General features: G+C 57.7%; 47 protein-coding genes, 2 tRNA genes and 1 other RNA gene (2 of these 50 only partly in view). 30 read left to right on the top strand and 20 right to left on the bottom strand.

The window, feature by feature from the left end; genetic code table 11:
- The 4 genes from JOD69_RS02885 to JOD69_RS02870 all read left to right on the top strand — a co-directional run.
- Nucleotides 1-993 carry the 3' portion of a phosphatidylinositol-specific phospholipase C gene (locus JOD69_RS02885; protein WP_077728952.1) on the top strand. Its footprint begins 102 nt before the window's first position, so only the last 993 of its 1,095 coding nucleotides appear in the window; the start codon falls outside the window, past its left edge; the stop codon is at nucleotides 991-993.
- Nucleotides 994-1,362: 369 nt separating this feature from the next.
- A complete protein-coding gene (locus JOD69_RS02880) occupies nucleotides 1,363-3,438 on the top strand; it encodes a glucoamylase family protein (RefSeq protein ID WP_139841151.1) in 2,076 nt (691 codons plus the stop codon).
- An 88-nt stretch (nucleotides 3,439-3,526) separates the two neighbouring features.
- Nucleotides 3,527-4,618, top strand: coding sequence for an ABC transporter ATP-binding protein (locus JOD69_RS02875; RefSeq protein ID WP_086135323.1), 1,092 nt, complete (start codon nucleotides 3,527-3,529; stop codon nucleotides 4,616-4,618).
- Nucleotides 4,619-4,706: 88 nt separating this feature from the next.
- Nucleotides 4,707-6,434 (top strand): cation:proton antiporter, encoded by a 1,728-nt coding sequence (locus JOD69_RS02870; protein ID WP_086135324.1) that lies wholly within the window; start codon nucleotides 4,707-4,709, stop codon nucleotides 6,432-6,434.
- A gap of 165 nt (nucleotides 6,435-6,599) precedes the next feature.
- Here the strand turns inward: JOD69_RS02870 and JOD69_RS02865 are convergent, their stop codons facing one another.
- Complete coding sequence (locus tag JOD69_RS02865) at nucleotides 6,600-7,523, bottom strand: 5'-nucleotidase (RefSeq protein WP_240502422.1); 924 nt, start codon at nucleotides 7,521-7,523, stop codon at nucleotides 6,600-6,602.
- Nucleotides 7,524-7,770: 247 nt separating this feature from the next.
- Here JOD69_RS02865 and JOD69_RS02860 point away from each other — a divergent pair, with 247 nt between their 5' ends.
- Complete coding sequence (locus JOD69_RS02860) at nucleotides 7,771-8,220, top strand: hypothetical protein (protein ID WP_240502423.1); 450 nt, start codon at nucleotides 7,771-7,773, stop codon at nucleotides 8,218-8,220.
- Between the two features lie 104 nt (nucleotides 8,221-8,324).
- Here JOD69_RS02860 and JOD69_RS02855 read toward each other — a convergent pair whose 3' ends face one another.
- The 7 genes from JOD69_RS02855 to mfd form a co-directional block, all read right to left on the bottom strand.
- Nucleotides 8,325-8,669, bottom strand: coding sequence for a histidine triad nucleotide-binding protein (locus tag JOD69_RS02855; RefSeq protein WP_086135325.1), 345 nt, complete (start codon nucleotides 8,667-8,669; stop codon nucleotides 8,325-8,327).
- A gap of 107 nt (nucleotides 8,670-8,776) precedes the next feature.
- On the bottom strand, nucleotides 8,777-9,373 hold the full coding sequence (recR, locus tag JOD69_RS02850; protein WP_077728958.1) for a recombination mediator RecR: 597 nt from the start codon (nucleotides 9,371-9,373) through the stop codon (nucleotides 8,777-8,779).
- A 37-nt stretch (nucleotides 9,374-9,410) separates the two neighbouring features.
- Entirely contained in the window at nucleotides 9,411-9,734 is a 324-nt protein-coding gene (locus JOD69_RS02845; protein WP_077728959.1) for a YbaB/EbfC family nucleoid-associated protein, read from the bottom strand.
- An 11-nt stretch (nucleotides 9,735-9,745) separates the two neighbouring features.
- Nucleotides 9,746-11,395 (bottom strand): DNA polymerase III subunit gamma/tau, encoded by a 1,650-nt coding sequence (gene dnaX, locus JOD69_RS02840; RefSeq protein WP_077728960.1) that lies wholly within the window; start codon nucleotides 11,393-11,395, stop codon nucleotides 9,746-9,748.
- A gap of 50 nt (nucleotides 11,396-11,445) precedes the next feature.
- An RNA gene (gene ffs / locus JOD69_RS02835) (signal recognition particle sRNA small type) lies at nucleotides 11,446-11,542 on the bottom strand.
- A 106-nt stretch (nucleotides 11,543-11,648) separates the two neighbouring features.
- Nucleotides 11,649-12,659: a DUF475 domain-containing protein gene (locus JOD69_RS02830; protein WP_077729113.1), complete on the bottom strand. Its 1,011-nt coding sequence runs from the start codon at nucleotides 12,657-12,659 to the stop codon at nucleotides 11,649-11,651.
- A gap of 94 nt (nucleotides 12,660-12,753) precedes the next feature.
- On the bottom strand, nucleotides 12,754-16,161 hold the full coding sequence (gene mfd / locus JOD69_RS02825; RefSeq protein WP_245245455.1) for a transcription-repair coupling factor: 3,408 nt from the start codon (nucleotides 16,159-16,161) through the stop codon (nucleotides 12,754-12,756).
- A 426-nt stretch (nucleotides 16,162-16,587) separates the two neighbouring features.
- Between mfd and JOD69_RS02820 the strand changes: the two genes are divergently transcribed.
- Nucleotides 16,588-16,911, top strand: coding sequence for an H-NS histone family protein (locus JOD69_RS02820; RefSeq protein ID WP_077728962.1), 324 nt, complete (start codon nucleotides 16,588-16,590; stop codon nucleotides 16,909-16,911).
- A 139-nt stretch (nucleotides 16,912-17,050) separates the two neighbouring features.
- Here JOD69_RS02820 and JOD69_RS02815 read toward each other — a convergent pair whose 3' ends face one another.
- A complete protein-coding gene (locus JOD69_RS02815) occupies nucleotides 17,051-17,941 on the bottom strand; it encodes a carbon-nitrogen hydrolase (protein WP_086135327.1) in 891 nt (296 codons plus the stop codon).
- Between the two features lies 1 nt (nucleotide 17,942).
- Entirely contained in the window at nucleotides 17,943-18,992 is a 1,050-nt protein-coding gene (locus JOD69_RS02810) for an agmatine deiminase family protein (protein ID WP_240507113.1), read from the bottom strand.
- 206 nt (nucleotides 18,993-19,198) lie between these two features.
- Here JOD69_RS02810 and JOD69_RS02805 point away from each other — a divergent pair, with 206 nt between their 5' ends.
- From JOD69_RS02805 to queC, 15 genes are all read left to right on the top strand, one after another.
- Nucleotides 19,199-21,430: a heavy metal translocating P-type ATPase gene (locus JOD69_RS02805; RefSeq protein ID WP_240502425.1), complete on the top strand. Its 2,232-nt coding sequence runs from the start codon at nucleotides 19,199-19,201 to the stop codon at nucleotides 21,428-21,430.
- Between the two features lie 90 nt (nucleotides 21,431-21,520).
- On the top strand, nucleotides 21,521-22,267 hold the full coding sequence (locus JOD69_RS02800) for a YebC/PmpR family DNA-binding transcriptional regulator (RefSeq protein WP_086135329.1): 747 nt from the start codon (nucleotides 21,521-21,523) through the stop codon (nucleotides 22,265-22,267).
- Nucleotides 22,268-22,276: 9 nt separating this feature from the next.
- The gene (gene ruvC, locus JOD69_RS02795) at nucleotides 22,277-22,783 is read left to right on the top strand and encodes a crossover junction endodeoxyribonuclease RuvC (protein ID WP_077728967.1); all 507 of its coding nucleotides are present in this window, start codon (nucleotides 22,277-22,279) and stop codon (nucleotides 22,781-22,783) included.
- Nucleotides 22,780-23,376 (top strand): Holliday junction branch migration protein RuvA, encoded by a 597-nt coding sequence (gene ruvA / locus JOD69_RS02790; protein ID WP_086135330.1) that lies wholly within the window; start codon nucleotides 22,780-22,782, stop codon nucleotides 23,374-23,376. The genes ruvC and ruvA overlap by 4 nt, the downstream gene beginning before the upstream one ends.
- A gap of 39 nt (nucleotides 23,377-23,415) precedes the next feature.
- The gene (locus JOD69_RS02785) at nucleotides 23,416-23,976 is read left to right on the top strand and encodes a Uma2 family endonuclease (protein ID WP_077728969.1); all 561 of its coding nucleotides are present in this window, start codon (nucleotides 23,416-23,418) and stop codon (nucleotides 23,974-23,976) included.
- Between the two features lie 31 nt (nucleotides 23,977-24,007).
- Entirely contained in the window at nucleotides 24,008-25,036 is a 1,029-nt protein-coding gene (gene ruvB / locus JOD69_RS02780; RefSeq protein WP_077728970.1) for a Holliday junction branch migration DNA helicase RuvB, read from the top strand.
- Nucleotides 25,037-25,462: a tol-pal system-associated acyl-CoA thioesterase gene (ybgC, locus tag JOD69_RS02775; protein WP_077728971.1), complete on the top strand. Its 426-nt coding sequence runs from the start codon at nucleotides 25,037-25,039 to the stop codon at nucleotides 25,460-25,462. It abuts the gene before it with no gap.
- On the top strand, nucleotides 25,452-26,129 hold the full coding sequence (gene tolQ / locus JOD69_RS02770) for a protein TolQ (protein WP_077728972.1): 678 nt from the start codon (nucleotides 25,452-25,454) through the stop codon (nucleotides 26,127-26,129). Before ybgC ends, tolQ begins: the two co-directional genes overlap by 11 nt.
- The gene (gene tolR / locus JOD69_RS02765; protein ID WP_077728973.1) at nucleotides 26,126-26,572 is read left to right on the top strand and encodes a protein TolR; all 447 of its coding nucleotides are present in this window, start codon (nucleotides 26,126-26,128) and stop codon (nucleotides 26,570-26,572) included. The genes tolQ and tolR overlap by 4 nt, the downstream gene beginning before the upstream one ends.
- Nucleotides 26,569-27,996, top strand: a complete 1,428-nt coding sequence (gene tolA / locus JOD69_RS02760; protein ID WP_210023786.1) for a cell envelope integrity protein TolA — start codon at nucleotides 26,569-26,571, stop codon at nucleotides 27,994-27,996. Before tolR ends, tolA begins: the two co-directional genes overlap by 4 nt.
- An 18-nt stretch (nucleotides 27,997-28,014) precedes the next feature.
- Nucleotides 28,015-29,304, top strand: coding sequence for a Tol-Pal system beta propeller repeat protein TolB (tolB, locus tag JOD69_RS02755; RefSeq protein ID WP_077728975.1), 1,290 nt, complete (start codon nucleotides 28,015-28,017; stop codon nucleotides 29,302-29,304).
- Nucleotides 29,305-29,388: 84 nt separating this feature from the next.
- Nucleotides 29,389-29,970 (top strand): peptidoglycan-associated lipoprotein Pal, encoded by a 582-nt coding sequence (gene pal, locus JOD69_RS02750; protein WP_077728976.1) that lies wholly within the window; start codon nucleotides 29,389-29,391, stop codon nucleotides 29,968-29,970.
- Between the two features lie 4 nt (nucleotides 29,971-29,974).
- A complete protein-coding gene (ybgF, locus tag JOD69_RS02745) occupies nucleotides 29,975-30,826 on the top strand; it encodes a tol-pal system protein YbgF (RefSeq protein ID WP_168183894.1) in 852 nt (283 codons plus the stop codon).
- A gap of 20 nt (nucleotides 30,827-30,846) precedes the next feature.
- Nucleotides 30,847-31,488: a 7-carboxy-7-deazaguanine synthase QueE gene (gene queE, locus JOD69_RS02740; RefSeq protein WP_086135332.1), complete on the top strand. Its 642-nt coding sequence runs from the start codon at nucleotides 30,847-30,849 to the stop codon at nucleotides 31,486-31,488.
- Between the two features lie 8 nt (nucleotides 31,489-31,496).
- On the top strand, nucleotides 31,497-32,168 hold the full coding sequence (queC, locus tag JOD69_RS02735) for a 7-cyano-7-deazaguanine synthase QueC (protein ID WP_086135497.1): 672 nt from the start codon (nucleotides 31,497-31,499) through the stop codon (nucleotides 32,166-32,168).
- Between the two features lie 22 nt (nucleotides 32,169-32,190).
- Here the strand turns inward: queC and JOD69_RS02730 are convergent, their stop codons facing one another.
- The 3 genes from JOD69_RS02730 to JOD69_RS02720 are packed head-to-tail and all read right to left on the bottom strand — an operon-like array spanning nucleotide 32,191 to nucleotide 34,723.
- Entirely contained in the window at nucleotides 32,191-32,466 is a 276-nt protein-coding gene (locus tag JOD69_RS02730; protein ID WP_077728979.1) for an EscU/YscU/HrcU family type III secretion system export apparatus switch protein, read from the bottom strand.
- On the bottom strand, nucleotides 32,463-33,851 hold the full coding sequence (locus JOD69_RS02725; RefSeq protein WP_139841152.1) for a flagellar hook-length control protein FliK: 1,389 nt from the start codon (nucleotides 33,849-33,851) through the stop codon (nucleotides 32,463-32,465). Before JOD69_RS02725 ends, JOD69_RS02730 begins: the two co-directional genes overlap by 4 nt.
- Before the next feature lie 5 nt (nucleotides 33,852-33,856).
- Nucleotides 33,857-34,723 (bottom strand): HDOD domain-containing protein, encoded by an 867-nt coding sequence (locus JOD69_RS02720; protein ID WP_077728981.1) that lies wholly within the window; start codon nucleotides 34,721-34,723, stop codon nucleotides 33,857-33,859.
- A gap of 212 nt (nucleotides 34,724-34,935) precedes the next feature.
- Here JOD69_RS02720 and gltX point away from each other — a divergent pair, with 212 nt between their 5' ends.
- The 8 genes from gltX to JOD69_RS02680 all read left to right on the top strand — a co-directional run bounded on the left by gltX (nucleotide 34,936) and on the right by JOD69_RS02680 (nucleotide 49,270).
- A complete protein-coding gene (gltX, locus tag JOD69_RS02715) occupies nucleotides 34,936-36,339 on the top strand; it encodes a glutamate--tRNA ligase (RefSeq protein ID WP_086135334.1) in 1,404 nt (467 codons plus the stop codon).
- A 44-nt stretch (nucleotides 36,340-36,383) separates the two neighbouring features.
- A tRNA-Ala gene (locus JOD69_RS02710) sits at nucleotides 36,384-36,459 on the top strand.
- A gap of 27 nt (nucleotides 36,460-36,486) precedes the next feature.
- Nucleotides 36,487-36,562 (top strand) — tRNA-Glu (locus JOD69_RS02705).
- A 182-nt stretch (nucleotides 36,563-36,744) separates the two neighbouring features.
- Entirely contained in the window at nucleotides 36,745-37,056 is a 312-nt protein-coding gene (locus JOD69_RS02700; RefSeq protein WP_139841153.1) for a hypothetical protein, read from the top strand.
- Nucleotides 37,057-37,696: 640 nt separating this feature from the next.
- Entirely contained in the window at nucleotides 37,697-39,064 is a 1,368-nt protein-coding gene (locus tag JOD69_RS02695) for a nucleotide pyrophosphatase/phosphodiesterase family protein (RefSeq protein WP_077728984.1), read from the top strand.
- 720 nt (nucleotides 39,065-39,784) lie between these two features.
- Nucleotides 39,785-40,354: a PEP-CTERM sorting domain-containing protein gene (locus tag JOD69_RS02690; protein ID WP_077728985.1), complete on the top strand. Its 570-nt coding sequence runs from the start codon at nucleotides 39,785-39,787 to the stop codon at nucleotides 40,352-40,354.
- A 93-nt stretch (nucleotides 40,355-40,447) separates the two neighbouring features.
- Nucleotides 40,448-47,734 carry a PASTA domain-containing protein gene (locus JOD69_RS02685; protein WP_168183895.1) on the top strand — a complete coding sequence of 2,429 codons (7,287 nt, stop codon included), beginning with the start codon at nucleotides 40,448-40,450 and terminating at the stop codon, nucleotides 47,732-47,734.
- A 36-nt stretch (nucleotides 47,735-47,770) separates the two neighbouring features.
- Nucleotides 47,771-49,270 (top strand): HEAT repeat domain-containing protein, encoded by a 1,500-nt coding sequence (locus JOD69_RS02680; protein ID WP_086135337.1) that lies wholly within the window; start codon nucleotides 47,771-47,773, stop codon nucleotides 49,268-49,270.
- 663 nt (nucleotides 49,271-49,933) lie between these two features.
- Here the strand turns inward: JOD69_RS02680 and JOD69_RS02675 are convergent.
- The 4 genes from JOD69_RS02675 to JOD69_RS02660 all read right to left on the bottom strand — a co-directional run bounded on the left by JOD69_RS02675 (nucleotide 49,934) and on the right by JOD69_RS02660 (nucleotide 53,924).
- Nucleotides 49,934-50,221 carry a hypothetical protein gene (locus tag JOD69_RS02675; RefSeq protein WP_210023785.1) on the bottom strand — a complete coding sequence of 96 codons (288 nt, stop codon included), beginning with the start codon at nucleotides 50,219-50,221 and terminating at the stop codon, nucleotides 49,934-49,936.
- 736 nt (nucleotides 50,222-50,957) lie between these two features.
- Nucleotides 50,958-51,656 (bottom strand): YdjY domain-containing protein, encoded by a 699-nt coding sequence (locus tag JOD69_RS02670; protein ID WP_086135339.1) that lies wholly within the window; start codon nucleotides 51,654-51,656, stop codon nucleotides 50,958-50,960.
- An 11-nt stretch (nucleotides 51,657-51,667) separates the two neighbouring features.
- A complete protein-coding gene (locus tag JOD69_RS02665) occupies nucleotides 51,668-52,660 on the bottom strand; it encodes a methyltransferase (RefSeq protein ID WP_168183896.1) in 993 nt (330 codons plus the stop codon).
- A gap of 22 nt (nucleotides 52,661-52,682) precedes the next feature.
- Nucleotides 52,683-53,924: a radical SAM protein gene (locus tag JOD69_RS02660; RefSeq protein ID WP_077728992.1), complete on the bottom strand. Its 1,242-nt coding sequence runs from the start codon at nucleotides 53,922-53,924 to the stop codon at nucleotides 52,683-52,685.
- Nucleotides 53,925-54,069: 145 nt separating this feature from the next.
- Between JOD69_RS02660 and JOD69_RS02655 the strand changes: the two genes are divergently transcribed.
- Nucleotides 54,070-54,687, top strand: a complete 618-nt coding sequence (locus JOD69_RS02655; protein ID WP_086135341.1) for a VTT domain-containing protein — start codon at nucleotides 54,070-54,072, stop codon at nucleotides 54,685-54,687.
- Nucleotides 54,688-54,719: 32 nt separating this feature from the next.
- Here the strand turns inward: JOD69_RS02655 and JOD69_RS02650 are convergent, their stop codons facing one another.
- From JOD69_RS02650 to JOD69_RS02640, 3 genes are all read right to left on the bottom strand, one after another.
- Nucleotides 54,720-55,394 carry a hypothetical protein gene (locus JOD69_RS02650; protein WP_086135342.1) on the bottom strand — a complete coding sequence of 225 codons (675 nt, stop codon included), beginning with the start codon at nucleotides 55,392-55,394 and terminating at the stop codon, nucleotides 54,720-54,722.
- A gap of 92 nt (nucleotides 55,395-55,486) precedes the next feature.
- Nucleotides 55,487-56,116 (bottom strand): cohesin domain-containing protein, encoded by a 630-nt coding sequence (locus JOD69_RS02645; protein ID WP_086135343.1) that lies wholly within the window; start codon nucleotides 56,114-56,116, stop codon nucleotides 55,487-55,489.
- An 80-nt stretch (nucleotides 56,117-56,196) separates the two neighbouring features.
- A protein-coding gene (locus JOD69_RS02640) for a thrombospondin type 3 repeat-containing protein (protein ID WP_240507115.1) crosses the window boundary here: on the bottom strand, nucleotides 56,197-57,671 show its 3' portion. It continues 241 nt past the right edge of the window; only the last 1,475 of its 1,716 coding nucleotides appear in the window; its start codon lies off the right edge, out of view; its stop codon occupies nucleotides 56,197-56,199.

Below are 57,671 nucleotides of genomic sequence, written 5' to 3'. Positions count from 1 at the left end.
GCCGACAACGGCGCCCGCAATCCGCAGTGGATGAGTTCGCTGCCCGATAGCCGCAAGTTCAGCGAACTATCCGTGCCGGGAACCCACGACACCATGGCGTTGTACGGCGGCGACTATGCTCAGGCGCAATCCATGTCGCTCGCGAAACAACTCGATGCGGGCATCCGGGCACTGGATATCCGCTGCCGCCATTACGAAAACACTTTCCAGATCTATCACGGCTTCGTGTACCAGTTTGCGAGCTTCGAGACCGTGCTGGACGCCGTGCAGCAGTTCCTGAATCAAAACCCCCGGGAAACCGTTTACATGTATATCCAGTCGGAAACCACAGACATCACGCCGGCCAAGGGAAACACCCGGTCCTTCGCCGAAACCTTCGACGACTACAAGTCCCGGTATCCCGGTCTGTTCTGGGAGTATACCGGCGAGAATCCGACCCTGGGCGAAACCCGAGGCAAGGTCGTCGTCATTCAGAATTTCTATCACTCGCCCGCAGTGGGTCTCGATTACGACCGCTTCGTCAAGCGGGATAACGATTGGAAAGTCAGCACCAACTGGAAACTCTACGACAAATGGACCTCGGTCAAATCCCAGCTCCAACTGGCCGCGACGGCGTCGACCGATACGGTTTTTTCCATCGGCTTGAACGGCGCCGAAATCGCTTTTCCCTACTTCGTCGCCAGCGGCCATAGCTCGCCGGGCACCAACGCGCCCCAACTGATGACCGGCCTGACCACGCCGGGCTGGAAGGACTGGTATCCGGATTTTCCGCGGGTCAACTGCGTGTTGGGCATCTGCTCCATCGCCTTTCTGGGCACCAACCAGTTGACCAACCTTTGGCTTCTGACGCAGCGGATGACGGTGGACCTGCTCAACATGGACCCGAGAAACAAAGACCGGGAGCGCATCCCCTATCCCCGCGTCGGCCTCATCTGGGCCGATTTTCCCGGTAGAAGCTTGATCGAGAACATCATCGCGCTGAATCGCAGGTAGTCTCGAGCGGTGGAGCACATGAAGGGGTGGCAAGATGAGGAGGCATTGCCACCCCTCTTATTATCTTGGCACACCGTGAAAAGCATCGCTCATGCTGAAACTGGAAATAAAATGGGGTACATCGTTCCGCTTGGAATCCATTCCATTGCGCAATGCTGTCTGAGGCGGTTCGAAAAAGCATGACCGTTTCACGCGGAGACTTTTTTCAGACCTGGAAATAAGCCGAGCTGCACGAGAACTACGCATACTCGGCATCGCACGAGCCCGCCGTCCGCGAATTGAGATGCCTGCCGGCATCCTCTATTCTTAGCGACTTTAATGAAATTAGCCGATTCGTGCTCAATAAGACGATAACCGGCGGGCGGAGATGTGAACCTAATCCAGCAATTGTTATTGACGGTCGGCCTGGGTTTGATGGCTGTTTCGGTTAAGGGAAGCGATCTGGGCCTGAGCGACGAACCTTTATTAAAAGAATTTCATTTGGCGGATTTCGACGGTAAGGCGGACGAAGCCGCCTTATTGAGCGATTGGAAGATCATAGTGGAGCGACAACCGGCCAGCATGGCGTTTCGGCTGGGCGAAGACCGAACGAACGGTGTTTCGGGGAGGTCCCTCCAGGTGAGATACGCCTTGCCGCCAAAGACCGATTCGGTGGATCTCCCGGAAACCAGCGGCGAGTTCAGCGCGTCGCTGAATTTGAACTCGCTGGATGCGGCGGACTACGATCATTTGAGGTTCTGGGTCAAGGGAGATCCGGCCGAGGGTTTCAACCCCGAGTTCGAGGTGCAGTTTCGCCGTCCGGAACCGGCAGGGAGCGGGATGAAGGAAGTCGGCAGCTTTATGGTGAGCGGTATTACCGATCAATGGAAACAGGTCGTCGTGCCTTTGAATTACATGATCGGCATCAAGGACTGGAGCCAATTGTCTTCCTTCGTCATTACTTTTTCGCCGCGCGAGATGCGCGTCCATAATGGGGCCTATTGGATCGACGATATCGCGCTGATCAAAACCGGCAAACCGGGGCCCGGCACCGGCGATCTAGTCATCGCCGAAAAGAAGAAAGCCTGGGAAGACGCTTTAGGCGGCGAAGCGGCGGCGCGTCCCAAACTGCGGGAGCGACTGGCCGGCTGGCCCGCTACGCCCTTGATCGACGGCAAAACCCTGCCTGCCGACGAGCGGGAATTTCTCCGCCGCATCGCGCAGGATACCTGGCGCGGCCTCGACGCTTTGACCGACAAGCTGCACGGTTTGCCGCTGGATCGCGTGCATTTCGGCAACGGCTCCGTCGATCTCTCGGTTTCGAAAATCGGCGATTACACTAGCGTCACCAATATCGGTTTTCATTTTCTAGCGGTGGTTGCCGCTCACGAGCTCGGATTCATTACCCGCGAGCAGGCGCTGGAACGGCTCGCGGCGACGCTCGCGACCTTGGAAGTTCTGGAAACCTATCGGGGCTTTTATTTCAATTACTACAACACCACGACACTGGAGCGTACCAGCAATTTCGTCTCGTTCGTGGATTCGTCCTGGCTGACGGCGGGTCTCGTCGTTGCGCGGCAGACGTTTCCGGAGTTCGCTGCCCGTTGCACGCGGCTGATCGAAAACGGCAACTACCGTTTTTTTTACGATCCCGACCATAAGCTCATGTCCCACGGGTATTATGTGAACATGGCCTTGCGGTCGACCTTCCATTACGGGGTGTTTTACGCCGAATCCCGCATCGGAAGCTTGATCGCCATCGGCAAGGGCGATGTTCCCGAGGAACACTGGTTCAGGATGGCGCGCACCCTGCCGGCGGAATTCGATTGGCAGTCGCTTACGCCTCTGGAGCGCACGGAGAAGAGCGTGAACGGTTTTCGCTGGATCGGCGGCTATTACCAATGGCGGGATTACCGCTATGTGCCTTCGTGGGGAGGCAGTTTGTTCGAGGCGCTGATGCCGGCGCTGGTGCTGGATGAAGCGCAGCACGCACCGGGCAGCCTCGGCTACAACGGCAAAGTGCATACCGACATACAGCGGGCATACGCGCTGGAGTCGCTCGGTTATCCGGTCTGGGGCATGTCGCCCAGTTCTACTCCGGGCGCGGACCGTTATTCGGAGTACGGGGTAAAGTTTCTCGGTGCGGCGGGCTACGGCGAGGGCGTGGTAACGCCTCATGCGGCGGCCCTGGCCCTGCTCACCGAACCCTCCGAAGCGGCGGTCAATTTGCGGAAACTGATCGAACTTTATCCCATTTACGGCGATTTCGGATTCTACGACGCGGTGAATCCGGTGACGGGCGAAGTGGCGTACAACTATCTGTGCCTGAATCAGGCGATGATTCTCGTGGCTCTGGCGGACCATCTCGCCGACCATGCGGTGCAGAAGCGCTTCGCGGCCGATCCGATCGTACAACGGGCCTTGCCCCTGATCGGCTTCGAGAAGTTCGTCGATCAGGCGCCTTGACCGTGGCATCGACAGCGAAGCTTATCCGCACCTTCGATCGCGGCGCAGCGCGCCGAAACGTCCATCATCCACTTTAGGCCTGTCGAGGATGGCCAGCGTCGAATTCGAGCACGTCGATAAAACCTATCCGAATGGCCATCGGGCCATTTCCGACCTGAGTCTCCGCATCGAGGACGGCGAGCTGATGGTTTTCGTCGGTCCCTCGGGTTGCGGCAAATCCACCCTGCTGAGACTGCTCGCGGGACTCGAGGAGATCACCGGGGGAATCATAAGAATCGGCGACCGCGTGGCGAACGAGCTCAGTCCGCAGCAGCGGAATATCGCCATGGTGTTCCAGGATTATGCCTTGTACCCGACCATGACTGTGCGCGGCAATCTCGAATTTCCCTTGAAGATGCGGAAGCTCTCCAAGGAGGAAATCAGACGGCGGGTAGGCTGGGCCGCGGACATGCTCGGATTGGGGGATGTCATGGACCGCCTGCCCAAGCAGCTTTCCGGCGGCCAGCGTCAGCGTGTCGCCATGGGGCGGGCGCTGGTGCGGGAGCCGACGGTGTTCTTGCTCGACGAACCGCTATCGAATCTCGATGCGAAGCTGCGCACTCAGGTTCGGGCGGAAATCGGCGATCTGCAGCGGCGCACGGGCGCAACCATGATCTATGTCACTCACGACCAGGTGGAGGCCATGACCTTGGGGCAGCGTATCGCCGTGCTGGATCAAGGCCGCATTCAGCAGGTGGCCAATCCCAAGGAACTGTATGAGCATCCGGCGAATGCCTTCGTCGCGGGATTTATCGGCAACCCGCCGATGAATTTGTTTACCGCGGAATTGCGAAAGGACTTAGACGGACGCTTGCAACTCTTGGTCAACGGACAAGCCCTCCTGGTGTTGCCCGACAAGTGCGCGGCAAGCCTTCGCGACCGCGGCTTGCCGGTAACCGCGGGTTTTCGCCCGGAAGCCGTGCGTTTGTCGGAAGAGGGCGGAAACGGCTTTCCGGCCGTAGTCGTCAACGCGGAATACCTGGGCCACGAGACTTTGCTTCACTTTCGTCCCGGACGCGCCAGCGATCAACTGTCGGATGCGCCGGTCTGGACGGCAAGACTGCCCGGATTGCATCTCTTCTCCAAGGATGAGGCCGTTCGCTTGACGGTATCGCCGGATCAAATTTACTTGTTCGATTAGCTGAACGAACGGGATAAGCGCCTGTCGGATATTTATTCGCCGCCGGCTTTATCTATAAAGTAGCTGCCACGCCTAAGCCGGGGTAGTCATGATCGACTGGAAACAACCGGCATTTTTTCTTGAACTGCTGGTCATTCTGACCAGTTCGCTGGTCAGTGTCGTCGTTTTTCGGCGTTTCCGCATTCCGGACATTCTGGCTTATCTATTCGCCGGCGCCGTGATTGGGCCTTATGCGCTGGGCCTGGTGAAAGACGACGCGAATATCCGTCTCTTCTCCGATCTGGGCGTCACCTTCCTGCTATTCGATCTGGGGCTCGAATTCTCCCTGCCCAGGCTGCTCGCTCTGCGCCGGTCGGTGTTCGGCTTGGGGGTATTGCAACTGACCCTTACGATCGCCGTAATGTCCGGCGTCCTGATCTGGTTCGGCGGTTATTCGTCCGCCGCCTCTCTGGTGATCGCCGGTGCGCTGACGGTGTCGTCGACCGCGATCATCGTGCGGGAATTAAATGAGCTGAGACTCATCAATCGGCACCACGCCCAGCTGTCCATAAGCGTTTCGATTCTTCAGGATCTCGCCGCCGTAATTCTTTTGATACTCATTCCGGCGCTCGCCGTTACCCCCGATCAACCGGTTTACCGGCAAATCGCGTGGACTCTCGGATCGAGTCTGCTCTTGGGAGGTTTTCTTCTCGGCGTGGCGCGATGGGTGTTGCCGCACGTTTTCTATGAGATCACCAAGATTCAATCCGAAGAAATCTTCGTGCTGACGACTCTGGTAATCGTATTGCTCTCCGGTTGGCTGATGAGTGCCTTTGGCCTATCGATGGCGCTCGGCGCCTTCATCATCGGGGTCATGCTGGGCGAGAGCGAATTCCGCCATCAGGTCGAGATGAGCATACGGCCGTTCCGCGATATCTTGATGGGACTGTTTTTCGCGAGTCTCGGCATGAAGCTCGACATCGGGCTGTTGAGCGGCGAGTGGTCCATGCTCCTGATCGGTACCGCCTTGGTGGTACTGGGCAAATGGGCCATCACAGTCGCATCGGCTCTGATCGTCGGCGAATCCTTCCCCACCGCCTGCAAGGCCGGGCTGCTGTTGGCTCAGGTGAGCGAGTTCGGTTTCGCCCTGATCGCCTTGGCCACCGAAGTGGGCATACTCGCCACGGACACCAGTTCACGGGTGCTTTTGATTGCCTGGGCCACTATGGTTTTGAGTCCCGTGCTGATCCGCTACAACTTCGAAATCAGCGAAGCTCTGGCCGGAATGGCAGGGCAGCGGTTCTCGGCGCGCGACAGAGAGAGTGAGCATGTCCCGCCGGATTTGAGCGATCACGTGATCCTTGCCGGTTATGGTAGGGTCGGGCAAATGATCGGGAGATTTTTGCGGACCAACCAGATTCCGTTTATCGCGATGGATATCGACAGCGAGCAGGTCAAAAAAGGGCGTAAGGACGGCGAGTTGGTGATTTACGGGAGTTGCGAGCGGATCGAGCTGCTCGAGCGTTGCCACATCGCCCGCGCGCGCCTGGCGATCCTAACCTTCAAATCGCTTAAGGAAGCCCAGCGAGCGGTTTCGAAAATACGCTCGTCGGGCTATGCGCTGCCCATCATCGTCAGGACCCAGCACCACAGCGATTACACCGGCTTGATCATGGCCGGCGCCAATCACGTGGTGCCCGAGATGTTCGAGGCCAGCCTGCTGATTGCGGCGGAAGTTCTGACCATGCTCGGTTTTTCAAAAGGCGAGGTCGAGGAGCAAATCGACGCCGAGCGGAAGCGCCATAGGCATTTGAGGTGGACTAGTAGGCTCGGATGACGAAGGATCCCGCCATTTCCGCGAAAATGCCCGGTTTCGTTTCTCAACCCGACTTACATGTTGGGCTCACGACACGCTCCGGAGGAAAAGAAGGCGTTACTTTTCCGAGCATTTGTGTGACGTGGTCCGGAAGTCCGCTGACGCCGGTTTTAAAAGCGTAGGACGCTAACGATTGGCGATGCCGTGCGGTACGTGGCCGGTGGCGACGTGGAGGCAGGCGGATTCGCAATGGCCTTTTTGGTCGTCGAAAAAAATGTCCGCGCCGAACGCCCGCAGAAACGGGCCTTTATCCATCCCGCCCAGAAACAGCGCTTCGTCGATGCGGATGTTCCAGGCGCGCAAGGTACGGACCACCCGTTCGTGGGCGGGAGCCGCGCGGGCCGTTACGAGAGCGGTCCGAATCGGCGACTGGTCCGGGCCGAACAGGGTCTGAATTTGGTGGAGCGCGGCCAGAAAGGCTTTGAACGGGCCGCCGGAGAGCGGATTTCGCGCCTCGGTAATTTCATTTTCGGTGAACGCTTGCAAACCGTCGGAACGATAGATGCGCTCCGATTCGTCGGAAAACAGCACGGCATCGCCGTCGAAAGCGATCCTCAGTTGTTCGGACTCGTTCGCGGACTTGCTGGCCGACATGATGGTCGCCGCCGCATATCCGGCATCCAAGGCCTTGGCCACGTCCTCCGCGTTCGCGGAGAGAAACAGGTGCGCGCCGAAAGCCGCGATGTAATTGAAAGGCGATTGGCCGCTGGTGAATGCCGCGCGACAGATATCGAGCTCATGATGCCGAATCGAGTTGAAAACCCTAAGTCCGGTATCCGCGCTATTGCGCGACAGCAGGATGACCTCGACCATCGGGGCGGCCAGTACCCGGTTCAGCGCCAGGAGTTTCTTGACCAGCGAAAAAGCCACGCCCGGCGCCAAGACGCTGTCTTCGTGCTCGACCTGGTACCGGCAGAAGGCTTCTTTGCCGTCCTGTTCGAAAATAGCGTGGGATTCGTCCAAGTCGAATAGCGCTCTGGACGAGATGGCCACCACCAGTTTCTTATCCTGTTTGGTAAGCTTGGCTGTCAAATCTGGAAGACTGGTCACGTCGCGAAAAAATCCATAGAAAAATAATTCGTAACGTCAATGCGGGCACTAATAGCAATCTGAGGGGTCTTAGCTGCTGTTTTGCGGTCTGTTGCTTCGTCCAGCCGAGGGAGCTTCGAAAAGCCGTTTGGTTAAACGATCAATATATACATTTTTTTTCTGCTGCCGCAAAATCTGTCCTCCTTTTATGAACGTGCCAAAATTATTCAATTGTCAATTTACCTAAGACTATAACAAAGCGTCAGCCATGAAAGATTTATTGCGTAGCAAGTATTCACTTCTTTTCTTATTCCTCTTCATCATCCTGCTTTATGTCCTTTTGGACAAAGCAGTGCTTCCTTTCGTGATGAAAGTGGTCGAATCGGATGTGTTCTTTGAGCAAGAAACGGAAGAAGAACAGTTGGGTAACGTCAAAAATGAACGTACCGACTTCGCGCTGATGCACTGCAAAAATTCGATGAAAGAAGAGGGTATGTTGCCTGAAAATGCCGACTTTCTCGACGCCAAGTACGATGCGTGGGCCTTGGGCAATCGAACCTACATCATTCGTTCAGGCATCAGGGTGGTCGATCCCGAGAAGGGACAGATGGAGAGGAAGTTTGCTTGCAAAATCCGTTTGGTCGAGAACGACCCGACGGATTTCAAGAATTGGTCGATTCTGGGTATCGATTTCCACTCGGAAGACGAGGAGGAATAAGTACCCGGCCGGGGTTTCCGGAAAATCCGTAGTGGCGGATTAAAGATCCGGCGGAAAAACGCCGGATCTTTAATCCGGATCTGAGTAGCCCGTCGGCGTCGGCATTAACCCGGCGGCCAGCTCATCGGGCGTCCGCCGAGAACGTGGAGGTGGAGGTGGTAGACCTCTTGGCCGGAATCCCCTCGGCAATTGATGACCGTGCGGTAGCCCGTGTCCGCGATGCCTTCGGATCGGGCGACTTTCCTGGCCGCTTGCAGTAGCTCGGAAGCCAATACCGAGTCGGCCTCGGGCAGATCGTCGAGAGTCGGGATGTGCCGCTTCGGTATGACCAGCACATGAACCGGTGCACGCGGCCGAATATCCCGAAACGCCAGCACGTGATCGTTCTCGTATACCACCGCAGGCTTGATGTCGCCGGCGACCATCTTGCAAAACAGACAATCCGTCATCGTTTCCTCCGCTGGGTCTAACCTAGAAACGGGAATAGTAAGGCTGGACGGTCGGAATCCCTAGGGCTTTTCTACACCATCAAAGCGGTCAACTGCCGTCTCGAGGTTCAAAAGTCTTTGCGGCCGTCGAACGCATGTGCCAAGGTGGCGCCGTCGACGTATTCCAGTTCGCCGCCGAAGGGTACGCCGTAGGCTATGCGGGTCGTCCGAACTCCGTTCTTCCTCGCCATCTCGCTGATGTAGTGAGCTGTGGCTTCTCCTTCCACCGTGGTATTGGTGGCTAGGATGATTTCCGCGACTTCGCCCGACCTCAACCGCTGTTCCAACAAATCGAGGCGCAACTCCTCCGGGCCGATGCCATCCAGCGGAGAAAGCCTTCCGTTGAGCACGAAAAAGAGACCCTTGAATCCGGTTGCCTGACTGATTGCATAAACCTCGGCAGGCGTTTCTACGATGCACAACTGCGTTCTGTCGCGATTGGGACTGGCGCAGATATTACACAGTTCGCCTTCGGTCAAGGTGCGGCATAGCGCGCAATGTCCGATTTTTTCGAGAGCGGAAAGCAGGGATTCGGCGAGACTCCGCGCGCCTTGCCGGTCGCGCTGAAGAAGATAGAACGTCATCCGCTGGGCCGATTTCGGACCCACGCCCGGCAGGCAGCGCAGGGCTTGCATCAATTGGGACAAGGCCCCGGTCTTTGGCATTGGCGATAGAGCGGTCGAATGTTAGGGCGGGACTCGTTCAAAACGGAAGTTTGAATCCGGCGGGCAGTTCGATACCGCCGGTTAAAGCCGACATTTTTTCCTGTTTGAGGCGATTGACCCGGTTTACCGCGTCATTTACGGCGGCGGCGACCAAGTCTTCCAACATGTCGCGATCGTCTCTTACCAGACTTTCGTCGATGCTGACCTTTTTCACTTCCTTTTTGCCGTTCATGACGACCTTGACCAGTCCGCCACCCGATTCGCCTTGAACTTCCAAAGCGGCTAATTCCTCCTGGGCCTTCTGCAGGTTTTCCTGCATCTTCTGCGCCTGCTGCATGAGATTGGCGAGCGGGTTTTTCATGGGATTCTCCGTCAGTCAATGGGTTTGGTGGAACCTGGGATGATACGGGCGTCGAAACGCTCTTTCAGTGCCCTGATGTTCTCGTCTTGCTCTATTTCGATTTCCGCGGTCCGCTGGCGTTCCTCTTTTTCGCGTTGAATCAGCGAAGCAGGCGTTTCCCGTCCGGGCGCCTCGATTTTGATCGTCAGTTTCAAAGGACTTCGGAAATAATCCCTCAGAGCCTTTTCCAGGTTGGCCTCCACCCGGCTGACGCGGAGGTGAGCATGTTGTGGATCGAGCACCAGGATACAGGATTTTTCGTCCAGGTCTTGCAATACGCAATTGTTCGCCAGTTCGCGAGTCAGTCCGGCGACGCCCATCGCCTGGATCAGTCCGTGCCAGTCATGGCTCGATCCGATTCGAGACGCGGGCGGCGCAGGAGCTGTTCCGATCTCGGTCTTAATCGGTTCGGGAGCAGGCTCGGCTTCGACCTGAGTCGGCATGGAGACGGGGCTGGCGTCGAGCGGACGAGCAATTTTCGGCGGATCGGTTTTCCGTGGGGGAGCCGCGTCGACGGCACTCCGCAGGTCCGCAGATTTCGTAGCCGGACGAAAGGCCAGCATGCGCAGCATCACCATTTCGAAACCCGAGCGCGGATCGGGGGCGAGCGGCAAGTCCCGCTGTCCGATCAAGCCGATCTGATAAAACAGCTGCAAATCCTCTGCGCCGATCCGTTGTGCGAGATTCAAAATCAGGTCGGCGTCGTCCTCCCGCTTGATCGCCTCGGGAATCCATTGGGCGAGCGATGCATGGTGCAGGATGATCAGGATTTGTTGCAGCACGTCGGCGAAATTCGGCGTGTGCTCCGCCATCTGCTCGATGTGCCGGAGCAAGGTTGCGGCATCGCCTTCGGCCAGTGCCGAAAGAAGCTCGAAGACCGGATGCCTCGCCACGGTGCCCAGCATCAGGCTGACTTCGGCTTCCCTGAGCCGGCCGCCGCCGTGGACGATTGCCTGATCGAGAAGACTCAGCCCGTCGCGCATGGAGCCTTCCGCGGCACGGGCTAGCAGCTTCACGGCGGCGGCCTCGTATTCGATGCTCTCGCGCCTTAGGATTTCTTCCATCTGGGCGCGAATCTGATCCGGCGTCAGCCGCTTCAAATTGAATTGCAGGCATCGCGACAGCACCGTGACCGGAATTTTCTGCGGATCGGTCGTGGCCAGCAGGAATTTGATGTGGGGCGGCGGTTCTTCAAGCGTTTTGAGCAGGGCATTGAAGCTATGCCCCGAAAGCATGTGCACTTCGTCGATCAAGTAGACCTTGTACCGCCCCTGGTTGGGGGCGTACTGCACGTTTTCGAGCAGGTCGCGGGTATCTTCGACTTTGGTGCGCGAAGCGGCATCCACTTCGATCAAATCGACGAAGCGGCCTTCGTCCACTTCGCGGCAGATCACGCACTCGCCGCACGGGTCGTAAGTTTTTCGATCCTCGCAATTGAGCGCCTTGGCCAGGATTCGAGCGATGGTGGTTTTGCCGACGCCGCGGGTGCCGGTGAAGAGATAGGCATGGTGCATACGGTCGAATTCGAGCGCGTGGGTCAACGCTCGGACCACATGCTCCTGGCCTACGATTTCGCTAAAAGTGCGGGGTCGCCATTTCCGGGCTAGGGCCTGATACGGCATTCTGGGTTTGTGCACGCTATCGACCGGGATGAATGAATTAGGGCGGCAAGCCGCGCCAGCCGCACCTCGGCACACGAATCCGCTGCTACCGCTGCTCCCTTCCGGGCCTGACGGGGTTTACAGCGTATCGTTGCGAGGGGACCGACGCGACTCGCCATTGAACTCGAAGACCCGGCCATGTCCTATGGCGGGGCTGAAGAGAACGTATTATCGTCGATTAAGAGTCCGGCTTCAAGGCTATATAACGTTTGTCTCAAGCGGTCTTCCGGCGTAGGTGTCTCCGTTTGTGACGAACAGACGACAGCAGCGACAGCAGAATGAACCCCATCCCGGTCAGTCCGGTTATCACTTCGGACACTTCGACGACCATGCTGGCCAGCATCAGGAGGGCCAGCGCGCCTATGGCGTAGTGGGCGCCGTGTTCGAGGAACAGGTATTCGTCCAGGGTGCGCTTGTGAACCAGGAAAACCGTGAGGCTGCGCACGAACATCGCGCCTATGGTCAGGCCCAGCATGATGATCACGACGTCCTTGGATAATGCGAAAGCGCCGATGACGCCGTCGAAAGAGAAAGACAGATCGAGTATTTCCAGATAAAGAAAGGACATGAAGCCGGCTTTGTGTGCCGTGTGTTCGGCGGCTTTCGGGGTTTCGAAAAGGGCGGACAGACTTTTTACCAGGACGAATAGGATGACGCCGGCCAATCCGGCGATCAGGGCGTCCAGGCGCTCTTCGTGCGGCAGATAGTGTTGAGCGGTCAAAAGAGCCGTGAGCGCGGTGATGACCTCGATCGATTCCAGTTTGCCCAGGCGCGACAAGCGGCGTTCGACCCAGCCCAGCCAGTGCAGCGTTCTTTCCGATTCGAACAGAAAGCTGAAAAACACGAGCAGCAGGTACATGCCGCCGAACGCGGAAATCTGTATGTGCGCGGACGTGATGTGACGGGCGTACTCGTCGCTTTCTCGGAAAGCCATGATCACCACATCCTGTAGGCTGTGCCCGGTGATGACGGCGACGATCAGGATGGGCAGGAGAAAACGGGCCCCGAATACGGCGATAACCATGCCCCAGGTGAGAAAACGCCTCTGCCAGCGCGGGGTCATTTTTTTCAGTACCGAGGCGTTGACCACGGCATTGTCGAACGAAAGGCTGACCTCCATCACGCTCAAAATGCCCGCCAGGAAGAGACCGGCCAGTCCGGCCCAGTAGTAAGCGGTCGATAAGCCGATCAGCAAAATCAAGAACGAAAACAAGAAATACCGCACAAAAAACTCCGCATTAAATAAAAGTACGGCCATGAGGGTCGGTAACCGTTCTTTCCGCCAAGAGCCGCCGTCCAGGCGAAAGCGGTCAGTCGAACTAAGCGGCCAGTTCCTCCAGCAATTGGCCGATGAAAACGACCTTACTCTCGGGAGTATCGAAGCGGGCAAAAAATTTGAGTTTATCCGGGCCGTCCAGTTTGTAGGTTTGCGGTTGGGCTTGGATCAGACGAATCACCTGGGCCGGATCGACGGCCGGATTCGGATTGAATAATAGCCGGCCGTTTCCGGAGCCCGCTTCGATCTTGTGGACCCCGAGGGCTTCCGCTCTCAGTTTGAGTTCGGTGATCGCGAACAAGTTCTTGGTCTGCGGAGGCAGGAGTCCGAACCGGTCGATCATTTCCACCTGCAGCTTGCGCAAATCCTCTTCGTTCTTGGCATTGGCGATGCGCTTGTAGAGCACGAGACGGGTGTGAACGTCCGGCAGATAAGTGTCGGGAATGAGGGCTGGACACTGGAGGTCGATCTCGGGGCCGGCCTCGTGGGGAAGCATGTCGAGATCCAGCGATTTGCCCGATTTGAGTGCCGCCACAGCCCGTTCCAGCAACTCGGTATACAGGCTGAGACCGATTTCTTGAATCTGGCCGCTTTGTTCATCGCCCAACAACTCGCCGGCGCCGCGGATTTCGAGGTCATGGGAAGATAGCATGAACCCTGCTCCGAGTTCGCCCGTGGCCTCGATGGCTTCGAGCCGCTTGACCGCGTCGGCGGTCATCAAGGATTTCGGCGGTACCACCAGATAAGCGTAAGCGCGATGATGCGAGCGGCCGACCCGCCCTCGAATCTGGTGCAGCTGGGCGAGTCCCAGCAAATCAGCGCGGTGGATGATGATGGTGTTTGCCGTCGGAACGTCGATACCGCTTTCGATGATGGTGGTGCAAAGCAGTACGTTGAAACGCTGATGGTAAAAATCCAGCATGATCCGCTCCAGTTCCCGCTCCGCCATCTGCCCATGAGCGGTGCGGACACGGGCGGCCGGCACCAGCTTCTCCAAGTCCCGCGCCGCTTTTTCCATGGTTTCGATCTTGTTGTGCAGGAAATAAACCTGCCCGCCGCGTTTGATTTCTCGGAGTATTGCTTCCTGAATCAGGGCATCGTCCCATTCGCTGACGAAGGTCTTGATGGCGTGCCGGTTAGGCGGCGGGGTGGCGATGATGGAAATATCCCGGAGCCCGGACATCGCCATATTGAGCGTGCGCGGAATCGGCGTCGCGGTCAGGGTGAGAAAATCCAGTTCGCTGCGGAGTTTCTTGAAATGCTCTTTCTGGGCGACGCCGAACCGGTGCTCCTCGTCGACGATCACCAGTCCCAGGTTCTTGAAGCGGACATCCTTTTGCAGAATCTTGTGGGTGCCGATGAGGATATCTATCGTGCCCTTCTCCAAGTCTTCGAGGAGCTGCTCCTGCTGTTTTTTGCCGACGAAGCGTGAAACCACCTCGACCCGAATCGGCCAGTCGGCAAAGCGGTCCCGGAAATTCTGAAAATGCTGCTGCGCCAATAGGGTTGTGGGCACCAGAACCGCCACCTGTCTGCCGTTTTGCGCCGCGATGAAAGCCGCTCGCATGGCTACTTCGGTCTTGCCGAAGCCGACATCGCCGCAGATGACTCTATCCATGGGGAGGGGCGCGGCCATGTCCTTGACGACGTCGAGGATGGCGTTCTCCTGATCGGGCGTTTCCTCGAAGGGAAAGCCGGCGGCGAAAGCGGCATATTCCTCGGTCACCGTTTTATAGGCGTGTCCCTCCTTGGCCGCTCGCTTGGCGTAAATATTCAGCAGTTCCGCCGCGATATCCCTTACCCTCTCGAGTGCCTTGCGCCTGGCCTTTTGCCACTGTTCCCCGCCCAGTTTGTGCAGGGGGGCGGTGTCAGGGCTGGCGCCGCTGTACCGGCTGATCAGGTGCAAAGAGGAAACCGGGACGTACAGCTTGTCGTTGTTTGCATACTCCAGTGCGAGGAACTCGGTTTCGATCCCGCCTACTGTCAGCTTGGTCAGGCCGAGATAGCGGCCGACGCCGTGATCCTGATGCACGACCGGTGAGCCGATATCCAGTTCCTCCAGGTTACGGAAGATCTGTTCGAGGTTGCGATCGGCTGCGGTCCGGCGCCGTCTCCGTTGTTGAGCCCTTTCTCCGGAAAGCTGAGTTTCGGTAATGATGGCCAACGGCGGATCGGTAAGCCAGAGGCCGTGGTCCATCGGCGCGACGACCAGGCAGGGGCTTTTCTCGGCGGCGAGAAATCCTTGCCAGTTTTCGACGACTTGCGGCTTTATGGCGTATTTCGCCAGGGTATCCAGCAGTGCTTCCCGATGACCCGCGGTTTCCGCGACGAACAAAATCCTGCCAGCCTTCTCGCTTAGGAAAGAGGACAATGCGACAGCCGGCTGCTTCAATTTCGGGTCTATCGCGACAGGGGGAAGCGGCCGGCAATCGTAGTCGACCGAATCGAATTTTTCGGTAGGACGCGCGGGAGAGGACGCAATCCAGATTCTGGGATGGACGGCAAGCCGTTCGGCCAGAATGCTGGGCGTCAGAAACAGCGATTCCGGCGGGAGTGGAGGGCGGTCGATATGCCCCGACCGGTGATCGTGCCGCTTTTCGACCTCTCGAAAGAAAACCTCGGCGGCATCGTCGACGGCACGGTGTAGAACGACCGCGGCCGTTTTCGGCAGATAGTCGAACAAGGTTTCGGTTTGGTCCACGAACAGCGGCAGATAGTACTCGATGCCGCCCGACGCGATGCCTTTGCTGACGTCCTGATACAAAGGATTGTTGATGGACGCCTCGGAAAAATGCGTTCGGAATGCCCGTCTAAACCGTTTGATCGCTTCCTCGTCGAAAGGAAACTCGCGAGCGGGAAATAAGCTGATTTCTCTGACTTTCTCCAGGGAACGTTGAGTCTCGGTATCGAAAGTCCTGATCGATTCCACTTCATCGTCGAAAAGCTCGATACGATACGGGACGGTACTGCCCATAGGGAAAAGATCGATGATCGATCCCCGTACCGCAAATTCCCCGTGTTGCAGAACTTGCGACACGCACTCGTATCCGACGCTTTCCAGTCTTTGCCGGGTCTCTTCTAGATTAAGCCGGCTGCCTACTTTTAGCGCAAAGGTGTTGGCCAATACATGCGAGCGCGGCGCCAACCGCTGCATCAAGGTGGCGACCGGAGTAATCAGTATTCCGTGTTCGATGCGCGCCAATTGGGCGAGCGTTTTCAGCCGTTCCGAGACGATTTCGGGCAGGGGAGAGAAAACGTCGTAAGGCAGGGTTTCCCAATCGGGAAAGTGGAGTACCGGCGCGCTTCCGTCCAGAAAAAACTCGATTTCGTGTTCGAGCCTCAGAGCGGTTTGCGTATCTTCGGTCACGATCAGATAGAGCCGTTTATCTTGCTTTACCGCCTGAGCCAAGGCCAGAGAATCGCCGCAGCCATTTAGGTTTTGCCAGACCATGGACGGGGCGTTGTAGCCCGGAACGGTCGGCGTGAACGGTGAAATGGCTCCGAACTGTTTTGCAGCTTGATTCATGGCTCTGAAGTGATGAATGTCGAACGAATAACTAAAGGGGTAGTGTCGCAGAAAAATCTGCTCTAGGCTCTCGTGCGACCGGGTTAGCGGTATTCGGATGTCTACCTATATATATACGGTCAAATTGTTGACAGGTAGGACCGGCATCGATACAGCCTGGTTCTTGGAATTCAATCGAAATAACGCCAATCTTCCGTTTTAACACGGGCACTGCGGAATCAGCGCTCATTGCTTCTATCTAATTGTCTAAAATATGAGCGATTTATTTTTTATATTTTTTTAATATACTAATTACGTCTTCACAAGGTTAACCTATATCTTGTTACGTCAATTTTATAATAGAGGTAGTTTATGAAGGGCAATTTAGCAGACCTTTCCGAAGCCGAACTGGCAAACATGATCGAAAACGCTCAGAAAGCGTTGAAAGAAAAGAAGGAAACTAAGCGCAAGGAAGTCATAAGCAAGATAAAGGAATTGGCTGCTTCGATCGGTGTTAATGTGGACATCACTGAAGGCACAAAGGTCTCCGGGAGAAAGGGCAGTAAAGTTCCGGTTAAATACCAAAACCCCAATAATCTGTCTCAAAAATGGACCGGCCGTGGTATGAAACCGAAATGGCTGCAAACGCTCATCGAGCAAGGCCATAAGCTGGAGGACTTTGAAGTGAAGTCCTGATCGAGAGCAAGATAAGGTCCCCGGCCGGACCGCCGGGTTCCACTGCAATTCTGCTATCGAGTGAACAGGATCGAAAGGATTTTGGCTCCTGAAACTTGGCTGCCGATGAATTCTTGTACCTGGTTTCGCGGCGATTTTGCTAATCCAGATAACGTTTAGTCAATCCGCCATACTCTTCGATCCGCCGGTCACGCAGGTACGGCCAGATTCGACGGACGTCCTCCGATCGGCGGCGGTTTATTTCAACCACCATAACCCGCTCTTCTTTCTCGTTGGCCTGACAAAGAATTTCCCCTTGGGGGCCGGCGACAAAACTATTTCCCCAGAACATGATGCCTCTGGTTTGACCGCTTGGATCAGGCTCGTGCCCGATGCGATTGCAGGAGATGACCGGTAGGCCATTGGCAACGCCGTGTGCCCGTTGAATGGTTATCCAGGCTTGCAATTGCCTTTGCTGTTCGTCGGCGTCGTCGTCCGGATTCCAGCCGATGGCCGTGGGGTACAGCAGCAGATCGGCACCCGCAAGGGCCATAAGCCGGGCGGCTTCCGGATACCATTGGTCCCAGCAAACCAAGACTCCGAGTTTTCCCAACGATGTGGTTATCGGTTTGAAACCTATATCACCGGGCGTGAAATAAAATTTTTCGTAATATCCCGGATCATCGGGTATATGCATTTTTCGGTATTTACCCGCCAAACTGCCGTTTTTTTCCAGTACGACAGCCGTATTGTGATATAGCCCCGGAGCGCGCCGTTCGAATAGCGAAGCTACGATGACTATTCCAAGCTCTTTAGCAAGTACGCCCAAGATTTCGGTGGTCGGTCCCGGTATGGGTTCGGCCAGATCGAAACGGCTGCAATCTTCCGTCTGGCAGAAATAAGGGCCGAGATGGAGTTCCGGCAGCAATACCAGTTTCGCACCCTGGGCCGCGGCATCTTTCACACCCTGAATCGATATCTTCAGATTGACATCCTTGTCCGCAGAGCCGCAGGCTTGTTGTACCAAACCTATTTTGATCGATTGTGTCATATCAGGTTACTCGAACTATTCTCGGAAACTGCATGGTCATGCAGTGCAGGCTGCCGTATTGTCGGATGAGCGGTATACAAGGTATGCCCACGATTTCGCGATCCGGAAAGGCATCGGCCAAACGCGCCACAGTTTCGGAGTCCGCCGGATCGTCATATACAGGGACTAGAACGGCTCCATTGATGATTAGAAAATTGGCGTAAGTCGCCGGCAATCGATTGCCTTCTTCGCTGAAAATCGGTTGCGGAATATTTAAAGGTATCAAGCGATAAGATTGACCCGAAAACGTGACGAAGGTTCGCAGTTGATTTTCCATCGCTTTGAATTCGTCGTATAGCGGATCGCCGGGATCGTTGCAGGCGGTGTAGGCGATCGTATCTGCCGAACAAAAGCGGGCCAGGGTATCGATATGGGCATCGGTATCGTCGCCCTCGGCATGGCCATGGTCGAGCCAAAGAATACGGTTGGCGCCGAGGCTGGTTTTCAGCCGATTGTCGATTTGTTCGCGCGTCAGTTCCGGATTGCGGTTGGGATTGAGCAGGCAGCGGCTGGTTGTCATGATCGTGCCTTCACCGTCCGATTCCACACTTCCGCCTTCTAATGTAAAGTCGACTCTATCCATCGGGATGTCGCCAAGCAATCCAGACGCGTGGAGGTGCTGAGCCAATCGGGCATCAGCCTCGTGCGGATATTTTCCGCCCCATCCGTTGAAGCGAAAGTCGATAAGCCTTACGCCTTGTTCGGTTGCTAGCGTGAGCGGCGCCGTATCCCGCACCCACACGTCGTCGTAAGACATCTGAGCGAACCGAACCCGGTCGAGATTCGCGGCGCATGCCGCCAACCGTTGATGGATATGCCTTTGATGGGCATCATCCCGGCAAATAATAATCACAGTTTCACGGCTAGCGATTTCGAGTGCGATCAGGTCGTATGTTTTTTCGACCGCATTTAGCCACGGCTCGAAATCGCCTTGAGAATAAGGCCAAGCGATCAAAACCGCTGATTGCTCCGCCCATTCGGGCACCAAAACGGATAAAAGTGATGATGTCACGGTCAGAATATCGGTTCCGGAAAAACCGATTATTGTACCGTAAAACATCCGTAGTAGCGGGGGCGCTCGGTTTGGTATACGGTAGCGGGGTATTAGGCACGGCCCAATACGTTATGCGGACAGCAACTCCGCTGGACAGCCGATAAAAATAATGGCGGCGAAAGGGTATTAATTCCGCACAAGAGCTTTTTTTCATAGAGAACACTATGGCATCGACTCTCCATCCCGAATCGAAAACTATCCGCCTTTCCGTCTCCGGCATGCGCTGCGCCGGGTGTGTCGAGGCCGTCGAGACCGCGCTGCGCTCGCTGCCCAATGTGTTTTCCGCCGATGTCAATTTTGCCGATCATTCCGCTCTGGTGCGAGGGAACGTGGACCCGGACGTCTTGCGCAAGGCCGTGCAGGATGCGGGTTACGATGCGGCGGTAATGGAGGGATTGGAAGATCCGGCCGAACAGGAGGCGCTGGAAACCGCCCGTTACCATACGCTGCTCAACAAGGCCGCCGTCGCCGGCGCGGTCGGCGCGCCTTTGATGCTGGTAGAGCACTTCGGATGGTTTCCTATGCTGGGGGAGCCGACCGCCCGCGGCGTGTGGCTGATCGTTTCCATGGTCACGTTGTGGGTTCTGTATTTCTCAGGCGGCCATTTCTTCAGGGGGGCGATCAAGAGTTTGCAGCATCGCCAGGCCAATATGGATACCCTGATCGCGCTCGGCACCGGCGCCGCCTGGTTCTACTCGACCATGGCCATTTTCTTTTCCGACAGCCTGCCGATGCTGGCGCGGCACGCCTACTTCGAAGCGGCGACCATCATTCTGGCGTTCATCAACCTGGGAAGCGCCCTGGAAATGCGCGCCCGCGGCAAAACGTCGTCCGCAATCCGTCAGTTGATCGGTCTTCAGCCGCGAACGGCACGCGTGTTGAGGGATGGTCAGGAGATCGATATTCCCATCGCGGAGGTTGGCCTGGATGAAACCTTGCGGGTGAGGCCGGGCGAAAAAATCCCGGTGGACGGCGTCGTCATCGAGGGTCATTCCAGCCTGGACGAATCCATGCTCACCGGCGAACCCATGCCGGTCGAGAAAACCGTGGGAGACGAAGTCGTCGCCGGCACGCTCAATCAGTCTGGAACGCTGCTGTTCAAGGCAACCCGGATCGGGCGCGACACCGTATTGGCGCAAATCATCGCCAGCGTTCGAAAGGCGCAGGCGAGCAAGCCGGAAATCGCCCGCCTCGTGGACCGTGTTGCTTCCGTGTTCGTTCCGGCAGTCGTGGCGGTTTCGCTGCTGACCTTCCTGGTTTGGTGGACGGCCGGGCCGGCCCCGGCGCTCGGCTACGCCTTCGTCACGGCCATGACGGTGCTGGTAATCGCCTGTCCCTGCGCCTTGGGGCTGGCTACGCCGATATCCATCATGGTGGCGGTCGGAAAGGCGGCGCAGAAGGGCATCCTCATCCGCAACGGCGACGCGCTTCAATCGGCGGGGAAACTGACCTGCATCGTGCTGGACAAAACCGGAACGGTGACCGAGGGCAAACCGCGTCTGGTTCGAATCGAGACCTCCCAGGATTGGACCGAGGAACAGGTGCTCCAATGGGCGGCGAGTCTCGAAACCGGGTCCGAGCATCCCCTGGCCGCGGCGATTCTGGCGGCGGCCGCCGAGAAGAACGGCACTCTCCTGCCGGTTACGGGATTCGCGGCGGTTGCGGGTCATGGCGTTTCGGGTCTCATCGAAAACCGTGCCGTACTGTTGGGTAATTTGACCTTGATGGCCGAACAGGGAATCGATTGCGGACGTTTCGCCGAACGCTTGACCGAGTTGGCTAGCGAGGGGCAAACCCCCGTCCTGTTGGCGGTCGACAGAACCGTGGTCGGGCTGCTTTCGGTGGCCGATCCGATCAAGGCGGATTCCAAGCAAGCCGTTGCGCGATTGAGATCCATGGGCGTACGGGTGCTCATGGTAACCGGCGACAACGAGGTCACGGCCAAGGCGATTGCCGCCGAGGCCGGCATCGACGAGGTACGCGCGCAGGTGCTTCCCCAGGATAAGGCTGCTGTCGTGAAAGCCTTGCAGGAGGCCGGGGAGATCGTAGGCATGGTAGGCGATGGCATCAACGATGCACCGGCCTTGGCCCAGTCCAACGTGGGGCTGGCGATCGGCACCGGCACCGATGTCGCCATAGAAAGCGGCGACGTGGTGATCATGGGCGGTTCGCTCCTGAAAGTAGCCGAGGCCATGGAGCTGTCGCGGGCCACGGTGCGCAACATCAAGCAGAATCTGTTCGGAGCCTTTATCTACAACACGCTTGCTATTCCGATCGCCGCCGGTTTTCTCTATCCGGTTTTCGGAATCCTGCTCAATCCCATGATCGCCGGCGCAGCCATGGCGATGTCCTCGGTGACGGTGGTGAGCAATGCCAACCGCTTGCGGTATTTTTGACGGACCGGGCCCGCTCGCTTCTATAGCAATGGTGGTAGAATTCTCCGGTTTTTCGGCACGGTTTTAGCTGAAGCGGAGGTAAGTTAATCAATGGCAGGTCATAGCAAGTGGGCCAACATCCAACATCGCAAGGGCGCTCAAGACGCCAAGCGCGGCAAGCTGTTCACCAAGCTGATTCGGGAGATCACCGTGTCGGCCCGGAACGGAGGCGGCGATCCCGCGAATAACCCGCGCCTTAGGGCGGCGATGGACAAGGCCCTCTCCGCCAATATGTCCAAGGACACCATCGAACGGGCCATCAAGAAAGGTACCGGTGCTGGCGAAGGCGACAATTACGAGGAAGTGCGCTACGAGGGCTACGGCCCCGGCGGCATTGCGGTAATGGTGGATTGCCTGACCGACAACCGCAATCGCACGGTTTCGGAAGTGCGCCATGCCTTCACCAAGGCGGGCGGCAACTTGGGCACCGACGGCTCCGTGGCCTATTTGTTTTCGAAGACCGGCATCATCAGTTATCCGGCGAGCGTCGAAGAGGACCGGGTGATGGAGGCCGCGCTCGAAGCCGGCGCGGACGATGTGATCAGCAACGGCGACGGTTCGATCGATGTGCTGGTCGCTCCGGATCAGTTCGAGACGATGCGCGATACGCTCGCGCAAGCCGGGCTCGCGCCAGAGAGCGCCGAGGTGACTATGCGAGCCAGCACGAGCGTGGCCTTGGACAAGGACGACGCGGAGAAGATGATCCGCCTTCTGGAGCGTCTGGAAGATTTGGACGACGTACAAAATGTTTATTCCAATGCCGATATCAGCGAGGACATCCTCGCCCAGATCGGATAAAGAGGCGATGTGACGGTCGTTTTGGGACTGGACCCGGGGTCACGCCGTACCGGCTACGGCGTCGTTCGCGATAGCGATAAAGGACCCGTCTTGATTGCCTGTGGGTGTATTCGCACGGAAACGGATCATTTTCCCGAACGCCTCAAGCAAATCTATGACGGGGTCTATAAAATCGCGCTCGAATTCCGGCCCGACGAACTGGCCATCGAGCAAGTATTCATGCACAAGAATGCCGATTCGGCTCTGAAGCTCGGGCAGGCCAGGGGAGCCGCCATCTGCGGGGGCCTTGCGGCGGGATTGCCGGTTCATGAATATGCCGCGCGGCAGGTGAAGCAGGCCCTGGTCGGAAAAGGCAGTGCGGACAAGCTGCAAGTCCAGCACATGGTGCGTTTCCTGCTCAAATTTTCTTCGCCGCTGCAATTGGACGCCAGCGACGCCCTGGGCGTGGCCTTGTGCCATATCCACCACCGGCAGACCTTGCGGCGTCTGCGGCTGGCCGGAGTTGTGATGCGATGATCGGATTTTTGCGCGGTTTGGTGGTCGCCAAAAAGCCGCCTTCTCTTTTGTTGGACGTGCGCGGCGTCGGGTACGAGATCGACGCGCCGATGTCGACCTTCTACAAGCTGCCGGAGATCGGCGAAGAGGTGACGCTGTACACCCATCTGGCGATCCGCGAGGACGCCCACAGCCTGTTCGGATTCGTATCCGAGGCGGAGCGCGCCCTGTTCCGCAGCCTGATCCGTGTCAGCGGCGTCGGTGCGAAGCTCGCCCTGGCGATTCTGTCGGGTTTGAGCGCCGAAGAGTTCCACCGTTGCGTGGAAGCGCAGGACGCCGCCCGTCTGGTGCGCTTGCCGGGGGTCGGCAAGAAAACCGCGGAACGCTTGATCATCGAAATGCGGGACCGTCTGCCCGAGCTGCCCACGGTTCATCTGCCCGGCGCGGGAACCCTGCCGGCACCGGCGGCGAGTCCGGTGGACGATGCGGTCAGCGCATTGATCGCTTTAGGATTCAAGCCGCAGGATGCCAGCAACCTGGTGCGGAAGGTTCCGGTCGACGGCAAGAGCAGCGAGGAGATCATTCGTTCAGCCTTGCAGTCCGCGGCGAAGTAAAAACCGGCTGAACTTTGATACGATAGAATCCGAGCAGCCATGGCGAATCCAGCGATTAAACCCGCGACCTACGAAGACATTCTCGCCCTTCCGCCCAATTTGGTGGGAGAAATCGTTTACGGGCGCCTGATCACCCATCCCCGTCCGGCGCCGCGTCATGCGCGGGCGTCATCGAATCTCGGGGTTCGGATCGGCGGTCCTTTCGATTTGGGTGATGGCGGCCCCGGAGGCTGGTGGATTTTGGACGAGCCGGAGCTTCATCTCGGTGGGCACGTCCTGGTGCCGGACCTGGCCGGATGGCGACGGGAGCGAATGCCCCGCTTGCCCGATGCCGCCTGGTTCGAATGCGTACCGGACTGGGTTTGCGAAGTGCTGTCGCCGTCTACGGCCCGCGACGACCGCGCCGAAAAGCTGCCGCTCTACGGCTCCCTGGGCGTAGCTCATGCCTGGCTGGTCGACCCTGACACGCGGGTTCTCGAGGCTTACGAAAACCAGCAGGGGCGCTGGTTGCTGGTACAGACCCATGCCGGCGACAGCCGGGTTTCCGTTCCGCCTTTCGAAGCCGTCGAATGGGCGTTGGGGGAACTGTGGGCGGAGTAATTGCCGCTCAAAATAGACCGTATTTATAACTATGCCTACCCACCGTCTCATCAATCCCGCCGGCTCCCCGGACGAAGACGCAGTCGACCGCGCCATACGTCCGCGCCGTCTGGACGACTACATCGGCCAGGCGGCCATGCGCGAGCAGATGGCGATCTTCATTCAAGCGGCCCTGGCGCGACGCGAAGCTTTGGATCATGTTCTGATTTTCGGTCCGCCGGGACTCGGCAAAACAACCCTGGCCAACATCATCGCCAACGAGATGGGCGTCAGCCTACGCCAGACCTCGGGGCCGGTTCTGGAAAAGGCGGGGGATTTGGCGGCTTTGCTGACCAATCTGGAGCCGCGCGACGTTCTTTTCATCGACGAGATCCATCGCTTGAGCCCGATGGTGGAGGAGGTTCTCTACCCGGCGATGGAGGATTACCAGATCGACATCATGATCGGCGAAGGTCCGGCTGCGCGTTCGATCAAGCTGGATATCCCGCCGTTTACCCTGGTGGGTGCGACTACCCGGGCCGGACTTTTGACTTCGCCCTTGCGTGACCGATTCGGGATCGTCCACCGCCTGGAGTTCTACACGCCGGAGGAATTGACCCGGATCGTCACCCGCTCGGCGAAAATCCTCGGCGTTGAAATGAGCCCCGAAGGTGCCCGCGAAATCGCGCGCCGGTCGCGCGGAACGCCGCGCATCGCCAACCGGCTGTTGCGGCGAGTTCGCGATTTCGCCGAAGTCATGGCGGACGGAAGAGTCACCGTCGAGGTGGCCGGCAAGGCGCTGGAAATGCTGAACGTCGACCATAACGGCTTCGACCAGCTCGATCGCAAGCTGCTCCGCACCATGATCGAGAAATTCGAGGGCGGTCCGGTAGGGCTAGACAACATAGCCGCCGCGATCAGCGAAGAGCGCGGCACCATAGAGGACGTTCTGGAGCCTTACTTGATTCAGCAAGGCTTCATCATGCGCACGCCGAGGGGGAGGGTTGCGACGCGCACGGCTTACCTTCATTTCGGTCTGGAGCCGCCGAAGGCGCTCAATGTGAACGAGGAGCTCTTTTAGTTGGGGGATATTTCCGAACAAAGCGGGTTTCGCTGGCCCGTCCGCGTATATTACGAAGACACCGATGCCGGCGGCGTGGTTTATCACGCCAGCTATCTCAGATTTTTCGAGCGGGCAAGGACCGAGTTTTTGCGTTCGTTGGGTTTCGAGCAGGATGACCTTCGGACCCGACATGGGATCTTGTTCGCCGTTCGCTCGATGCAGATCGACTACGTGAAAGCGGCACGGTTCAACGAGATGCTCTGGGTGTCTGCCGAAGTGGAGCAGTTGAAGTCGGCGAGCTTGACGTTCAAACAACTGGCGGTACGGCAAGATAACGAACTCGTGTGCGAGGCGCGGGTGCGCGTCGTCTGTCTCGTCGCCGAAACCTTCCGGCCCACGGCCATTCCTGATTTTTTATTGCAACGGTTAAAAAATGACCTCTGAACTCTCCATATTCAAGTTAATCACCGAAGCGAGCCCGGTGGTCCAGATCGTTATGCTCATTCTGGTTTTGGCATCGGTTATTTCATGGACCTTCATTTTTTCGAAATACAAGGAGATCAGGCGCGCCGAGGAGACTTCGGAGGAGTTCGAAGAACGCTTCTGGTCGGGGATAGATCTTGCCGATCTCTACCGCCAATTGACCCGAGAGGATCTGGGGACGGAAGGGCTCGAAAATATCTTCATGGCCGGATTCAAGGAATTCGCGCGGCTGCGGCAACAGCCGAACATCGGTCCCGATGCGGTGATGGAGGGAACGCAGAGGGTGATGCGCGTGGCCCTGAACCGCGAATTGGAGAGCCTGGACGAGCGCTTGCCGTTTCTCGCCACGGTCGGTTCCACGAGTCCCTACGTCGGACTGTTCGGCACCGTGTGGGGCATCATGAACTCGTTCCGGTCGCTCGGCAGCGTCAAGCAGGCGACCCTGGCCATGGTGGCGCCCGGCATTTCCGAAGCGCTGGTGGCGACTGCCATGGGCTTGTTCGCCGCGATTCCGGCGGTCATGGCCTATAACCGCTATTCGACCGATATCGGGCGGCTGGCCAATCGGTACGAAGCGTTCACCGAAGAATTCCTGAGCTTATTGCATCGTCAGGCGCACGCAAAATGAACGTATCATCCGGGGGAAGCGGGCGCGGCCGTCGCCGCAGGCCCATGGCCGAAATCAATGTCGTTCCTTATATCGACGTCTCTTTGGTGCTCTTGATCATTTTTATGGTGACGGCGCCGCTGCTTCAAACCGGGGTGGACGTGGATCTTCCCCAAGCCGAGGCCAGAACCGTCGATCCGCAGCAGGATCTGCCCATCATCGTATCGATCAATGCCGAAGGCCGCTTGTTCGTGGATGCCGGCAATCAGGAGGACGTCGAGGTCGATTCCGACGCGCTTACCGCCAGAGTCATGGATGCTCTCCAGAAAAAACCGGGGCTCTCGGTCTTGATTCGGGGCGACAAGACCGTGGATTACGGCAAAGTCGTGATGGTCATGGCCTCGCTCAAAAACGCGGGCGTACCGAGCGTCGGATTGATGACGGGCCCGGCCGAGGACGAATGAGTCGTTCCCATTCCAAACGCTACCGTGGTCCGTTCGGGCTATCGGTGGCGCTACACGCTGTTCTGATCCTTCTTTTTGCGGTTCAGTTCGATTCCGTCACGCCGGTCGCGCAGCCGCCCCAGCCGGAAATCATTCAGGCGACAGCGGTCGACGAATTCCAGATCGAGCGGGGACGGCAAGCCAGGCGGCGCGAGGAGCAGGCCCGTCAGGAAAAGCTGGAAGAGGAGCGGCGCGTCCAAGAAGAGGCCGAACGCCGGGAGCAGGCCGAAGCCCAAGAATTGAAGCGCAAACAGGACGAAGATGCCAAGCGGCAAGCCGAACTGGAAGCTCAGCGCAAAGCCGAGGCGGAGGAAAGAAAACGCCTGGAGGAGGCCAAGCGCCTCGCCGACCAGAAGCGTAAGGCCGACGAATCCAGGCAAGCTGAGCTGGAAGCCAAGCGCAAGGCGGAAGAACAGGCGTTGCGCAAAGCGGAGGCGGAAGCGAAGAAACGCCAGGAGGAAGATCGCCGTCAGGCCGAGCTCGAAGCCAGACGCCGGGCTGAAGAGGAGGCGAGGCGAAAGGCCGAAGTCGAAGCTAAACAAAAAGCCGAGGCTGAGGCCAAGCGTCAAGCGGAGGCCGAGGCAAAACAGAAGGCGGAGTTGGAAGCCAAGCAGAAGGCGGAAGCCGAGGCGAAACGGAAAGCGGAGCTCGAAGCCAAACAGAAAGCCGAAGCGGAAGCGAAACGGAAGACCGAGTTGGAAGCCAAACGGAAAGTCGAAGCCGACGCGAAGCGAAAAGCCGAGCTGGAAGCCAGACAAAAGGCGGAAGCCGAGGCAAAACGGAAAGCCGAGTTGGATGCCAAGCAAAAGGCGGAAGCCGAGGCGAAACGGAAAGCTGCCGAATTGGAAGCTAGACAGAAAGCGGAGGCCGAAGCAAAACGGAAAGCGGAGCTCGAAGCCAAACAGAAAGCCGAAGCGGAAGCGAAGCGAAAAGCCGAGCTGGAGGCAAAGCGGAAAGCCGAAGAAGAAGCGCGCCGGAAGGCCGAAGCCGAGGCGAAACGGAAGGCCGAGGAAGAGGCCCGCCGGCTACAGGCGGAGCGCGAATTGGCATTGCGCGAGCAGCTCGAGGAAGAACACCGAGCCGCGATGGAACAGCAAGCCAAGAAAGCGGCGAGCGACTGGGCGAATACGTACATCAAGCCGAAAGTTACGCGCTCATGGCTTCGTCCGCCGTCCGCCAAGAGCGGGCTGTCCTGTATAATTCAAGTCCGCTTGCTGCCGGGCGGTGAGGTGGCTGATGTCCAAGTGGTCAGCAGTAGCGGCGACTCCACGTTCGACCGATCCGCCGAGGCTGCCGTGCGCAAAGCATCGCCTTTGCCATGGCCTTCTGACCCGAAGGTGGCGGAACAACTTCGAGCATTTAAGTTCACATTCAAGCCCGAATAATTCTTGTCCAGGTGTTTGATGAATAGACGATTTCGCAGCGTTTTCTTTTTGAGCGTCTTTCTCACGCTCTTCAGTGGTTGGGCGCGCTCCGAGCTAAACGTGGAAATTACTCAGGGCGTCGAAGGCGCCATGCCGATCGCCGTGGTGCCTTTCGGTCAGCAGATTTTGCCGGGCGACAACATCGGCAGCATCATCGCGGCTGATCTCGCACGTAGCGGACGCTTCAAACCTTTGCCGGAAAGCGAAATGCTGGAAACGCCGACGTCGCCGGAGCAGGTTCGATTCCGCACCTGGCAAGTGTTGGGGCAGGATCATCTGGTCATAGGGCGGGTACAGCCCGGTGCCGGCAGCCAGTACGAGGCCGAGTTTTTCCTGTACGACTCGATAAAAGGTACGCTGCTGACCAGCGCCAGAATCCCGTTCAATGCGCCGGAGACGCGCCGCACCGCGCACCGTATCGCCGACGTCATTTATCAGCAGTTGACCGGCGAGCCCGGCGCGTTCGCTACTCGCGTGGCGTACGTAACCGTGACCGGTAGCGGCCCTCGCGATCGGCAGTACCGTCTCCAAATCGCCGATACCGACGGGTATAACCCGCAAACCATCATCAGCTCGGTCGAACCGATCATGTCCCCGGCCTGGTCGCCGGACGGCAAGCGGATCGCTTACGTGTCGTTCGAGAACAAGACCTCGGCCATCTTCATCCAGACCCTTGCGACGGGCGAACGTCAGAAGGTGTCCGACGCGCCCGGCATCAACGGGGCGCCGGCCTGGTCTCCGGATGGCTCTCAATTGGCCATGACCCTCTCCAAGGATGGCAACCCTGATGTTTACGTGATGAATTTGGCGTCCCGCTCTTTGCGCCGAATTACGGATCATATCGGCATCGATACCGAGCCGAACTGGTCGCGGGATGGCGGGAGCATCGTATTCACTTCGGATCGAGGCGGGAAGCCGCAGCTCTATCTCGTGTCTTCCTCCGGCGGGCCGGCGCAGCGCTTGACCTACGAGGGAGAATACAATGCGCGCGGAGTGTTCTCGCCCGACGGACGCAGCATTGCGATGGTCCACGGCAATGGCGGCGACTACCGGATCGCCGTGATGGATTTGCAGACCCGTACATTGCGCGTGCTAACCAAGGGGCGTCTGGACGAATCGCCGGGTTTTGCGCCTAACGGGAGCATGATTCTTTACGCCTCGAAGAGCGGCGGAGTAGGGCAGTTGGCAGCCGTTTCGATAGACGGCAGGGTTCAGCAGAGCCTTCGTATCGACAGCGGACAAGTGCGCGAGCCGGCGTGGTCCCCGTAAGGCGGCGTTAGCGGGTTTCGTGAGAAGGGCGGAAGCTTAGAAAAAACAGTAGGTCGATTTTTATCTTGCTAGTGGGGAAAACAGATGAAACTTGTCAAGACTGCATTGGTTGTCGCTATGATGTCTCTTGTCCTTAACGGTTGTAGCTCGAAAGGCGGCGTGCAAGAGGAGGCCGGCGCCGAAGCGGGCATGGAGGGCGGGCCCGGCGGCCCGCAGATCAGCAAGTACGGCGAAGGCACGGATGGCGGCGCATACGGTCCGGGCGGCGCCGGTTACGGTCCGGGTGCGGGCGGGACCGGCGATCCGATGCTGGATGATCCGTCCAGTCCGTTGTCCAAGCGAGTCATCTACTTTATGTACGATAGCTACGAAGTGCTGCCGGAGTATCAGCAGGTCGTCAGTGCTCATGCGAATTATCTGGCTTCCCATCCGGAGCGCAACATCATTCTGGAAGGACATGCGGACGAGCGGGGCTCTCCCGAGTACAACATCGCGTTGGGCGAGCAGCGGGCCAAGGCCGTAGCCAAGATGATGCAGTTCCAGGGCGCTAATGATGGCCAGGTCCAAGTGGTCAGTTTCGGCGAGGAAAAACCTGCCGTATCGGGTCACGACGAATCGGTTTGGCAGCAGAATCGTCGGGTGGAAATTTCCTATTCGGGACGTTAACCGTATGCATCTAAAAAAGCCGGTTTTCACATTGCTGTTTTTGGGATCGCTGCATGCGACGATTTCGAGTGCCCAGCAGTACGACCAGATATACGATCGAAGGTACGATCAAAATCAAACCGGCTACGGGGTGGCTACCCTCGAGGAGCGCGTCTCTCAGTTGGAGAAGCGTCTCTCGGGAAACACCTTGATCGAAATGTTCAATCGGATGGAGCAGTTGCAGGCTGAAGTCCTCAAGCTCCGCGGGGAAAACGAGGAGCTTGCCCATCAGCTCGAAGAGCTGAAAAACCAGCAACAGGCTATGTATACGGACTTGGACCAGCGTATGCAGCAGTTGTCCGCCGGCGGTTCCGCTGCGCCGCAGGCGCCCCTCGATCAGTCCGCTTCGCCCGATGGCGCAGCCCCGACGGAAGCGACCGCGTCTCAGGCACCGGCGCCACAAGCGCCCGTTTCGCCTGGCGATCCGGGAAATCGCCAGGCGGCCTATCAAAAGGCTTTCAATACATTGAAAGAAGGAAAATATCCGGAAGCGGTCAAGGAATTCAAAAACTTCATCGCGGCCTATCCGACCGGCGAATACGCGGACAATGCGCACTACTGGCTTGCGGAAGCGTATTATGTCAGCCGTGATTTCAATACTTCGCGCGACATTTTCCGGAAACTGATCAAGGACTTTCCACAGAGCAGCAAAGTGCCGGACGCTCTGTTGAAAATCGGTTTCATCGAGTACGAAACCGGCCAGAAGGCGAACGCGAAGGAACTGCTGACCGAGGTCGTCAAGCGTTATCCCGATTCCAGCGCCGCAAAGATGGCGGAGAAACGGCTGGATAAGCTACGGCAAGAAGCAAAGCGCTGATTTTTGGCAGCGCCTGATTAGTGAATCAACTTCGAGTAACCGAAATCTTCTACTCCCTGCAAGGGGAGTCCCGCACCGTTGGATTGCCGACGGTCTTCGTCCGTTTGACGGGATGTCCGTTGCGTTGCGTGTATTGCGACACGGCTTACGCCTTTACCGGCGGCCAAAAGATGTCCATCAACGAAATCGTGGCTGAAGTTGGGACCTACCATCCGGGTTATGTGACCGTCACAGGGGGCGAGCCGTTGGCGCAGCGCGGGTGTCTCGTCTTGCTGGATGCGCTGGTCGAGAAAGGCTATGAGGTTTCGCTGGAAACCAGCGGGGCTCTGGACGTGTCGGACGTCAACCCGAAAGTCGTCAAGGTTCTGGACCTCAAGACGCCTTCGTCCTGCGAAGAGTCGAGGAATCTCTATCGCAACCTGGACTATCTCGATCGGAAGGATCAGCTCAAGTTCGTCATCATGAACGAGGCCGATTATCAATGGGCAAAGGCCAAGATGGAGGAATACGGCTTGTCGGATCGTTGCGAAGTGCTCTTCTCGCCGGCCATGGGCGCGCAAGATCCTGCGGAGCTTGCCGACAAGATTTTGCGCGACCGTTTGCCGGTTCGTTTCCAAGTACAGCTACACAAGATCCTCTGGGGCGACACACCCGGACGGTGATGACGACGATGAAAAAAGCGGTTGTTTTACTCTCCGGCGGACTCGATTCGGCGACGACTCTGGCTATCGCGAAGTCGCAAGGATACGAGTGTTACGCCCTCAGTTTCGATTACGGACAGCGCCATGGCGCGGAGCTCCATGCCGCCCGGCGCGTGGCGCAGAGCTGCGGCGCGATCGAGCACAAGATCATCCGAATAGGTCTCGGCGAGTTCGGCGGCTCGGCGCTCACCGACACCCGCATCGCCGTGCCGGAGACTCCGCAGGAAGGCATTCCGGTCACTTACGTACCTGCGCGGAATACCGTCTTTCTCGCATTCGCCCTCGGCTGGGCGGAAGTCTTGGGCAGCGCGGACATTTTCATAGGCGTGAATGCCGTCGACTATTCCGGCTACCCCGATTGCCGGCCGCAGTATATCGAGGCTTTCGAGCGTCTGGCGAACTTGGCGACCAAGGCCGGTGTCGAGGGGAAGCATTTCAAGGTACATGCGCCGTTGATCACGCTCAAAAAGGCCGAAATCATCCGCATCGGGACAGATTTGGGCATCGATTATGCTTTAACGGTGTCATGTTATTCGGCCGACGATGAAGGGCGAGCCTGCGGTTCGTGCGACTCGTGCCGATTCCGAAAAATCGGTTTTGCCGAAGCCGGTATTTCAGATCCCACGCGCTATAAATCCTAAAGATCGAATGGTTCGGCTTCCGCTATTTGCCCGGCATTTTGCCGCTGAGCGAATAGGCGAAAGCGATCACTTCGGCCACCGCAAGATAGAGTTCCCGCGGAATTTCATTGCCCAGCGGGACCTTGGCCAACACGTTCGCCAAACCCTCGTCCGCGTGCAGCGGAATATTGTGTTGCCGCGCCCGCTCTATGATCTGCTCCGCGACCGCACCTTTGCCCTTTGCGGTCACGCGCGGGGTGCTCTCTCCGTCGTAATGCAGGGCGACGGCGATATCGGGAGGGTTGACCAGCCGGGTCATGCGCGGAGATCCAGGATCGGCGGGGAGGGATTTTCGGAGCGCGGCGAATCGGGCGGTCGATCCAGCGCCGTCAGTTGACCTACGGCTAGCCCTGCGCCATGCAGTCGCGCTCTAAGACGTTCGCACTGCTCGCGGATGAGGTCGGATGTCGTTGCCGTGTCGCTCCACAAATAGGTGTCGATCCGGTCGCCCTTCAAGACGACGCGCGCACAGAACGTCCCGAGCCCCGGCGGGTGCAATTCCAGCGTAAGCGACCAAGAGTCGGGACTCTCCGCGCTGCCGGGCTTCGCATCCTTGGTTATCAGCAGTTTTGCCGCGTCCTTATGCTGTCCATCGGTAAAAGGGATTTCCACTTGCCAAACGGATGGCGCGGCATCGTTCCTGGGCAGTGACGCAAGCTGATCCATGACCACCCTGGCGATTGCGGCTTCGACTTTTTGCGCGATACGTTCGGCTCCGCGTTCATTCCCCTGCACGAGTTCGTTCTGTTCGTCCGGTGACGGAAGAGTCTTGCGGCGTGCGGTGGATAATTCGTGCTCCGGGGTGCGCGGCGTCGCGAGCTGCGAGTCTCCAGGCAGTTTCGGTGAATCCTTTTCGCCGCGCTCCGCAGTTCGCGCGATTCGCTCATCCGCGAGCGCGATATCTTCGGATGTGCCGGCGTCTTCGAAACGAAACTCGGTTAGTTCCGCTTGCTCTTCGGCATCGGCGCTGAACGGTCGGGTTTGAATCTCTCCTCCGTCCGCCGTAGTGCGGGGCGTATCGGGGATAGCGTCCGCACTGGTCCGAAGCACCTTCAGCCTATCGAGAACTCGGAGCAGTTGCGCTTTGAAATCCGAATCGGCGAATTCGGCCGACGAATCGGCATCGTCGGCGAGCTTCGCTTCAAGAAATATCCCCGAGTTCAATAAACCTTTTTCCAAGCCCTCGGGCGTCGCCAACTCGGATTTTTTCGGGATCGAGGCCAACAGATTTTCTAAAGCTTGTGTGATCGGGGCGGGCAACGAGGACGTTTGTCTGGCCTGCGCGACTAGGCGGTGGAGTTCCTGGATCACATCGGCGAGCGGTTCCTGTTTCGGCAAGAACAGGCGTAAAGCCTGCTGAACCGTCGATTCGGGCATATCGGCGCCGGAATCGCGCGGCACGATGCGAAGCTCGGGCGTGGTGCCGAGCTTGACCACCTCGAGTTCGAGTATCTGCCCCGGCTGGAGGTTCGCGCTGCTGTTTGCCGTAAGAGTGCGGCCGCCGGCGTCGAGTCGGAGAAGGAAGCTGTTGTCCTTGAGTTGTGTCTCAACGACCGCTCGAAGAATGTCCCCGAGCTTTAGCGGCTGCGCCCCGGCTTGAAGCAGGGGAGTCGTCGGGACGAGGACAGACAGCCGGATTTCCATTTGTGTCAACGTGTAAGCATTTGCTGAATCTGCAAAATTTCTTCCTTGGCAAGACCGAGCACGTCTTTGCTCAAATCCGTCGCCGCTTGTCCCTCCATGAGTTTGCGATAAGCCGGAATTTCATCCATGCGGGGGTATTTGTGGATCTGCAGCGTGCCGACGAAGCTGTGGAGCTGGGACAGAATGACCAGATCCGTATAATCCGGAGCGCCGGGGTGATCGCGAAACCAATTTTCGGCGTGGACCGTCACATCTTCGAAATCCGGAGGAAAATTCCACTTCCGTAAGATCATCGCGCCTACGGGGGCGCGCAAGGTTTGTATCGCCTGGTCGAGATGGCGGGGATCGGCGATCAATTCCGGATGCCGATCGGCGAAGGTGAGCACGGGAACGGTGCCGATATCGTGAACCAGCGCAGCCAGCATCGCCCGATCGGGATCGAACCCCCTGGTCTTATGGGCGAGCACGGCACAGATGGCGGCGACGTAGCTGCTGTGCGCCCACAGTTCATGCATCCGTTTCCGGATCTGGGACGACTTGGCGATAAACACCGCTTTCAAGGAAAACGTGGTGATCAAGTGCTGCGCCGCTTTGAGCCCGAGTCGCGTCAGAGCCTCGGGGCAGCTCTCTATTTTCTTGCGGCCGTGATAAAGCGGACTGTTGGCGATATGAATCAGCCGTGCGGTAATGGCCGGATCGATTTGAACGACCCGCGCGATCTTCGAATTATTCGCCCGGTCGTCGTTGATGGCCTTGCGTATCTTGAGGGAAATGTCGGGGAGCGTGGGCAGCACCAGTTTCTTCGCCCGCATTTCCTGGTAGCAAAGTTGCAATAAAGGGTTTTGAAGAGTATCTGCCGTCTCGAGAGTCATTACGAATGGAATGCGTTCGTTGGATCGCCGATGACACTGAATCCGGGAAAAACAATAAGGATAGCCTGGTTCCGGTCCCTCGGTAACATCCCTCGATCTTCGCGATAAAGGAATACACCGGATTTTGGTATTATTAGCGTTCCTCCACCCTCTAGTCACTGAGGGCCGACGGCAAAAGTCGGCAACTCTAGTCTTTTTTCAGGATTATTCGAATGACCATACGCACCCGATTTGCTCCCAGCCCTACGGGTTACTTGCACGTTGGCGGCGCGCGCACGGCGCTTTTCTCCTGGCTTTACGCACGCAAGCACGGCGGCACCTTTATCCTGCGCATCGAGGATACGGACTTGGAGCGTTCCACGGTCGACGCGGTCAATGCGATTCTGGAGGGTATGACCTGGCTCGGGCTGGAATACGACGAAGGACCGTTTTATCAAACCCATCGGTTCGAGCGTTATAAAGCCATTGCCCAGCAATTGCTGAACGAAGGCAAGGCCTATCATTGCTACTGCACTAGGGAAGAGTTGGATAACCTCCGTGCCGAACAACTGGCACGCAAGGAAAAGCCCCGCTACGACGGCCGTTGCCGCCATCGTACCGAGCCCCGCGAAGGCGTTCAGCCGGTGATGCGGTTTCGCAATCCGGACGACGGCGAAGTCGTCATCGAAGATCTCGTGCGTGGCCAGGTCATTGTGAAGAACAGTGAATTGGACGATCTCATCATTCTTCGCTCGGACGGTACCCCCACCTACAACTTCACGGTGGTGGTCGACGACCTCGACATGCAGATCACCCATGTCATCCGCGGCGACGACCATCTCAACAACACGCCGCGCCAGATCAACATTCTGAAGGCTTTGGGCGCGCCGCTGCCGAAATACGCTCACGTGCCGATGATCTTAGGGCCAGATGGAGCCAAGCTATCGAAACGCCATGGAGCGGTCAGCGTCATGCAATACCGCGACGACGGCTATTTGCCCGAGGCGCTCATCAATTATCTGGTGCGCCTCGGCTGGTCCCATGGCGATCAGGAGATCTTTTCGGTGGACGAAATGATCGAGCTGTTCGATGTTAACGACATCAATCATTCGGCCTCGGCGTTCAATCCGGAAAAACTGTTGTGGCTGAATCATCACTACATCATGCACAGCGATCCCTTGCATGTCGCGCATCATCTGCGCTGGCATCTGGGGCAACTGGACATCGATCCCACTCGGGGGCCCGATCCCGTCAGGGTGGTCGAAGCGCAGCGCGAGCGGTGCAAGACCCTGGTCGATATGGCGAACGCGAGCGTCTTCTTTTACAAAGAGTTCGAAGCGTACGACGAGAAGGCCGCCAGCAAGAACCTGACCGCCGATAATCTCGGGGCGCTGCAAGCGCTGGAAACAAAACTCTGGGCGCTGGGTAACTGGAGCCGAGAGGCGATTCACCAGGTGGTCGTGGAGACGGCGGAAACGCTTGGAGTGAAGATGGGCAGCGTCGCTCAGCCGCTTCGGGTCGCCGTATCGGGAACGACGGTATCGCCTCCCATCGACCTCACCCTGGAGTTGTTGGGAAAAGATACGACGCTCTCCAGGGTCGGCCGAGCCATCGCCTATATCAATAAAAAAGCCTAGACAAACGCGAAGTCTTTCTTTAATATTCGCGTTCTCGATCGCGTGGGGCCATAGCTCAGCTGGGAGAGCGCAACAATGGCATTGTTGAGGTCGCGAGTTCGATCCTCGCTGGCTCCACCACTCGCGGATTGACCAATCAAGTTCCTTGTCCCCATCGTCTAGAGGCCTAGGACACCGCCCTTTCACGGCGGTAACAGGGGTTCGAATCCCCTTGGGGACGCCACGTTTATATAACCTTGGGGCAGCAAAGTCCCAACGGTCGTTTGTCGTTCCGCCAGCAAGACTTTCTTGCCGTCCCGTTCCACCGGAATACGCCGAATCGGTTCCTTGAGCAGCTGCCGAAGCTGCCTTTCGTGCCGCGGCCACATCGCCCTGCATCTGGATCTTGAAGCATCCAATCCCGTCATGAAGTTGCTGGCGAAGCTGGCGCGGATCCCATGCGGCCGGCGTTTCGCTCAAACGCCTCATGTCCTCGTCAAGGCTTTGGATCCGGATTTCGCGTTTGGGGGTTTCTGCGAGGATGCTGGTGGACGTCTGGCCCGAGGCAATCAGCGCCATGAAGTTGGCCAGTTCCTTTTTGAGCTTTTGGATCTCGCCCAGATAGTCGGGCGGCTCAGTCGTCAGGGCTTGCTTGATGAGGCTCAGGGCCTTTTCAATCACATAATCGATCGCCTCGGACGTGAGAATCGTCACCCGGGACCGGACAGGATCTCCTGATCGAGCGTCTCCACCCGGACTTTGTGATCGTTCACGCAGACGCTGGCGCCGCGGCTGTGGTGGTACGAACAGTCATAGTAGTAGTGATTCCGCTTGCCGCCCAAGGCCGCGATGTTGCTCCCGCAAAGACTGCTGCAGGCCAGGCTCGAGAGAAGATACTTCGATTCCTTCGGGGATCGGGGCGATAGAAGCGCTCGCCTCCGGTCGCTTTGAGATAATTTTGGGGCGCCGCTTCGAGCCGGCCTGGACTTCATCCCGGAGGTCTTGAGATACGATGGCGAGCTTCGGGCCGACGGATTTCGAGATGGTCCGCCTGGGGCATCCGCTTCTTCGCCGATCCGCCCTGACGGGTGTTTCGGTACTCGCCAAACGGGATTCACCCGAGATAGCGCCGCCGACGCAGCATCGGTTGGATCGCCGCTCAGGGTCTTGATCAGGGTGGTATAGCGATGTCCACCCGCATACATCTGAAAGATCGCACGGATACAACCTGTTCGGTCTGGGTGTTTGTTCTCAATTGATTTTCGGGACTCCGTACCCATATCGCCATTGCTCCGACTGGTCCTTATTCATCCGTTGTGAAGTTAAGTTCTTGAGCTTAAGCTCCAAATTTCTCGTTATTAATGATTGATGCTAAACCATGAAACGACTGGTTGTGATCGATATCGTTGGGCTTAATCCTTCGCTCTTGGGCGAGCACACGCCACATTTGAACCGGCTGATTACGGATGGATTTGTCGCTAATTTGGAGCCGGTTTTTCCGGGCGTGACGTGTACCGCCCAAGCATCGATGCTGACCGGTTCCCTTCCCCGGGAGCACGGAATAGTCGCCAACGGCTGGTATTTTCGCGATCTTGCCGAAGTATGGTTCTGGCGTCAGTCCAATCATCTCGTCCATGGCGAGAAGGTTTGGGATGCAGCGAAAATGTCCATCCGCGATTTCAGCTGCGCTCAACTCTTCTGGTGGTACAACATGTACGCTGACGTGGAGTACTCTGTTACCCCACGCCCCATTTATCCCGCGGATGGGCGGAAAATTCCGGCGCTTTACTCGAATCCCGCAGATCTGCACCGGAGGATCGAAGCCGAATTGGGTCCTTTCCCGATGTTTAACTTTTGGGGCCCGGCGGCGGACTTACGATCGTCGAGCTGGATCGCAAATGCCGCCAAATGGACGTTCGACCATCATCCCTGCAAACTGCAACTGGTGTATCTGCCGCACCTGGATTACAACCTTCAGCGCCTCGGGCCGGCCGATCCGCGAATATGGGAAGACGTCCGCGCCATCGATGCCGTCGCGGGAGACTTGATCGACCACGTTAGGGCTCAGGGAGCCGATGTTATGGTGGTCTCCGAGTACGGCATCGAGCCGGCCACGGGCTGTGTCCATATCAATAAAGTTTTGCGCGAACAGGGCTACATCTCCGTGCGCGAGACCCTCGGCTACGAGTTGCTGGACTTCGGCGCGTCGCGCGCCTTCGCCGTGGCCGATCATCAGATAGCCCATGTCTACGTGCGGAACGCTTCGGACAGTCCTGCCGTGGAACGCTTGCTTGGCACGGTACCGGGTATCGAGCGAGTACTGGCGGAGCAGGGAAAAGCCGAAATGGGCCTGGATCATCCGCGCTCCGGGGAATTGATCGCCATCGCCGAACCCGGGCATTGGTTCAGCTATTACTATTGGCAGGACGATGCGAAGAGTCCTGACTTTGCCCGTACGGTCGATATCCATCGCAAGCCGGGCTACGATCCGGTGGAGCTTTTCGTCGATCCGGACATCCGGTGGCCAAAGCTGAAAATTGGGTTTCGGCTGCTCCAAAAGCAACTAGGCTTCCGAATGTTGATGGATGTGATTCCACTCAAACCGGACCTGGTTAAGGGCACTCATGGCCGGTGCCACCAATCGGCTGACTTGAATCCCGTTTTGATCTCTTCCCGGCGCGACTTTGCGGTTGATCAGTTGCCGATAACCGGAATTAAACAACTGATATTGAATAGCCTTAATTGACAGCGGCTTCCGTAGAAGCCATTCACTGGATTTAGGGTCTACCGGTCCATGGTCATGGGTTCGCCTCCGGCATAGCTCACCATCATTTCTTCATTTGAAACTTCGGCGTTCATTCTTCCGGTTATCTCAGTCGTTCGCACATGATCGTCGGGGGCGCGATCTTCGCCCTTAGGCAAGCCGAGGGCCGGGCCCTATTGAATCAGGCGATAACCACGAGCGGTGATGTACGGGGCGGGGTGGCAACGGAAGTTCCGGCACTCTCGGCTATCGAGGTGGCTTAAACCGGAGTTGCAATGTCAAAAATTTTTACATACCAGAGTTCGGTGCGGCGTGCTCAATCTTCAATACAAACATGTGCTTAGGTGTATCAGTCTGAGAACACTCGTTAAAAAACCTCACCGCGAGTGTCGAAATCTTTTACGGTCTCGCCGGCCGATAAGGGACCTGAGTTGCTAAAGTTCCCTGCATCACACAAAAAGCTCCATAAAATCAATTTATTATCATATCTGTTGCATTTATGGCACAGGCCTTGCCTTGTACATGAGGCAGTTATGGTCGGCAAGTCATTTGAGTCGTCCGTACGCTTCTGATGTTCGACGGTAATAAGCGCTTATCCCGGTAGGCCGCTCGCTCGGAGTGACGTCGACGGGTTTCGAGCGCCAACCATAGGGCGTCTACGAACAAGCCCATTTTGTCCGCTTTGATTGGGGAAGGATCCGGATGAAAAGTCTTCTAAAAGCCAGTCTTGGCTTGCTCCTTATCTGTTCTGGTTCGAATGCAAGTGCGACGGTGATTCGCTATCAGGCGATCGATCTCGCCGACAGCGTGGTCGGTCAGGATCTCTGGCAATACCGCTATGACGTTAGCGGCTTGCCCGGATCGGCCGTGGGGTTCGATGTGTTCTTCAATCTGAGCGAGGGCTACCAGGCGGGCGACTTGAGCGATCCGCTGGCGCCCAATGGCGACTGGACGGTCGTCCTCCTTCAGCCCGACCCGGTCCTGCCGGACGACGGCCGTTTTTATGCCGAGATCGTCGCCGTTTCGCCGGTTCTACCGAATCTTCCCGATACTTATTTCAGCGTCAACTTTGTCTGGCCCGGGACCGGAGCCCCGGGTGGGCAAAGCTTTGCGATTTACGATGCCAACTTCGACATCCTCGAAGCCGGGCGCACCAGACCGTTCGGTGAAGCGATCCCAGAACCCGCGGTTCCCGCGTTGCTGCTCGTAGGACTGTTCGGATTGACCTGGTTTCGGACCCGGCGCAGCCAACGCGAGCTTTCCAAGCCGTAGCCATTTTTCCGCTGCCGGATTGTTGGCAGTGACAAAAGCGGCTCGTCTACACCTGCCGCCTACTAAATCTGAGGGGAGATAAGGATTATGGCGATGTCCATGCAGACCGATACCTACAAAGGATTTCTCGAGCATTTCAACGAGACCGCGCTATTCCGCTTTTTCGCGCGGCTTTTAATCTTCACTCAAATCTTTCTCGGTCTGCCGGCCCCCGCTGTTGCTGCAACGCCTTCTGACTCTCCATCATCCGCGGCAGTCACCGAGTTAGCGGTCACCGGGACCTACCAGCTGATCGGGTCCAAGCGCGTGTCCAGCACGCTGATCGACTTTACCTACCGCGCGGAGATCACCAACAGCGGTACGGAGACCTTCCCCGACGTCGCCGCCACCGTGGTGAGCCGGGCCGCCAGCACGATGATCGTCGATGGCGCGGTGTTTTTCGGCGAAGTAACGGGCGGCGCGACGCTGTTCAGTCAGGACACGTTCACCATTCGCCAAAACCGCACCGTCCCGTTTAATCCGAACGATTTGGTGTGGACGGTCCAGGCCAATCGAGCCCCGGCAGCAAACGCGGGGGCCGGCCAAACCATGGCCGTGGGCGGCACCGTCACCTTGGACGGCAGCGGCTCGTCCGATCCGGACGGCGATGATCTCACCTATGCCTGGTCCTTCGTGGCGGTCCCCCCGGGTAGTACGGCGCAGCTCAGCGATGCCGCCGCCATCAAGCCGACGTTTGTGATCGACCGGCCCGGCGACTACACCCTCCAGCTCGTGGTCGATGATGGCAAGGCATCCAGCCTGCCGGCCCAGGTCACGATCAGCACGCTCAATACTCCGCCCGTGGCGGTGGCCCGTCTGAACCAAGCGGTTCGCGTGGGACAAACCGCGCAGCTCGACGGCAGCGCATCATCGGATGTCGACGGCGATCCCCTGACCTTCCGATGGACCCTCACGAGCCAGCCGGCGGGCAGCACGGCGATTCTGTCGGATTCAGCCACCGTGACACCGACCCTGCCGATCGACAAGGCCGGCCAGTACACGGTCGAACTCATCGTCAACGACGGCACCGAGGACAGCACTCCGACGCCGCTCGTCATCAGCACCGAAAATACGCCGCCGGTGGCCCATGCCGGGTCGGACCGCAAGATCGCGCTCCAGGCGGAAGTGGTGCTGGACGGCAGCGCCTCCATGGACATTGACGGCGACACCCTCAGCTTCTTGTGGTCGCTGATCGGAAAACCGGCCAATAGCACTGCCTCTCTCTCCGATCCGAGCCTGGTCAAACCCAAATTCACCGCCGATCTGCCCGGTGATTATGTCGCCCAGCTGATCGTCAATGACGGCAAAGCCAACAGCGCGCCGGCCTCGGTGATCCTGACGACCGAGAACACCAAGCCCGTGGCGAATGCCGGCACTCCTCAGACGGTACCTCTGCAGACTACTGTTACGCTGGACGGAAGTCTCTCCTCCGATGCCGAGAACGACCCTCTGACCTACCTATGGTCATTGACGAGCATTCCGTTCGGCAGCGCCGCCACATTGTCCGACCCTGGCGCGCAACAGCCGCAGTTCCTGGTCGATCTCCCCGGTTCGTATATCGCCCAGCTGATCGTCAACGATGGTCACCTGGCGAGTGATCCCGCGAACGTCATCATCAGCACCGAAAACAGCCGGCCGGTAGCGAATGCCGGACCCGACCAGGAGGTTAAAGCAGGCGATGCCGTGCAGCTGGACGGCGGCGCCTCCGGCGATGCCGACCACCAGCCCTTGACCTACCAGTGGTCGTTCACGGCCAAGCCCCAGGACAGCACGGCCACGCTGTCGGATCCTGCCAGCGCGACCCCCACCTTCGTCGCGGATCGGACCGGCGCCTATGTGCTGCAACTCATCGTGAACGACGGCCAGCTCAACAGCGAGGCCGACACGGTCACGATCGAGGCCAAGCCGGTCATGGTCACGGTACCGAACGTGGTCGGCCAGACCCAAGCGGCGGCCGAGGCCACCCTTATCGCCGCGCAACTGACGGTGGGCGCGATCACCGCACAAGCCAGCGACACCGTGCCCGCCGGAACCGTGATCAGCCAGGCTCCGGTGGCCGGCACCGAGGTGGAGAAGGCCAGTGCGGTCACCCTCGTGGTGTCCACGGGCCCGGCGCTGGTCAGTGTGCCGAACGTGGTCGGTCAGACCCAGGCGGCGGCCGCGGCGGCGATCAGCGCCGCCCAGTTGACGCTCGGCACGGTCACCCCCGCGGCCAGCGACACGGTCCCGGCCGGGCAGGTGATCAGCCAGAATCCGCTGGCCGGGGCGTCCGTCGCCAAGGGTTCGGCGGTTAACCTAGTCGTTTCCTCCGGTCCCGCCCTAGTCACTGTGCCGAATGTCGTCGGCCAAACCCAGGCAGCGGCCACGGCCGCCATTACCGGCGTCGGACTGAGCGTCGGTATCGTCACCCAGCAGAGTAGCGATACGATCCCGCCCGGCAGCGTCGTCAGCCAGACACCGGGCGGTGGAACCAACGTGGCTGCCGGTACGCCGGTCGACCTGATTGTCTCTACCGGGGCTGCGCCGGTGGTTCTGAGCCAGCTCACGGTAACTCCACCGAGCCCCACGATCCTGGTGGGGCAGACCCAGCCGTTCAGTGCCATCGGCACCAACAGCGACGGCACCGGTCAAGACATGACGGGGCAAGTGACTTGGGACAGCAGTAATCCGTCAGTGGCCGCCATCACGGCCGATGGGGTGGTCACGGCCCTGACCGAAGGTAGCGCGACGATCCGTGCCAGCCAGGGCGCGATCGCTGGCACTACCCTCCTAACCGTCAGTGCGACGGTCTCGGATACCACTCTGCCGACTGCGGTCCTCACCGCTCCCGCGGCAGACAGCACCGTGACCGAACCGACGGAAGTCAAGGGCACGGCGAGCGACGCCAACTTCCTGAAGTACGTACTCGATTATGCTCCTGCCGGCGAGACCCATTTCACTGTGCTCGCGACCGGTACGACGCCGGTGGTTAACGGCACGCTCGGTACCTTCGATCCCACGTTGCTGCTCAATGACCTCTATACCCTGCGCCTGACCACCTATGACAAAGGCGGCAACACGGCTCAGGCCAGTGTGCAGGCTCAGGTGGGCCGTGACCAGAAAGTGGGCAATTTCAGCCTGGCTTTCCAGGATCTGAACATCCCGGTTGCCGGCATTCCGATCACCATCACCCGGGTTTACGACAGCCGGGACAAGACGAGCGGCGATTTCGGCTTCGGTTGGCGGCTGGATCTGCAGACTTTGAGACTGCGCGTCAATCGAGAGCAGGGCTCGGGTTGGCAGGTGAACAAGAGCGGCGGCTTTTTCCCAACCTACACCCTGGTGCCCAACCAAAGCCATGTCGTCAGTATTACTCTGCCGGACGGCAAGGTAGAGCAATTCGACCTATCGACCGAGCCAAGCAGTCAGCTGTTGTTCCCGCTGGATTTCGTCACCCCGGTCTACAAGGCGCGGCCCGGGACCCTCGGCAAGCTAAGACCTCTAAGCGGCGGCATTTTCGTCTCCGGCTCGCAGCCCGGGTCAGTAACTTTGTTGGACGATGGCGACTTTTTCACTGTCTATAATCCAACTACCTTCGAATACAGCACGCCCGAAGGTCGTGTATTCATCATTAACAAGGATTCAGGTGTGCAAAAAGTCAGCGATGCTAACGGCAATTCGTTGACCATCGGAACGACGGGTATCATGCATTCCAGTGGCAAAGGCATCACCTTTGCCCGCGATAGCCAAGGGCGTATTACCAAAATTACCGATCCTAATGGGAACGTAATTCAATATGCTTATGATGTACACGGAGACTTGATTACCCATACCGATCCTGAAGGTAACAGCACGAGATTCAAGTACAACTTCAGCCATGGCTTATTGGAGATTCGTGATCCGCGCGGTAATGTGCCTGCGCGTAACGAATATGACGCCGAAGGTCGGCTAATTGCAACGATAGATACTAAAGGAAACAGAGTTGAGCTAATTCATGATGTGGCCGGTCAGCGGGAAATTCGTCGAGACCGTAATGGCAATGTTACAGTTAGCACTTATGACGATAAGGGCAATTTGACCTCCGAAACCGATCCTTTAGGTAATACGACAACGCATACTTATGACGATCGCGGAAACGAGCTGTCAATCACCGACCATTTAGGCAATCGAAAGACGTTTACCTATGACCAGAATAACAACCGGACTTCCGAGACCGATGCTGGCGGTAACGTCACTACCTATACCTACAATACCCGGAACCAGTTATTGACGATAACCGATCCGCTCGGGCGCAAAACGGTTAACAACTATGACGCCAAAGGAAATTTGATCAGTACCGTGGACCCAGCGGGAAATACAACCTCCCATACCTATGATGCGCGTGGGAATCGAACTTCTACGCAGGACGCCGAGGGTAATCTCCTTAAATATGAATATGATGCTTCCGGGAATAGAACTAAGTATATCGATGCTGCCGGGAACATCACGACCTATCAATATGACGTTAATGGCAATAAGACCTCCGAGTCCTCATCCAGGACTGACGCGAATGGGAATGTGGTTGTCGTTACTACAAGCATGCTCTACGACAAACGCAATAAGCCGATTGAGCAGATCGATGCACTGGGTAACTCGGTAAGGTTCACATATAACAGTTTGGGCAAAGAGGAGACCTTTACCGATAAGAATGGCAATCGGCTAACCCGATACTATGACGACATCGGTAATCTCATTCAAACCACTTATGCTGATGGAACCTTTGAAGCGTATACCTATGATGCGGAAAACAATCGCATAGGTTCGACTGACAGGGCCGGTCGGATCACAAGCTATGAGTATGATGGCAACAACAGGCTGGTCCGTACCCAGTTCCCCGACGGCACTTCAGAAACCAGGAGTTATAACGCAATTGACAAGGTGGGTTCGATCACGGATCAAAATGGGCATACTACCCGGTATGACTATGATGCCGTTGGCCGCAAGATCAGCGTCACCAATGCGTTAGGTCACGTAACGCGCTATGCCTACGATGCCAAAGGCAACCAGGTCTCCATGACTGATGCCAATGGCAACATAACGCGCTTTGAATATGACCTGAACGATCGAAAAACCAAAACCGTGTTCCCAGACGGAACCTTCAAGGTGTTCGCTTATGACACGCTTGGCAGGAAAATTTCGGAGAGCGACCAGGCCGGGAATATCACGCAATTCGCGTACGATGCACAGGGAAGATTGATAAGAGTTACGGATGCGCTCGGCGGTGTAACTCAGTACGCATATGATGAAGTGGGAAATCGGACAGCCCAGATCGATGCTAACGGTCATCAGACTACATGGACTTACGATGGTCTAGGGCGAATTCTGAGTCGGACGTTGCCGTTGGGCATGACGGAAACTTTCACGTACGACGCAAACGGTAATATTTCCACGCATACCGACTTCAAAGGACAGACTATTTCCTATTCGTATGATTCGAATAATCAACTTATTTTGAAAACTCTTCCGAACGGAAGCCAGATAACGTATTCCTATACTCCAACCGGTAAAGTGACGACCATCGTTGATGATCATGGCGTTACTACCTTCGAATACGATCTGCGGGATATGCCCGTGAAAGTGGTGAACGCCGATGGAACGATACTGGAGTACCAGTATGATGCGAAAGGTAACCGAACATCGGTAACGCTGCCGTCGGGTACCATTAACCATGAGTTCGACGCAATCAATCGTCTGATAGCCGTTACTGACACTCAAGGCCGAGTTACGCAGTATTCATACGACAATGTGGGTAATCGGACGCGGATCGAATATCCAAACGGCAGCAAAGCAAATTATGGCTACGATGCATTGAACCGACTTACGAGCCTTTCCCATGTGACAAGCGACGGCAGCGTTTTGGCAGGGTTCGAATATATCCTGGATGCCGTCGGCAATCGCACAGCCGTAACTGAGGAAGGTGGAGTCAGGACCGATTATTCGTACGACAAACTATACCGGTTGACCCAAGAGCAGATCACCGAATCCGGTATCGTGAGAAAAGTGGTTTCCTATACTTACGACGGTGTCGGGAACCGGTTATCCAAGACGACCGATGGCGAGGTCATTAATTACGTATACGATGACAATGACCGGATGATCAGCGAGGGAGTGGTGACGTATAGCTATGACGCCAACGGGAATCTCATTGAAAGGTCGAACGGCGGGTCAGCGTCTCAATTCGAGTTTGACTACGAGAATCGCATGGTCAAGGCGACCGAGCCAGGAAACGTCACCGAATATATCTACGATGACGACGGGGTGCGAATCGGTACTGTGCGTAACGGAGTGACATCATCCTATCTCGTGGATAAGAACCGGGAGTTACCCGAGGTACTGGAAGAGCGTGACTCTGCCAACGGGCTCATCGTGGCCTATATTCATGGCGACGATCTTATCAGCCAGCAACGCGGCACCGAGATTCGTTTCTACCATTACGATGGCTTGGGCAGCACGCGCTTGCTGACGGATTTTGGCGCCGGGATCACCGACCGCTATGCTTACGACGCATTCGGTAATCTGCTGAGCTCCTCCGGAATCACCGATAACCGGTATCTGTTTACCGGTGAAGAGTTCGATCCAGAGACGGCGTTCTATTACCTTAGAGCGCGCTATTACGATCCGGGTGTCGGGCGCTTCACGTCGATGGATAGCTTCCAGGGCAACATCTATGATCCGAAATCGCTACACAAATACGTGTATGCAAACGGAGATCCGGTTAACTTGGTGGATCCCTCGGGACATTTTGCGGGTGTAGCGATGGCGATGCCGAGCATCAGCATAAGCATTAGCATCAATACCGCAGCGATCGCGAGCGCGGCGCTCCTTCTCGCGAAGGTGACGCTGGCCGTTGCCGGTGCCGCGGTTGCCGCCTGCGCTTTGAATGCCGCGCTGTCCTTCTCGACGGCAATCGGCTCGGGCGGGGCGTGCGATGTGAGCAAATTCAATATCTTCTACTCGGGCATGGATACCCCGTTTACGACCGCTCATATCGCATCGGCGATAGCGACCGGCGCGCCCGCATCGCCTTTGCGGCGGATTTCGCCGCCACATTCCAGAGCTTGGCTGCGGAGCGATCCGCGCTGTTCCGGAAACGTTGCAAGCCAGACTTTATTGTGGTGCGATGAGTATCCATTCGCATCCACTGACCGGGGTGGACAGGCAAATGGCCCATCGCTGATGTTGGTTCCAGCGGTGGAGCAGATGTATCAGGGAGGTATGCTGTCGGCGTTCTACTTTGCTTGTAACGTGGTCGCCAACGATCCGTTGAACGGCGTTTTCGGAGTCGTGCCCGGAACACCGACAACCTCGTGGCAATGTAAGTAACCGCTTTGGGTGTGCCAGGTGGGTTTATGCTAGGGGATGAAAAGATTTATCAGATCTGGATGTTTGCTTGAGGTAATCGTGGCGGTCGCCCTTTACCTGGGGGCATATTCCGCCGGCCTGCGGTTACCCAATTCGGAAAACGCCGATCTAATAACCGGCCACCCGATTGACACTGAGTGTTTTATTCATTCTGCCGTGGACGACTGTTTAAGCAATGCCCTTGGCCGGATCCTTGCCGCGATGGAGCGGAGTGGATATCCGTTGCCTGGTCTACTCAGACCCGGGTTGTCAGATCGGGACCGACAGGCCGTGTTAGCGGATTTCCCGTGGCAACTGCCGCGAGAACTCGACCGTTTCTATGCCTGGCGAGATGGAGTGGCCGAAGGGGCGAAGGTGGCTGAACTTTTTCCCGGCGGCACGATGTTAACTCTCTCCGAGGCTATGGCAATCTACAAGCTGCAAATCGAAACCGCGGCTCGAGTCGCCACACTAGCCAAGATAGAACCAGACAAACTTTGGAGTTCGCGGTGGTTCCCGGTGTTTGTCAGTCACGGAGATTTTTACGTCGTAGAAGGTTCCGATCGGCCGATCGAGGTGTCCCCCGTTTACTTCATTACGAACGAGGACCGCATACCAGTCAGAAGATACGCAAGCCTTTCGGACATGATGGAGATCGTCGCTAGATGTTTTGAGCAGGGTGCCTTTCGAGTTGGCGATTCCGGAATCTTGCAGGAAGATATCAAGAGCGTTGCCGCCATAACCGCGGGTTATCGTGTGGTTAGTAACCAGGCTCCGGAGATTGGGAATATGAGTGAGATCGAACGACTAGTTCACATCCTGGCCTCCGCCGATGGCGAAGCGAGGGGAGAGGCTGCCGGCAGGCTGATGGAACTGCATGACGAGGCAGCCATACCACTGTTAGCGCAAGTTATCCGTAGCGCTGATCCGAGCGCTAGGGAACTGGCAACCCGAGTGCTGGCGGAACTCGGCGGCGACTCGGCCGTTCCGCCATTGCTAAATGCCCTCAAAGATCCGGAGGAATCGGTGCGCGGCGAGGCTGCCGCAGCGTTAGGACAACTTAGGCGGCCTCAGGCTGTCGATGCGCTCATCGTGGCGCTAGACGACCCCGCGACTTCCGTACGCATGCGCGCCGTGTGGGCTCTAGGAGAGCTCAAAGCCCATGATGCCGCGGTCAAACTGGAGGCGCATCTTAAGAAGGAAGAGCATATTCCTTTGCGAAACGCCATCATCCAGGCTCTGGGAAAGATCGGCGATACCTCCGTAATACCTGCATTAATCGAGTTCGTGAAGGAGTCTCCGATGGAGACCCGGATACTCGCCGCAGCAGCCTTGGGGGAGTTTGGGGGCGACGAGGCTGCGGGTGCGTTGCGGTTCGTTATCGAGGAGCAGGATCGCCTGGAGCAGACAAACTCCGGTAATACGAGCCTGGACAGCATTATCAAACTCCAGCAGGCGCGGCAGCTAAAACTGGTGTCGCAGCAGTCACTAGCCAAGATCGACAAGGGTAGGAAATGAGCTTTCGCCAGTTGTCCTAATGAAGCTGGGTAAAGTAGGGGACGGGTTGCCATTAGTTTAGCGCCGGTCTGTCTGTTGCCACCCCTTTTGTCTGGCATTGCGTCACAAACTGCGACAACGTCAAGTTGGCCTGTCCCGTCTCATCTCATCGGACCATGCCTACGCTCGCTGCGAGACATGGAGCGATGCGAATGCGAGCGAGTCGAGTAGTCCCCGGAAGCCCGAGCGCCGGGTGGATGGCCGAAGGTCGTTGCGTTAGCAACGGTCGTAGGCCATCCACAAGGCATCGCGACCGGGCGTCGAGCCATTGTGGAGCCAGGTTCCGACCCCTTGTCGGGTCGGGACCGGTCGAACGCAGGGCGTCCGGGGCGCCGCAGGCAATCACTTGTCGCCAAGTTTTTGCTCCTTTTGGTGACTCGGAAGTCCCAAAAGGTTTTGCAAAAAATGGCGACACAATCGTTTCCGTACGCGGCTTTCCGATGGTCTTCGCAACAAGGCATGCGCCGATCGCCAAAGCGCCTTTGTTGGCAGTTTATTAACCCGGCCTATAAAATAGGCCGGGTTAATCCGGGGCAGGGATGCCCTGGCGCGGCGACAAGCCGCGTGAGCCCAGGCCGGGCGTGTACCGGGCCTGGGCGGCGGCCCGAAATACCAGGAGGGTATTTACGGGCCTGATTGATAAAAAGTCCATTGCGTCCATAGATCACAGGTCCCGGGAAGCGGCTGTATCCATGTGCTCGCTCCTGGCTTGTGATGATGCAGCAGATAAAATTGCACCCGCTCATCCACACGCAGCTTCACGTTGGAGATCGTCCTGGTGCAGTTACGGTCGTGGAAATAGTTGGCCAGCCGCGCAAGGTCCGGTTGAATTCTCCGATACTCTGCAATATCGCGACGCTGGGTACGCAGCCAGTCGGTCAGGGCTTTGTTCCGGTCTTTGATCCGCAGCATCGAACGAAGTGACGGCTGAACGAACGGCCGAGGAACGCGAAGGCCCATTCGCTTTTGCTGCGCCGGAGTCTCGACGACCCGAGCGACCGGGCATACTACGTGACCTTCGCGCCGAGGGACGGCATGCTGGACGCCCTGGTTTACGTCGCGGAAAGGCCTCGGTCCATCGAATATCGCATTTCGAAGCGGCCAAGCCAGACTGTGGGCTGGATGAATAGAAGGCAGGGCATGTGTGGGTCGCGTGGCATCGGCACATCGCCTTAGCCTTGGTGACGCACGCCGTCGAGATGGCCGCGGCTTGTTATAGCCTATCCCGGTAGGTCCGCGGACCCGTTCCACAAGCTCAGGGCGACCGGGCTTCTGGGGTAAGTCCAAAGTTGCAGCACTTATCTGGCTATGATTTGCGTTGACAGGATCGAACTAGAAATCCAGGCCTCAAATCTAGAGCGTTTTCATCGCGCTCGTACGGCAAAACCAGCTTGGCGGACGTCGTTGGCGCCTTCGGCTCGGGTGAATGGATTCAAGCATTCGTAGGTCGGCAATCCTTTCCCAATCGCAAACGGTCGCTTTAGTCGCGACCCTTCCGACGAAGACGCTCGGCCGGGACGTGGCGTCGCGTCGGGAAAGGATTCCCGACCTACTCGCGAGTGCCCGAACAGTAGATATGAAAATGCTTTAGCGATATTTGGTTATAGTGAAAATTCCCGGCGACAGATGTGATGACGGCGGGCATTCGTTAATTGCTTTTTCGGACGAGCAATCGAATGGGAGTGCCGACAGGAGGCAGAACGTTCTTTCTCGCCTCAATGGTTCCGAAAGCGCCGAGGCCGATGCCAACTCTATGCTCGATGATACTGGCCGGATCGTGCACGAATCCGATTAACGTGCCGTCCATATGAGCCAGGTAGCGACCATCGGGCGTAAATGTCGATCCGGTATAAACCCACTCGTGAGTCGCTTGGCCTTCCGCTGCCGTCAATAGCTCCTCGGCCCGGCGTCGAACGGTTTTGCCGGAGGATTCCCAGGTAATCCACAATTCGAGCTTGTCGCCTGCGACCGGTTCTTTATCGAAATGAAAGCTGGCGGGCTTGGCTTTTTTTGCATCCAAGCCGATGAGAATGCAGGCCAAATTGAATTCGACCGCGTTGGCATCCAGTTCGAGAAGGCTTTCGTAGGATTTATACCCTCCCTTGGTAACCGCCAGAAATTCCAGCGGCGGCTCGGAGCGAATCACTGTGCCTGGAACGGCGAAGTTCCGTTCGGCCTTGTTGACTTCGATGCTGCCGACTTGGTATCGCTGGCCGCCCAGGTCGCGGATTTCAGGCTGCGGCGGCATGGGTTGAGAGCCGTATTCCAGCGGGGCTTCCGCAAAGGTGGCGGACGACACCAGAACACCGATCAAAGCGCTATAAATAACAAAGTTGATTTGTCGCATCGGCCGATCTCCTAGCCGACCATGCCGGTGACCACCCGATGCGGCATCGGGGAAGGAAAGGGACGGGTTTCAATGTGCGTAAATCCGGCTTCGGCCATCCACGCCGCCACGTCCGTATCGGCATGTACGCCGCCCTCCGGCGCCGTCAGCATCATGTTGAGGCCGAAAAGGGTCGCGAAAAGAGGGCCGGTTCCGCCGTGGTCAGTGAAGACATCGCTCAAAATCAGCAGCCCGCCGGGTTCCAGGGTGTCCTTGGCACGGCCGATGAGTTCCCGGCATCCCTTTTCGCTCTCTCGATGCAGGACCCCCGAGATCAACACCACATCGTTACCGGTCGGGAATTTGGTGGTGTGGTAATCGCCTGCGAGTGTAGACACCCGATCCTTGGCGCCCAGACTTCCTATGATTTCATCGGCCAGTTCCACCACATGGGGCAGGTCGAGCACTTTCGCCCGGAGTTCCGGATATCTTCGGACGAACAAAGCGGAATATGTACCCGGTCCGCCGCCGATATCCAGCAGTTGTTTGCGTCCGCTCAGGTCGACCAGGCCGGCCAAAGCATTGCCGATGCCCAAGGCGCGGTTGTGCATTCCATAGACGAAATGGCGCGTTTTCGCGGGATCGTCGCCGAGATAGGTTTCCTGGGCGAGAGGGGGGCGATTTTCCCGGAGCGCTTGTTCCAGCTTGCCCCATGTGGCGTAAAGGTCATCGCTGTAACGCACGGCATTTCCCATGAACGCCGGACTGCCCGGCACCAGAAAGGCACTGGCCAGAGCGCTATTCGTGTAAACCCCTTCGGATTCTTCAAGTAACCCTAAGGCAACGCAAGAGTTCAGCAGCAGACGGGTAGGCCGAGGGTGGGTATTCAGGGCATCGGCTGCCTCGCTGACGCTCATGGGTGTCTTGGCGAGAGCTTCGAACACGCCGATACGATTGGCCGTCAGAAATGTCATGGCATTCCAGTAGGCGGTGGTGAGTTGCATGATCGGTGTCGGATCGAGCATGTGATCGTTTCCTTGTGATGTCTTAGGCGCAAAGGGCATGGTCGATGTCGCATTCCATCTGCATGTAACCGCAGCGATGGCACATGAATCCATCCCAGATGTTCAATTCGTATTTCCGGCGGATGTCGAAATAGCCTAGGTTAACGCGCTCAAAGTAGCTGCGCAGTTTCTCCAGGTGTTTGGGATGATCCCGCCCCGCGATGGGCCAATAAAGTGAGTAAATCGGAATGATGCCCTTCGCACCAAGCGTCTCGGCGCCCTCGAGCGCAAGCTCGATCGCTTCTTTCTCGGTTAATCCGTACTCCGGCTCCAGTTCGATTCCCGCCACCATGGCCGTGTAGACACGTCCCTTACCCCAAAAAGACACTGCACTTTCGAGGGTCCCGATCCAACGCTGATAACCCACGAACCGGTGCTTGCCGGGACAAACCTGGCTAAACAATCGCTCGGACCAGACTTCCAGATTAAAACAAACGGCATCCACCAGATTCTCATCATGTAACCGGCGTAGACATTCCTCGGGCAACGCACCGGAACCGCAGGTGACCGGAATCCGATGCCGATTGACCGTTTGTACCTCGCGGGCCAATTCGATGAAGCGTTCGCCTTCTTCCCGCCAATCGGTCATGGAGCCTCCGACCAGATAGATGTGGCGGATTTCGCTTTCCCGCAAGGCGGCATCAAGCGTCTCCTTTAGGCGCGTGTAAGTCAGGGGCGACAAGGATGTGCGATCCATCACCTGCCCCAATTGCTCGGTACGCGCGTCGGGAGCGCCGTAACCGCAAAACAGGCAGCGCATGGACTGCCCGTCCTGTTTATCGGCGAGAAAATACTGACAAGCAGGCGCCACGTTGATGACCGCCATGTCGTGGTGCAAGGTGATGCCGGCCTGGGCCATGGGAAAGCCGTCGCTGGTTTTTCCGTGCATCCACTTGGGAAGATTCATGAACTCGACCGACGTTTCCGGGTGCGTACCGCGATCGTGAGCCAAGCGGTAGCCGGATTCGAAAGAGCCGGTTACGGACCAAGCCGAGTCCCCGTTTCCCTTGATCCTGGCGAAAACGCCGTCGGACGTGGCAAGCGAGTAGGGAACCATCGCCTTGCCCCTGCCGGTCGGATCGTGTTCGCCGGGTTTGAAACGATACGGGTAGAAACCCGGAAACGAGTGCTCCGTCGCCCGTCCCAAAGCGTCGGTGTAGCGAATGCCTTCGAAAATCAGATCCAGTTTGCGTTTGGCGGTTTCTGGGAGGGCGGGAGGCTGCATGGCATTGGTCTCCTGAGTTTTTCTTTGGGCTTAAAGCCTATCCCGGCAGGCCGTTTGCCCTGCGCTTGTCGAAGCGTTTTTTATGGTCTACCGGGATCGGCACTTAGTGTAGTATGCCGAATCGCCTTCCCGATACGTTTAACCCATGAAAATCAATAGACAACTTATTCTCGTGGTTTCCACGGCACTGGCGATACCGATCATTCCTTTTCTCGTCATTGGCGAACTGCCCGGGGAACGATGGCTGTCGGCCACGGATGACAACGCGCTTCGGTTCGGCTTCCTCGGCGGTGCGCTATTGGCCGGCGATACCCTCCTGCCCATACCGTCCAGCGTCATCGGAACCCTGCTCGGCGCGCGTCTCGGTTTCATCTCCGGAACATTATGGACATGGGCGGGACTGACTATCGGCCATCTTATCGGTTATGCCGCCGGGCGGCTGCTGCTGGCCCGGCTTGGCACACGGCTCCCGGAAGTGCCGACGCTCTTGGCGGTGTTCGCGAGCCGGCCGGTCCCGGTGCTGGCGGAGGCCGTGGCTTTTACAGCCGGTGCCGAAGGTCTGGATTTTTCTCGATTTCTGCTGACGGCGGCTGCGGGCAACTTATTGTACTCGGTGGTACTGGCAGGAAATGGCGCCGCACTATTACCCGATGCGATAGTCGGACCAGGAATCATCGTTCCCATGACATTACCCGTCGTTGCCTGGCTGGGATGGCGCCTCCGGAAAAAGCAGAAGAGCAAAGTCATGCAAACGGGAAACTGAAACCTCGAAAACGGATCGGCCCTGCTACCGGGTTACGGCTGCTGGGTAGGACCGGGTTGAAGGTAAATCATTTCGACACCCTCTGCGCCTTGGACGACTGCACGCATCATCTGTCCCTGGTCCAGCTGCTGCTTGATTTGCGAGACCGAGTCCATCGGTTCGAAACTGAGGCCGTTGAGCTTCAGCTCTGCTGCGGACGGCAATCCCAGCATCGGTTTGAGGGCGAAATAAAGTTCGTCTACCGTCGCGGCGGGGGTTTTGGCCAGTTGTTCGATTTGGTAGGCCATCTCCTCGCTTACTTCCACCGTTCGGTGTTTCGGCTGTGTTTCGGCCTCGCTGGCTGTCGGGGCTGCCGCATCGGCATTGGATGACTCGGGCGACAACAAATTCCGATGCCCCTGCTCGGACGGCAAACCATCCGCGGTCAACTGGATCTCGATCTCGCCGGTTTCCGTTTTCAGCCAAAGGCGGTCGCGAGAAATCTTTTCGACTTTGCCCACGTCCGGAATCGAGGTATTCCGTCGCACCGTCTGTTGTCGGCCGTCCGGGAATTCGATCATGGCAACCCGAGCTTCGTCGCCGACCGTCACCACACCTGAAAGACGGAAGGGCGGTTCCGACGAAGATGCGGCGATTGCGATATCCACCCTGACGATAGCCAATAGAAATGCCGGTAACGAAAACAGGGTTGTCCTACGAATATTCATGCGCTTAATCGATCCAGCTTGGAACTTCCATCTCCGAAAACAACGGATGGGAATCAAAAACAACCCACCCGTTGTTCACTAAACCGTTATTTTTATCGAACGCCGGCCCTACGATGCCTTTGGTTAAATGCGAACCCCAACAATCCCGCTCCCATCAGCATCACGACCGGCGGTTCGGGGACAGGGATAGGCTGTGACTGCTGGCAATTGCCCCCCACGCAAACACTGCCTCTTCCAGCCGATACCGGGGGAACAAACGGATCGCCGTTTTCATCTCCCAAAAACTCGCCGGTCGAAGCGATGTTATCCGTGAACGACAGTGGGCTGAGGCCGTTTGCAAGGGTATCGAAGGTCAATGTGAACAACCGGAATGCGGTGTTGCCGTCCTGGTTCGTAAGCAAATCCAAGGAGGTCTCAAATACATTCACCGTACCGGAAACACTGTCGTCAAAGCCTTGAATGGAGTCGAACGGACCATCCAGAAAGATATCGAAATCCACACTGGCAAGAGACAGAATGCTGTCATTCCAATGGACGTTGAAATCGTAGGTACCGACGAGTTGATTGTTAAGGTCGGTGACTATGACATCGACCTTAACCGGGTCACCGAGCGCCACGTCCTGGGAAACTGGATTAAACACCAGAGAAATTGCCGAGGCCGGCTGGGCGGCCAGCAGACTGAGCGGGACGGCAAGTCCCAATATCTTGAGTAATTTATTCATATCACTTTCCCCATCGTCTTAAGTCTCAATTCGAGTTATGTCCGACGCACCCCGCAAGGTGCGTCGGGTATTTCTTGGCTTTACTGAACAGTCATCTGAGTGGCGCATTTACGCGCATCCAGCACGGTAATCCAGCCGTTGCCGTCAGCATCGCGCGGGTCGTTCGGACCTGAGGCAGGCTGGTTCCGCGCCGCGGAAATGGCATTAATGTCATCGCGGTCGACATCGCCGTCCGGCTCCACGTCACAGCGCAGGAAATCGCAGACATCGCCTTTGCCGTTGCCGTCCGAATCCGTCTGATCGGCATTGGCAGCGTTCGGGCAGTTGTCGCAGGCGTCGCCCACGCCGTCGCCGTCGCTGTCTTTCTGATCCGGATTGGCAACCGCGCGGCAATTGTCCGTGTTATCAGGCACGCCATCGCCGTCGCTGTCGATAAAGGCGCCGCCGGTGGCCCGCTGCAACACCAGGAGCGCGTACGCTTGTTTGGAGTAGTTATTCCAAGAACCTGGAGCGCTGTTGCAAATGAAATTACCGTCGTTGCCGTTGATGGGCGCAGAGCCGTCCCAACACTGGTGTTCGAGGATTTCGTAGGCGTAGTCGAAATATTGGTTCTGGGTCTGCGTCGGGTCCGCGCCGTAATAACCTACGCCGCCGGCACCGAAGCTCGCCACGCGGGGCAGTGCATCCGGATCCTGGTGTACCTGGCGTACGGTACAGGCCGCATCGGGCGCCTTGGTGCCGAGATCGTCCGGACCCAGGTTGCCCGGCGCCGGCGCTATGCCCGATTGGCGCATGAACTCCATGCCCTTGAAAGAACTCCAGAGGTAATACCAGTAAGAGTTGCCGGGCCAGCTATTGCCCATGCTGTCCAGGTCCTGCCAGCGATAGTGGTTGTGCAGCCAGCGGAGATAAGCCTGAACGGATGGATCGTTGACGTTGGCCCCGCCCAGGAGCTGTACCCAAGTGCCCGAGGCGGTTTGCTGCAGGCTGGGGGCATAACCGGTTCTTTGGTAGCCGTGTCCTCGCTCTATAGCATCGATCGAGTCGCAAGCGGAGTTGTTCGAACCCGCCGCAGACCCATTGGCGGCGTAAGCCAGCTTCGAGCGCTCCAAGGCGGCATTAAGCGTGGGAAGCCGATTGCCCGGATCGCCGAAGGCCGGATCCGTGTACACGGCCTTGGCCGCCGCGAGACCGGCTACGCCGAACTGGGTGGTCGAGGAGTCCGCACCCGGACCTGTATAACCCCAATAACCGTAGTTGTTCGAAGTGCTCGGGGGATCTTCCGGAGGGGTGTTGTCTTTAGTCTGTCCGGCGACGATCCGGTCGGAAAGCGTGTTGATGGCGGTGATCAGATCCACGTAATCTGCGGTATCGGGGATTTCCGGAGCGCTGGGGTCGCCCTTGTCCGGTCCGCCGGAGCGCAGATATTCGCTCAGTGCCATGAGGAAGCTGCCGTCGCGATACAGGTAAAGCGAAGTCTCGTTGACGCGATCCAGCATATAGGCGACGACTGTGCGCATGCGGGCCTTGTCGGTTGCATTGGCGCCGGAATAGC

Origin of the sequence: Methylocaldum sp. RMAD-M (genome assembly GCF_017832375.1) — a bacterium.
Taxonomy (GTDB): Bacteria; Pseudomonadota; Gammaproteobacteria; order Methylococcales; family Methylococcaceae; genus Methylocaldum.
This window is presented reverse-complemented; position numbering and strand designations above follow the sequence as displayed.

Excerpts from the sequence above, each read along its gene's own strand:
- tolA (WP_210023786.1), top strand. The coding sequence starts at position 26,569 with ATGAGTCGTTCCCATTCCAAACGCTACCGTGGTCCGTTCGGGCTATCG.
- JOD69_RS02700 (WP_139841153.1), top strand. The coding sequence starts at position 36,745 with ATGAAGTTGCTGGCGAAGCTGGCGCGGATCCCATGCGGCCGGCGTTTC.
- gltX (WP_086135334.1), top strand. The coding sequence starts at position 34,936 with ATGACCATACGCACCCGATTTGCTCCCAGCCCTACGGGTTACTTGCAC.
- JOD69_RS02805 (WP_240502425.1), top strand. The coding sequence starts at position 19,199 with ATGGCATCGACTCTCCATCCCGAATCGAAAACTATCCGCCTTTCCGTC.
- JOD69_RS02695 (WP_077728984.1), top strand. The coding sequence starts at position 37,697 with ATGAAACGACTGGTTGTGATCGATATCGTTGGGCTTAATCCTTCGCTC.
- JOD69_RS02815 (WP_086135327.1), bottom strand. The coding sequence starts at position 17,941 with ATGACACAATCGATCAAAATAGGTTTGGTACAACAAGCCTGCGGCTCT.
- pal (WP_077728976.1), top strand. The coding sequence starts at position 29,389 with ATGAAACTTGTCAAGACTGCATTGGTTGTCGCTATGATGTCTCTTGTC.
- JOD69_RS02660 (WP_077728992.1), bottom strand. The coding sequence starts at position 53,924 with ATGCAGCCTCCCGCCCTCCCAGAAACCGCCAAACGCAAACTGGATCTG.
- JOD69_RS02870 (WP_086135324.1), top strand. The coding sequence starts at position 4,707 with ATGATCGACTGGAAACAACCGGCATTTTTTCTTGAACTGCTGGTCATT.
- JOD69_RS02785 (WP_077728969.1), top strand. The coding sequence starts at position 23,416 with ATGGCGAATCCAGCGATTAAACCCGCGACCTACGAAGACATTCTCGCC.
- JOD69_RS02820 (WP_077728962.1), top strand. The coding sequence starts at position 16,588 with ATGAAGGGCAATTTAGCAGACCTTTCCGAAGCCGAACTGGCAAACATG.
- JOD69_RS02645 (WP_086135343.1), bottom strand. The coding sequence starts at position 56,116 with ATGAATAAATTACTCAAGATATTGGGACTTGCCGTCCCGCTCAGTCTG.
- JOD69_RS02675 (WP_210023785.1), bottom strand. The coding sequence starts at position 50,221 with ATGCTGCGGATCAAAGACCGGAACAAAGCCCTGACCGACTGGCTGCGT.
- ruvB (WP_077728970.1), top strand. The coding sequence starts at position 24,008 with ATGCCTACCCACCGTCTCATCAATCCCGCCGGCTCCCCGGACGAAGAC.
- JOD69_RS02845 (WP_077728959.1), bottom strand. The coding sequence starts at position 9,734 with ATGAAAAACCCGCTCGCCAATCTCATGCAGCAGGCGCAGAAGATGCAG.
- tolB (WP_077728975.1), top strand. The coding sequence starts at position 28,015 with ATGAATAGACGATTTCGCAGCGTTTTCTTTTTGAGCGTCTTTCTCACG.
- JOD69_RS02670 (WP_086135339.1), bottom strand. The coding sequence starts at position 51,656 with ATGCGACAAATCAACTTTGTTATTTATAGCGCTTTGATCGGTGTTCTG.
- JOD69_RS02725 (WP_139841152.1), bottom strand. The coding sequence starts at position 33,851 with ATGGAAATCCGGCTGTCTGTCCTCGTCCCGACGACTCCCCTGCTTCAA.
- tolQ (WP_077728972.1), top strand. The coding sequence starts at position 25,452 with ATGACCTCTGAACTCTCCATATTCAAGTTAATCACCGAAGCGAGCCCG.
- JOD69_RS02860 (WP_240502423.1), top strand. The coding sequence starts at position 7,771 with ATGAAAGATTTATTGCGTAGCAAGTATTCACTTCTTTTCTTATTCCTC.
- JOD69_RS02730 (WP_077728979.1), bottom strand. The coding sequence starts at position 32,466 with ATGACCCGGCTGGTCAACCCTCCCGATATCGCCGTCGCCCTGCATTAC.
- JOD69_RS02655 (WP_086135341.1), top strand. The coding sequence starts at position 54,070 with ATGAAAATCAATAGACAACTTATTCTCGTGGTTTCCACGGCACTGGCG.
- ybgF (WP_168183894.1), top strand. The coding sequence starts at position 29,975 with ATGCATCTAAAAAAGCCGGTTTTCACATTGCTGTTTTTGGGATCGCTG.
- dnaX (WP_077728960.1), bottom strand. The coding sequence starts at position 11,395 with ATGCCGTATCAGGCCCTAGCCCGGAAATGGCGACCCCGCACTTTTAGC.
- recR (WP_077728958.1), bottom strand. The coding sequence starts at position 9,373 with ATGCCAAAGACCGGGGCCTTGTCCCAATTGATGCAAGCCCTGCGCTGC.
- JOD69_RS02665 (WP_168183896.1), bottom strand. The coding sequence starts at position 52,660 with ATGCTCGATCCGACACCGATCATGCAACTCACCACCGCCTACTGGAAT.
- JOD69_RS02680 (WP_086135337.1), top strand. The coding sequence starts at position 47,771 with ATGAAAAGATTTATCAGATCTGGATGTTTGCTTGAGGTAATCGTGGCG.
- mfd (WP_245245455.1), bottom strand. The coding sequence starts at position 16,161 with ATGGTCTGGCAAAACCTAAATGGCTGCGGCGATTCTCTGGCCTTGGCT.
- JOD69_RS02800 (WP_086135329.1), top strand. The coding sequence starts at position 21,521 with ATGGCAGGTCATAGCAAGTGGGCCAACATCCAACATCGCAAGGGCGCT.
- ruvA (WP_086135330.1), top strand. The coding sequence starts at position 22,780 with ATGATCGGATTTTTGCGCGGTTTGGTGGTCGCCAAAAAGCCGCCTTCT.
- JOD69_RS02690 (WP_077728985.1), top strand. The coding sequence starts at position 39,785 with ATGAAAAGTCTTCTAAAAGCCAGTCTTGGCTTGCTCCTTATCTGTTCT.
- JOD69_RS02875 (WP_086135323.1), top strand. The coding sequence starts at position 3,527 with ATGGCCAGCGTCGAATTCGAGCACGTCGATAAAACCTATCCGAATGGC.
- JOD69_RS02685 (WP_168183895.1), top strand. The coding sequence starts at position 40,448 with ATGTCCATGCAGACCGATACCTACAAAGGATTTCTCGAGCATTTCAAC.
- queC (WP_086135497.1), top strand. The coding sequence starts at position 31,497 with ATGAAAAAAGCGGTTGTTTTACTCTCCGGCGGACTCGATTCGGCGACG.
- JOD69_RS02720 (WP_077728981.1), bottom strand. The coding sequence starts at position 34,723 with ATGACTCTCGAGACGGCAGATACTCTTCAAAACCCTTTATTGCAACTT.
- JOD69_RS02650 (WP_086135342.1), bottom strand. The coding sequence starts at position 55,394 with ATGAATATTCGTAGGACAACCCTGTTTTCGTTACCGGCATTTCTATTG.
- JOD69_RS02855 (WP_086135325.1), bottom strand. The coding sequence starts at position 8,669 with ATGACGGATTGTCTGTTTTGCAAGATGGTCGCCGGCGACATCAAGCCT.
- tolR (WP_077728973.1), top strand. The coding sequence starts at position 26,126 with ATGAACGTATCATCCGGGGGAAGCGGGCGCGGCCGTCGCCGCAGGCCC.